This is a genomic window from Bacillus sp. FJAT-27986 (assembly GCF_001685035.1).
Taxonomy (GTDB): Bacteria; Bacillota; Bacilli; order Bacillales; family Pradoshiaceae; genus Pradoshia.
This window is the reverse complement of the sequence record NZ_MAYV01000001.1, coordinates 634,386-692,056: the sequence shown is the minus strand read 5'-3', so window position 1 is coordinate 692,056 and position 57,671 is coordinate 634,386. Positions and strand designations below refer to the sequence as shown.

56 protein-coding genes, 1 other RNA gene and 2 pseudogenes (1 of these 59 only partly in view) are annotated in these 57,671 nt (G+C 36.8%); 41 read left to right on the top strand and 18 right to left on the bottom strand.

The features are described 5' to 3' along the window. The 3 genes from A8L44_RS03265 to A8L44_RS03255 form a co-directional block, all read left to right on the top strand. Positions 1-598 carry the 3' portion of a competence protein CoiA gene (locus tag A8L44_RS03265; RefSeq protein WP_066101438.1) on the top strand. Its footprint begins 548 nt before the window's first position, so 598 of the gene's 1,146 nt are visible here — the last part of the coding sequence; the start codon falls outside the window, past its left edge; it ends in the stop codon at positions 596-598. 50 nt (positions 599-648) lie between these two features. After that, a complete protein-coding gene (gene pepF / locus A8L44_RS03260; RefSeq protein WP_066101435.1) occupies positions 649-2,460 on the top strand; it encodes an oligoendopeptidase F in 1,812 nt (603 codons plus the stop codon). Between the two features lie 146 nt (positions 2,461-2,606). Next, the gene (locus A8L44_RS03255; RefSeq protein ID WP_066101433.1) at positions 2,607-3,089 is read left to right on the top strand and encodes a GyrI-like domain-containing protein; all 483 of its coding nucleotides are present in this window, start codon (positions 2,607-2,609) and stop codon (positions 3,087-3,089) included. Positions 3,090-3,676: 587 nt separating this feature from the next. Here A8L44_RS03255 and A8L44_RS03250 read toward each other — a convergent pair. From A8L44_RS03250 to A8L44_RS03235, 4 genes are all read right to left on the bottom strand, one after another. Further along, positions 3,677-4,558 carry a ClpXP adapter SpxH family protein gene (locus tag A8L44_RS03250; protein WP_066101430.1) on the bottom strand — a complete coding sequence of 294 codons (882 nt, stop codon included), beginning with the start codon at positions 4,556-4,558 and terminating at the stop codon, positions 3,677-3,679. Then, the gene (locus A8L44_RS03245) at positions 4,551-4,955 is read right to left on the bottom strand and encodes a globin domain-containing protein (protein ID WP_066101427.1); all 405 of its coding nucleotides are present in this window, start codon (positions 4,953-4,955) and stop codon (positions 4,551-4,553) included. The genes A8L44_RS03250 and A8L44_RS03245 overlap by 8 nt, the downstream gene beginning before the upstream one ends. Positions 4,956-5,171: 216 nt before the next feature. After that, positions 5,172-5,843: a lytic transglycosylase domain-containing protein gene (locus A8L44_RS03240; RefSeq protein ID WP_066101424.1), complete on the bottom strand. Its 672-nt coding sequence runs from the start codon at positions 5,841-5,843 to the stop codon at positions 5,172-5,174. Between the two features lie 5 nt (positions 5,844-5,848). Further along, entirely contained in the window at positions 5,849-6,445 is a 597-nt protein-coding gene (locus tag A8L44_RS03235) for a CYTH domain-containing protein (RefSeq protein ID WP_066101421.1), read from the bottom strand. Positions 6,446-6,714: 269 nt separating this feature from the next. On the opposite strand from A8L44_RS03235, the gene A8L44_RS03230 reads away from it, so the two are divergent. The 4 genes from A8L44_RS03230 (at position 6,715) to A8L44_RS03215 (ending at position 9,571) form a co-directional block, all read left to right on the top strand. Beyond that, positions 6,715-7,338, top strand: coding sequence for a GTP pyrophosphokinase (locus A8L44_RS03230; RefSeq protein WP_066101419.1), 624 nt, complete (start codon positions 6,715-6,717; stop codon positions 7,336-7,338). 22 nt (positions 7,339-7,360) lie between these two features. Continuing rightward, the gene (locus A8L44_RS03225) at positions 7,361-8,155 is read left to right on the top strand and encodes an NAD kinase (protein ID WP_066102367.1); all 795 of its coding nucleotides are present in this window, start codon (positions 7,361-7,363) and stop codon (positions 8,153-8,155) included. A gap of 121 nt (positions 8,156-8,276) precedes the next feature. Next, complete coding sequence (locus A8L44_RS03220; RefSeq protein ID WP_066101416.1) at positions 8,277-9,164, top strand: RluA family pseudouridine synthase; 888 nt, start codon at positions 8,277-8,279, stop codon at positions 9,162-9,164. A 98-nt stretch (positions 9,165-9,262) separates the two neighbouring features. Next, positions 9,263-9,571, top strand: coding sequence for a hypothetical protein (locus A8L44_RS03215; RefSeq protein WP_066101413.1), 309 nt, complete (start codon positions 9,263-9,265; stop codon positions 9,569-9,571). A 90-nt stretch (positions 9,572-9,661) separates the two neighbouring features. Here the strand turns inward: A8L44_RS03215 and prpE are convergent, their stop codons facing one another. Further along, a complete protein-coding gene (gene prpE / locus A8L44_RS03210) occupies positions 9,662-10,408 on the bottom strand; it encodes a bis(5'-nucleosyl)-tetraphosphatase PrpE (protein ID WP_066101410.1) in 747 nt (248 codons plus the stop codon). Between the two features lie 132 nt (positions 10,409-10,540). Here prpE and mgtE point away from each other — a divergent pair, with 132 nt between their 5' ends. The 13 genes from mgtE to A8L44_RS03145 all read left to right on the top strand — a co-directional run bounded on the left by mgtE (position 10,541) and on the right by A8L44_RS03145 (position 26,235). Beyond that, on the top strand, positions 10,541-11,902 hold the full coding sequence (gene mgtE, locus A8L44_RS03205; RefSeq protein WP_066101407.1) for a magnesium transporter: 1,362 nt from the start codon (positions 10,541-10,543) through the stop codon (positions 11,900-11,902). A 108-nt stretch (positions 11,903-12,010) separates the two neighbouring features. Then, entirely contained in the window at positions 12,011-12,790 is a 780-nt protein-coding gene (fabI, locus tag A8L44_RS03200; RefSeq protein WP_066101403.1) for an enoyl-ACP reductase FabI, read from the top strand. A 287-nt stretch (positions 12,791-13,077) separates the two neighbouring features. Continuing rightward, entirely contained in the window at positions 13,078-14,097 is a 1,020-nt protein-coding gene (locus A8L44_RS03195; RefSeq protein WP_373925457.1) for an ABC transporter ATP-binding protein, read from the top strand. Next, positions 14,075-15,070, top strand: coding sequence for an ABC transporter ATP-binding protein (locus A8L44_RS03190; protein ID WP_066101401.1), 996 nt, complete (start codon positions 14,075-14,077; stop codon positions 15,068-15,070). Before A8L44_RS03195 ends, A8L44_RS03190 begins: the two co-directional genes overlap by 23 nt. A gap of 13 nt (positions 15,071-15,083) precedes the next feature. After that, complete coding sequence (locus A8L44_RS03185; RefSeq protein WP_066101398.1) at positions 15,084-16,682, top strand: ABC transporter substrate-binding protein; 1,599 nt, start codon at positions 15,084-15,086, stop codon at positions 16,680-16,682. A 75-nt stretch (positions 16,683-16,757) separates the two neighbouring features. Further along, positions 16,758-17,765, top strand: coding sequence for an ABC transporter permease (locus A8L44_RS03180; RefSeq protein ID WP_066101395.1), 1,008 nt, complete (start codon positions 16,758-16,760; stop codon positions 17,763-17,765). A gap of 57 nt (positions 17,766-17,822) precedes the next feature. Next, positions 17,823-18,680, top strand: a complete 858-nt coding sequence (gene nikC, locus A8L44_RS03175) for a nickel transporter permease (RefSeq protein ID WP_066102359.1) — start codon at positions 17,823-17,825, stop codon at positions 18,678-18,680. A 193-nt stretch (positions 18,681-18,873) separates the two neighbouring features. Beyond that, entirely contained in the window at positions 18,874-19,452 is a 579-nt protein-coding gene (locus A8L44_RS03170; RefSeq protein WP_066101388.1) for a hypothetical protein, read from the top strand. A 364-nt stretch (positions 19,453-19,816) separates the two neighbouring features. Then, on the top strand, positions 19,817-20,287 hold the full coding sequence (locus A8L44_RS03165; protein WP_066101385.1) for a hypothetical protein: 471 nt from the start codon (positions 19,817-19,819) through the stop codon (positions 20,285-20,287). Positions 20,288-20,299: 12 nt separating this feature from the next. Further along, on the top strand, positions 20,300-20,779 hold the full coding sequence (spoVAC, locus tag A8L44_RS03160) for a stage V sporulation protein AC (RefSeq protein WP_066101382.1): 480 nt from the start codon (positions 20,300-20,302) through the stop codon (positions 20,777-20,779). A gap of 1 nt (position 20,780) precedes the next feature. Next, entirely contained in the window at positions 20,781-21,797 is a 1,017-nt protein-coding gene (spoVAD, locus tag A8L44_RS03155; protein ID WP_066101379.1) for a stage V sporulation protein AD, read from the top strand. A 22-nt stretch (positions 21,798-21,819) separates the two neighbouring features. Continuing rightward, positions 21,820-22,176 (top strand): stage V sporulation protein AE, encoded by a 357-nt coding sequence (gene spoVAE / locus A8L44_RS03150; protein WP_066101378.1) that lies wholly within the window; start codon positions 21,820-21,822, stop codon positions 22,174-22,176. Positions 22,177-22,482: 306 nt separating this feature from the next. Then, positions 22,483-26,235 (top strand): AAA domain-containing protein, encoded by a 3,753-nt coding sequence (locus A8L44_RS03145; protein WP_066101375.1) that lies wholly within the window; start codon positions 22,483-22,485, stop codon positions 26,233-26,235. 492 nt (positions 26,236-26,727) lie between these two features. Here A8L44_RS03145 and A8L44_RS03140 read toward each other — a convergent pair whose 3' ends face one another. Continuing rightward, positions 26,728-27,414: a GNAT family N-acetyltransferase gene (locus A8L44_RS03140; RefSeq protein WP_066101372.1), complete on the bottom strand. Its 687-nt coding sequence runs from the start codon at positions 27,412-27,414 to the stop codon at positions 26,728-26,730. A 170-nt stretch (positions 27,415-27,584) separates the two neighbouring features. On the opposite strand from A8L44_RS03140, the gene A8L44_RS03135 reads away from it, so the two are divergent. Next, positions 27,585-27,743: a YjcZ family sporulation protein gene (locus A8L44_RS03135; protein ID WP_066101369.1), complete on the top strand. Its 159-nt coding sequence runs from the start codon at positions 27,585-27,587 to the stop codon at positions 27,741-27,743. Between the two features lie 188 nt (positions 27,744-27,931). Beyond that, a complete protein-coding gene (locus A8L44_RS03130; protein WP_066101365.1) occupies positions 27,932-28,189 on the top strand; it encodes a stage VI sporulation protein F in 258 nt (85 codons plus the stop codon). Between the two features lie 68 nt (positions 28,190-28,257). On the opposite strand, the gene A8L44_RS03125 is transcribed toward A8L44_RS03130, so the two are convergent. Then, positions 28,258-30,570: a UvrD-helicase domain-containing protein gene (locus A8L44_RS03125; RefSeq protein WP_066101363.1), complete on the bottom strand. Its 2,313-nt coding sequence runs from the start codon at positions 30,568-30,570 to the stop codon at positions 28,258-28,260. 155 nt (positions 30,571-30,725) lie between these two features. Here A8L44_RS03125 and A8L44_RS03120 point away from each other — a divergent pair, with 155 nt between their 5' ends. Next, positions 30,726-31,013, top strand: coding sequence for a hypothetical protein (locus tag A8L44_RS03120; protein WP_066101360.1), 288 nt, complete (start codon positions 30,726-30,728; stop codon positions 31,011-31,013). A gap of 110 nt (positions 31,014-31,123) precedes the next feature. Here A8L44_RS03120 and A8L44_RS03115 read toward each other — a convergent pair whose 3' ends face one another. The 3 genes from A8L44_RS03115 to A8L44_RS03105 all read right to left on the bottom strand — a co-directional run bounded on the left by A8L44_RS03115 (position 31,124) and on the right by A8L44_RS03105 (position 32,880). Further along, positions 31,124-31,549: a GNAT family N-acetyltransferase gene (locus A8L44_RS03115; protein WP_066101357.1), complete on the bottom strand. Its 426-nt coding sequence runs from the start codon at positions 31,547-31,549 to the stop codon at positions 31,124-31,126. 5 nt (positions 31,550-31,554) lie between these two features. Next, positions 31,555-32,070 carry a 2'-5' RNA ligase family protein gene (locus A8L44_RS03110; protein ID WP_066101354.1) on the bottom strand — a complete coding sequence of 172 codons (516 nt, stop codon included), beginning with the start codon at positions 32,068-32,070 and terminating at the stop codon, positions 31,555-31,557. A gap of 78 nt (positions 32,071-32,148) precedes the next feature. Continuing rightward, positions 32,149-32,880: an alpha/beta hydrolase gene (locus tag A8L44_RS03105; RefSeq protein WP_066101351.1), complete on the bottom strand. Its 732-nt coding sequence runs from the start codon at positions 32,878-32,880 to the stop codon at positions 32,149-32,151. A gap of 135 nt (positions 32,881-33,015) precedes the next feature. On the opposite strand from A8L44_RS03105, the gene A8L44_RS03100 reads away from it, so the two are divergent. After that, positions 33,016-33,576 (top strand): phosphatidylglycerophosphatase A family protein, encoded by a 561-nt coding sequence (locus A8L44_RS03100; protein ID WP_077247956.1) that lies wholly within the window; start codon positions 33,016-33,018, stop codon positions 33,574-33,576. Positions 33,577-33,606: 30 nt separating this feature from the next. Here the strand turns inward: A8L44_RS03100 and A8L44_RS03095 are convergent, their stop codons facing one another. After that, on the bottom strand, positions 33,607-33,822 hold the full coding sequence (locus A8L44_RS03095; protein ID WP_066101348.1) for a hypothetical protein: 216 nt from the start codon (positions 33,820-33,822) through the stop codon (positions 33,607-33,609). 226 nt (positions 33,823-34,048) lie between these two features. On the opposite strand from A8L44_RS03095, the gene A8L44_RS03090 reads away from it, so the two are divergent. The 3 genes and pseudogenes from A8L44_RS03090 to A8L44_RS03080 all read left to right on the top strand — a co-directional run. Continuing rightward, the gene (locus A8L44_RS03090) at positions 34,049-34,528 is read left to right on the top strand and encodes a spore coat protein (RefSeq protein WP_066101343.1); all 480 of its coding nucleotides are present in this window, start codon (positions 34,049-34,051) and stop codon (positions 34,526-34,528) included. A gap of 74 nt (positions 34,529-34,602) precedes the next feature. Beyond that, positions 34,603-35,277: an SOS response-associated peptidase gene (locus A8L44_RS03085; RefSeq protein ID WP_066101340.1), complete on the top strand. Its 675-nt coding sequence runs from the start codon at positions 34,603-34,605 to the stop codon at positions 35,275-35,277. A gap of 553 nt (positions 35,278-35,830) precedes the next feature. Beyond that, a pseudogene (locus tag A8L44_RS03080) lies at positions 35,831-36,013 on the top strand (KGG domain-containing protein); the annotation flags it as partial. A 63-nt stretch (positions 36,014-36,076) separates the two neighbouring features. On the opposite strand, the gene A8L44_RS03075 reads toward A8L44_RS03080, so the two are convergent. Beyond that, positions 36,077-36,841, bottom strand: a complete 765-nt coding sequence (locus A8L44_RS03075) for a YqcI/YcgG family protein (protein ID WP_066101333.1) — start codon at positions 36,839-36,841, stop codon at positions 36,077-36,079. Positions 36,842-37,012: 171 nt separating this feature from the next. On the opposite strand from A8L44_RS03075, the gene A8L44_RS03070 reads away from it, so the two are divergent. The 5 genes from A8L44_RS03070 (at position 37,013) to A8L44_RS03050 (ending at position 40,670) form a co-directional block, all read left to right on the top strand. Further along, positions 37,013-37,906, top strand: coding sequence for an ATP-grasp domain-containing protein (locus tag A8L44_RS03070; RefSeq protein ID WP_066101330.1), 894 nt, complete (start codon positions 37,013-37,015; stop codon positions 37,904-37,906). A 1-nt stretch (position 37,907) separates the two neighbouring features. After that, a complete protein-coding gene (locus tag A8L44_RS03065; protein WP_066101329.1) occupies positions 37,908-38,765 on the top strand; it encodes an ATP-grasp domain-containing protein in 858 nt (285 codons plus the stop codon). Between the two features lie 84 nt (positions 38,766-38,849). Beyond that, positions 38,850-39,737 (top strand): TIGR01777 family oxidoreductase, encoded by an 888-nt coding sequence (locus A8L44_RS03060; RefSeq protein WP_066101327.1) that lies wholly within the window; start codon positions 38,850-38,852, stop codon positions 39,735-39,737. Positions 39,738-39,867: 130 nt separating this feature from the next. Beyond that, a non-coding RNA gene (gene ssrS / locus A8L44_RS03055) (6S RNA) lies at positions 39,868-40,064 on the top strand. Between the two features lie 231 nt (positions 40,065-40,295). After that, positions 40,296-40,670, top strand: coding sequence for a hypothetical protein (locus A8L44_RS03050; protein ID WP_066101323.1), 375 nt, complete (start codon positions 40,296-40,298; stop codon positions 40,668-40,670). Between the two features lie 472 nt (positions 40,671-41,142). On the opposite strand, the gene A8L44_RS03045 is transcribed toward A8L44_RS03050, so the two are convergent. Further along, complete coding sequence (locus A8L44_RS03045; RefSeq protein WP_066101322.1) at positions 41,143-42,765, bottom strand: SH3 domain-containing protein; 1,623 nt, start codon at positions 42,763-42,765, stop codon at positions 41,143-41,145. A gap of 442 nt (positions 42,766-43,207) precedes the next feature. After that, on the bottom strand, positions 43,208-44,407 hold the full coding sequence (locus tag A8L44_RS03040) for a dicarboxylate/amino acid:cation symporter (protein WP_066101320.1): 1,200 nt from the start codon (positions 44,405-44,407) through the stop codon (positions 43,208-43,210). A gap of 322 nt (positions 44,408-44,729) precedes the next feature. Here A8L44_RS03040 and A8L44_RS03035 point away from each other — a divergent pair, with 322 nt between their 5' ends. From A8L44_RS03035 to A8L44_RS03010, 6 genes are all read left to right on the top strand, one after another. Then, complete coding sequence (locus tag A8L44_RS03035; protein WP_066101318.1) at positions 44,730-45,206, top strand: hypothetical protein; 477 nt, start codon at positions 44,730-44,732, stop codon at positions 45,204-45,206. A 762-nt stretch (positions 45,207-45,968) separates the two neighbouring features. Further along, complete coding sequence (locus A8L44_RS03030; RefSeq protein WP_066101315.1) at positions 45,969-47,441, top strand: aminotransferase class I/II-fold pyridoxal phosphate-dependent enzyme; 1,473 nt, start codon at positions 45,969-45,971, stop codon at positions 47,439-47,441. A gap of 4 nt (positions 47,442-47,445) precedes the next feature. Beyond that, on the top strand, positions 47,446-48,306 hold the full coding sequence (gene speE, locus A8L44_RS03025) for a polyamine aminopropyltransferase (protein ID WP_066101312.1): 861 nt from the start codon (positions 47,446-47,448) through the stop codon (positions 48,304-48,306). A gap of 73 nt (positions 48,307-48,379) precedes the next feature. Continuing rightward, positions 48,380-49,579 (top strand): saccharopine dehydrogenase family protein, encoded by a 1,200-nt coding sequence (locus A8L44_RS03020; protein ID WP_066101309.1) that lies wholly within the window; start codon positions 48,380-48,382, stop codon positions 49,577-49,579. A gap of 1 nt (position 49,580) precedes the next feature. Continuing rightward, a complete protein-coding gene (gene nspC, locus A8L44_RS03015) occupies positions 49,581-50,708 on the top strand; it encodes a carboxynorspermidine decarboxylase (protein WP_066101306.1) in 1,128 nt (375 codons plus the stop codon). A 193-nt stretch (positions 50,709-50,901) separates the two neighbouring features. Beyond that, a complete protein-coding gene (locus tag A8L44_RS03010; protein WP_066101303.1) occupies positions 50,902-51,294 on the top strand; it encodes a hypothetical protein in 393 nt (130 codons plus the stop codon). A 42-nt stretch (positions 51,295-51,336) separates the two neighbouring features. On the opposite strand, the gene A8L44_RS03005 is transcribed toward A8L44_RS03010, so the two are convergent. Beyond that, a complete protein-coding gene (locus tag A8L44_RS03005; RefSeq protein ID WP_066101300.1) occupies positions 51,337-51,690 on the bottom strand; it encodes a hypothetical protein in 354 nt (117 codons plus the stop codon). Positions 51,691-52,055: 365 nt separating this feature from the next. On the opposite strand from A8L44_RS03005, the pseudogene A8L44_RS03000 reads away from it, so the two are divergent. Beyond that, positions 52,056-52,641, top strand: a pseudogene (locus tag A8L44_RS03000) (YdhK family protein). Between the two features lie 100 nt (positions 52,642-52,741). Here A8L44_RS03000 and A8L44_RS02995 read toward each other — a convergent pair. Together A8L44_RS02995 and A8L44_RS02990 are read right to left on the bottom strand one after the other, a co-directional pair. Continuing rightward, positions 52,742-54,103: a HAMP domain-containing histidine kinase gene (locus A8L44_RS02995; protein ID WP_066101297.1), complete on the bottom strand. Its 1,362-nt coding sequence runs from the start codon at positions 54,101-54,103 to the stop codon at positions 52,742-52,744. Further along, the gene (locus tag A8L44_RS02990) at positions 54,100-54,774 is read right to left on the bottom strand and encodes a response regulator transcription factor (protein WP_066101294.1); all 675 of its coding nucleotides are present in this window, start codon (positions 54,772-54,774) and stop codon (positions 54,100-54,102) included. The genes A8L44_RS02995 and A8L44_RS02990 overlap by 4 nt, the downstream gene beginning before the upstream one ends. A gap of 319 nt (positions 54,775-55,093) precedes the next feature. Here A8L44_RS02990 and A8L44_RS02985 point away from each other — a divergent pair, with 319 nt between their 5' ends. Beyond that, positions 55,094-55,483, top strand: coding sequence for a PepSY domain-containing protein (locus tag A8L44_RS02985; RefSeq protein WP_225983665.1), 390 nt, complete (start codon positions 55,094-55,096; stop codon positions 55,481-55,483). A gap of 191 nt (positions 55,484-55,674) precedes the next feature. Beyond that, entirely contained in the window at positions 55,675-56,130 is a 456-nt protein-coding gene (locus tag A8L44_RS02980; RefSeq protein WP_066101291.1) for a GNAT family N-acetyltransferase, read from the top strand. Between the two features lie 101 nt (positions 56,131-56,231). Here the strand turns inward: A8L44_RS02980 and A8L44_RS02975 are convergent, their stop codons facing one another. Beyond that, positions 56,232-57,623: a DHA2 family efflux MFS transporter permease subunit gene (locus A8L44_RS02975; protein WP_077247955.1), complete on the bottom strand. Its 1,392-nt coding sequence runs from the start codon at positions 57,621-57,623 to the stop codon at positions 56,232-56,234. Positions 57,624-57,671 lie beyond the last annotated feature (48 nt).

Here is a 57,671-nt window from a genome sequence, read left to right as displayed (position 1 = left end):
ATTTGTGAATATTATACCTGTCTCAATAGAACAATGCTTCGGTCAGATGGTATTGTTATCTGAGGGAATGGATCTGGAAAGTATCTTATCTCCACCCAAGCAAGAAATCCCTTATTTAAACGATTGGTTTAAAAAACGTACTCTGCAACTTATGAATGAAATCCGTTTTAAAGGCTTGCAAAGTAAGCTGATTAAAGAATTATATCAGGTTGGGATATCTCCGTTTAAAATCCCTGAATTTGTTGGTGTTCCATTGTTAAGCGGCTGTATGTATGGAATGCCGGCGACTGTCTGGCAAGGATTAATCTATATCGATTTACTGAATTGCTTTAACCTGCATGGAAGAATCAGTGAAGCATGGATTCGGTCAAGATTTTTGGAAAGAATAAAGAAGAAGGATATAATTTTAAATCAATGCCCTTTAATGAGCCAGGATATATTTACCGCATTGAAAGAATATCTGAGATTCCTTGAAAAAATTGATTATTTGGAAAAAATAGATGTAAATCATTATATAATAAGAGAAGACTTCATTTTAGACGATCATTTTGAAGAGATAATCAAATTGAGGTTATTCGATTTTTATGAAGGGAATTAAAGGTATTATGAAGAACTTTATGAAAGAAGCAAATGATTGGAGGGAACTGCATGGCTGCAGATATTAAACAATTACCTGAAAGAAAAGATATACCTGTAGAAGATACTTGGAGACTGGAGGATATCTTCCCAAGCGATGAAGCATGGGAGAAGGAGTTCAAGGGCATTTTGGCTGAATTGCCAAAAGGCGATCAATATAGAGGGAAATTAGATGAGAGTGCTGATACCTTATGGCAGGCTTTGCAATTTCAGGATATGATTACTGAAAGACTTGGACGTTTATATACATATTCTCACATGAGATATGACCAGGATACCGGTAATACATTTTATCAGGGAATGGACGACCGCGCCCGGAATTTATATTCTCAGGCTGCCAGTGCTTTTTCGTATATTTTACCTGAAATCCTTGCAATTAAAGAAGAAACAATTAATCGGTTCATGCAAGAGAAAAAGGAGCTTTCCTTATATGAACAAACTTTAAAAGAGATCAATCTGCAAAGACCCCACGTTCTATCAGCAGAGGCAGAGGCTTTATTGGCTCAGGCATCAGAAGTGATGGGAACTGCATCCAATACTTTTGGCATGTTAAATAATGCCGACCTTCGTTTTCCTACAATTAAAGATGAGAACGGGGAAGAGGTTGAACTGACTCATGGAAGGTACAGCAGATTTTTGGAGAGCAGTGATCGTAGAGTTCGTGAGGAAGCCTTTAAAGCGATGTATAAGACATATGGACAGTACCGAAATACGTTCGCAAGTACATTATCCGGGACAGTGAAGAAAGATAATTTCTATGCAAAGGTACGTCATTATGATTCTGCAAGACATGCAGCTTTAAGCAATAATAATATTCCGGAAACCGTATACGAAAATCTAATCAATTCCATTCACAACAATCTGCATTTACTACACCGTTATGTGAAGCTTCGTAAAAAACTTTTAGGTGTGGATGAATTGCATATGTATGATTTATATACACCTTTAGTGAAAGACGTGAAGATGGATATTTCCTATGATGAGGCTAAAGAATATATTCTAAAAGGGCTTGAGCCTTTAGGTGAGGAATACATCAATGTATTAAAAGAAGGGTTCGAAAACCGTTGGGTAGATGTTCACGAAAATCGCGGTAAACGAAGCGGCGCATACTCCTCAGGTTCATATGGAACTAATCCATATATTCTAATGAACTGGCAGGATAATGTGAATAATCTTTTCACATTAGCTCATGAATTCGGCCATTCTGTACACAGTTTTTACACACGCAAAAATCAGCCATATCCATATGGTAATTATTCGATTTTCGTAGCTGAAGTAGCATCTACTACAAACGAAGCCCTGTTGAATGATTATTTGCTTAAAACAATAGATGATGAGAGCAAGAAAATTTATTTATTAAATCATTATCTTGAAGGTTTTAGAGGAACAGTATTCCGTCAGACGATGTTTGCGGAGTATGAACACATTATTCATAAGATGGCACAGGATGGAGAAGCTCTGACTGCTGAAAGCCTAACACAAAAATATTATGAGCTTAATAAAAAATACTTTGGTGATGATATTGTTATTGATGAGGAGATTGGTTTGGAATGGTCAAGAATCCCTCATTTCTACTACAATTATTATGTATACCAATATGCAACTGGATTCAGTGCAGCAGCAGCGTTAAGTAAACAGATTTTAGAGGAAGGGCAGCCGGCTGTTACGCGCTATATTGAATTCCTAAAAGCAGGCTCAAGTGATTTCCCAATTGAGGTTCTTAAAAAAGCAGGTGTAGACATGACTTCACCGAATCCGGTTGAAGAAGCTTGTAAAGTTTTTGAGGATAAATTAAATGAGCTGGAAGCTCTTTTAGATAAATAAAAATAATTCGAGGATTTTTTAAACCACCCCTTAGAAGTTAGACACCAATTTAACTTTTAAGGGGCGGTTTTTTTAAAATGGAATTAAATGCTGAAATTAAACTTAATGATTCCAGTACTAGTAACTCTAGAGGAGGGAAATAACCCTTGGAGGAAAAAGTTTTACACAATCCAAAAATTGAGGATCTTAGTGAAACTAAATTAGTAGGTTTTCGAGTTTTATGCGATAGCGAACAATATCTAAATGAAATTCCAAAAGCAGCACAACTTCTTAATGAACGTATGAATGAAATTCAACAGGTTACCAATTCATCTGTACAATATGGGGCATTTGTTGTTGATAACTATTCAGAAACTGAAGATGGTTATTGGATATGTGTTCAAGTTAACGAGTACGAGGATATACCGGATGATATGGTTTACTTAACGATTCCGCCTCAAAGATATGCTGTAGGCAAACATAATGGAGCTAATTATAGTATTAGAGATACATATGCAAGATTACACGCTTGGATTGAAAAAAACGGATATGAAAGACAATTAGATAAATGGCATTTAGAGAGGTATCATAGTTGGAATAATAAAGATAATCTAATTATTGAGTTATTGGATACTATTACAGAATCTTAAACTCTAAAAGTAAGTGCAGGCCAATCAAGAGAACTCGCCAATTTTCTGCGAGCTCTCACTTTAATTTATAACTATAACCGGTAGTTTTAGGCCAACTTAAGGCTTTTAGAATCCCTTGAATTTTTTTTGATAACCAAGACTATAGATAAAGATGAAAAAAGAGAGAAACAAAATAGGTGACGATACATAGAGAGGAATGATCCGCATAATCCCAAACAGCTGCAGGGGAATAGAAAATAAAACTAATAGGATTAAACTGCAAATATAAATTTTTTTCATAGAAATCATCCTTTATTACATAAGATAATTTGTACTGATTTCTAAAGAATATGGCAGAGGATAACCAAGTATGCAGTAAAAATGTCAGAAATGTGAATTAATGAACAAAGTGCTTGCATATGTGAAGAGAATTTGTTATATTACTATTGTGAAGTTGATCACTAGCAAACATTTACCCCTTTGTTTGACCGTGAAAAATTTCTCCCATCCCCTTTGTTCGTATGAAGAATAAGACTCTGTCCGATTACAGAGTCTTATTCTTATTTATACGGAAAAATATTCTAGGATAATAATTATAATGACGGTTTTTAATCGTTTTCTGCATATCTCCAATACGTTATGTTGGATGATGGTATCCTCTCAACCGTACGCTTCAAGAGTAATTTTTTCATTTCCCTTTCAACTTCTTGCTTATCCATTCGGTAAATAAATGTAATCTCATGAGTATTAATAATTTGAAAATCCTTAATACAGTCCTCTAAAGAGGGGAGTGATTGTGCTTTAGGCGGAAATCCTAACATCTCCTCAAGTATTTGAACATAAACTTCATAAGGGTAAGCCCCTGTTACCTTTATACCTTCATCTTCCATCTTTTGATTAAAGAAGACCAGGCTAGGCAGGTCAGTGACATCCATTTCTGATGAGATTTTTAAATCACATTGAAAAGCTTTTATGGCACTTTCTGAATTGATATCACGTGAAAACTCATCACAATCTATCTTGGCTTTATGAGCGCAGGCTAACAATGTATGCCAATTCGATACACTTTTTTGATCAAGAAATAAAGCCTCCTGAATTTTCTTAAAAAAACGATATCCAGCCTTCTTTCCTTGCATTTCTGCAGCTTTAATCGCGATAGGGGTGATATATAACGAGCTTTCAGGATTGTTGATCCAGATATTATCATCACAGGAAATACCTGACCTGTTTGCAGCTGAAAGGAATGATGGAAATGGGTGCTTAGCATTTGTATGCTTTCTTTCCACTTTTTTGCTAAACACATACTTTAAAGCAAAGTAATGTCCATATTCTAATTTCAGTCGTTTTATAATTCGTTCCAGCTCAAAGCAAATTGAACAAGTAGGATCTATAAATAAATAGATTTCTAATGGTTTTTCCAACGGTTTAAAATATTGATGGACAGACAGCCAATCCTGCCATTTTGGAATTGAAGAGTCATGCTTATTCATAACTATCACCTTTTTGCTGGATATCGTTTGTATTTATCATATGCTCAGCTGTTAAGGTAAGTCTGCCCAGCAGATACTCTCTTAAAGGAGAATCTAACTGAATACTATCCATAGCATTCTCCATACAGCTCAGCCAGGCTTTTGCACGCATAGGTGTAATTTCAAAAGCAAGATGTCTTGCTCTCAGCATGGGATGACCATGTTCCTTAGTATACAAAGAAGGTCCACCAAGAAACTGAGTAAGAAATTGTTTCTGTTTACGAGCTGTCTCTGTAAGATCATCTGGAAAAATAGGAGCTAGCAGCGGATGCGAACCCACATGATCATAAAATGCATCTATTAATTCAGATAACCGCTCTTTCCCTAATGCATCATATGGAGTTGGATTTTCTGCCATACATTATTCTCCCTCCATGAGTTGATAAGAATAATTTTAACAAGCAAGACTTGAATTATCCAATATACTGCTTTTTTTCCTGATTTTATAAGATTTTGAAGGGTAGATGCTAGCAGAGAAGCTTAGTAGAAGGTTATTGATAGTTCTTCAATTTGCATATATAAGGGGAAATAAAAAACTGTTCATTTTATGAACAGTTTTGCAGGTTTGGTTATTTTATGCGTAATAGGAAGTCATGACTTTATTTACATAGTTTTGCGTTTCTTTAAAAGGCGGTACACCACCGTATTTATCAACATTTCCTGGACCTGCATTATAAGAAGCTAAGGTCAATTCGATATTTCCATTATATTTAGTCATCATGGATTTAAGATACTTGGTTCCACCCATAATATTATCATAGGGGTCCATGATATTGTTTACGCCAAGAGATGAAGCCGTTTTGGGCATTAGCTGCATTAAGCCTGATGCCCCGGCTGAGCTAATGGCATTTGAATTATAGCCGCTTTCCTGCTGTATGACGGATCTGATTAATTTTTCAGGGACGTGATATTTATTGGAAGCTTCTTTTATAATGTCATCGTATTCTGTATTCTGATTCATAATTGCTGTACCAGTAGTTGATTGATTAGTAATTGGGACTGGATTGTACGCAATGGACGGAGAAGACGGAATGCTGCTGTTGATTATAGTAGCCAATGTACCTAATCCCGGATTGGCAGCAAGTGCATTATTCGTAGGATGGCTGACGGATGAAAGAACTTCATTCAGCAGAGCCTGAAATAAATTGGCAGAAGAAGGTGCCTGAGTTACAGAATTACTATCTGTTGGCCTCAGGGATCCGAGAGCTTGAAGCTGAATAATCGTATTGATGTCTCCTACGTTCATTATGTTCACTCCTTAGTAAGGTATAGTATCATTTGATTATAAAAACGTTGAACTTTATTTTCAGTTGGACGAACCGGAATGCCAGATTCTGATAAAAGCAGGTCAAATTCTTTCTTTCCTTGATCAAAGTTGTCCACTTCAAATTCTACCTCATAATCCTCTATTTGGAAATAGGAGCTATTATCTAAAACGAGCAGGCCGCTCTTATAAGGAAGCTCAACCCGTTTCGTTGTCAAGGTACCAAAATAACGAATTTCTTGTGGGTTGATTTTTAGATTTTTAATTCTTTCAGAGATTTTGCTATCAGGGATACCACCATCTTTTATGATTTTATTAGCTGTATCAGGGTCTATATCCCAGTTGGTTTCCAATAAGCCTTTTTGATTTTCAAGAGGCTGTTTAAGGGTCATCTCATAGGATGAATTTTTTTCACGTATACGTAAAGCTGAGGTATATTTTTTTAAGTCAAATGTAACTGTGTCAAAGTAATGATTTTTTTGTACTGTAAAATGTTCTGGCTTTATTTTAAAACGTTGCATGAGGTGGTTAAATTCCTCAAATGTCAGCAAATTTTTGAATTCAATTTCGATTTGTTCGCTCATATGTACATTCCTCCATGATAAACTTATGTATAACTATTATGACTTTTTGAATAGATAACATCAATCTTAGATATCCGTATAATCTTTGTGTTAAAATGGGTTTGAGCAATTTAGGGTAATAATTAGTACTAAATGTATTCATTAGCATGGTTGAATAAAGACGATTAATTCATAAAATACATACTAATACATGATAATGTCTTCGATTCTGAGTTTTCCCTTGCTCTCAATAACAAGAATATTGAAAAGTATTTCAGGTGGTGGAATCCATGAGTAGAAAATGGGATGAATTTTTAGCCCCCTATAAACAGGCGGTTGATGAGTTAAAGATCAAATTAAGGGGTATAAGAACCCAATGTGACTTAGAAAAAGAACATTCACCAATAGAGTTTGTTACAGGTCGCGTTAAACCGATCGCAAGTATCCTGGATAAGGCTTACCAAAAGCAAATTCCTGAGGAAAGACTTGAACTGGAATTACAGGATATAGCCGGTCTTCGAATTATGTGCCAATTTGTGGATGATATAAAACAGGTAGTTATGCTGTTACGACAAAGAACTGACTTTGTAATTATTGAAGAAAGAGACTATATTACAAATAAAAAAGCAAGTGGATACCGTTCGTATCATGTAGTTATTGAATATCCGGTTCAAACGATTCACGGAGAGAAAAAAATATTAGCGGAAATACAAATTCGTACCCTTGCCATGAATTTCTGGGCTACGATAGAGCATTCACTTAATTATAAGTATAACGGACAGTTCCCGGAAACATTACGCAATCGCTTAGAGAGATTAGCTGAAGCAGCTTTCCATATGGATGAAGAAATGACACAGATCAAAATGGAAATCCAGGAAGCGCAGCAATATGTCTTTAAGAAGAGGGGGAAATAACACTTTACAGGTGGGGATTATGATGAAATATGCAGTTACGTCTAAAGGAGATACCAAATCCAATCATTTTATGGAGCAAGTGAAGGATCAATTGGATAGTCTGGGTGTTATTTATGATGAGGATCAACCTGATGTTGTTATATCTGTCGGCGGTGATGGAACATTGTTATATGCCTTTCATCGTTATAGCTCACGTCTTGATAAAACAGCATTTATAGGTGTACATACGGGTCATTTAGGTTTTTACGCTGACTGGAGACCTGAAGAGATTACAAAGCTAGCTAATGCTATAGCTAAGACGCCTTACCAAACTGTTGAGTACCCACTGCTGGAGGTTACTGTTCGATACAGTCACGGTGGCAGAGAGTCAAAATATTTAGCCTTGAATGAATCAACTGTTAAAAGTGTGGGGAGCACATTGGTGATGGACGTAGAAATTAGAGGGCAATCCTTTGAGAGGTTTAGAGGAGATGGTTTGTGCGTATCTACTCCTTCAGGCAGTACTGCTTATAATAAAGCCCTTGGTGGTGCTATTATTCATCCTTCCATCCCTGCTGTGCAATTGACGGAAATGGCTTCAATCAATAATAGAGTGTTCCGTACAATTGGATCTCCTCTAATACTGCCAGGTCATCATACCTGTATGATGAAACCAGTAACAAATGATGATTTTCAAATTACAATTGACCATTTAAGTCTTTTGCATAAAGAGGTAAAATCGATTCAATTCAGAGTGGCAGATGAACGAATTCGTTTTGCTCGTTTTAGACCTTTCCCATTTTGGAAAAGAGTTCGTGATTCTTTTGTTACAGAATAAAAAGAAAGTTATAGTAGGTGACCTAAAAGAATGCAATTGTCTTTTGGTCACCTTTTTTACTGAATAAATAATCCTTTAGCTTAAAAAGCTATAAATAAGAATAATGAAAAGGAAGGTCTCCATGGTGAAGCCATTTACATTAGAGTGGACAGTAGAAAATCAGGAAAGCAATAAAGTTTTGAGAGAATATTTGGCGGATAAAAAAATATCAAAATCAGCGTTGGCAGATATTAAATTTAAGGGTGGTTATATTTTTGTTAATCAGCAAGAAGTGACGGTGCGATACATATTAAAAACTGGTGATCAGGTTACCGTAATCTTCCCGAAAGAGGTGGGAAGTGAGCAGCTGATAGGTGAGAAGATACCTCTTTCTATTATCTATGAGGATAACTATGTAATGGTCGTCGAAAAACCGGCCGGCATGTCTACAATTCCATCTAGAGAGCATCCAGCCGGTAGCTTAGCCAATGCAATCATTGGCCATTATGAACAAATTGGCCATTCAGCGACCGTTCATATTGTCACAAGATTGGACCGGGATACGTCTGGCTTGGTCTTAATAGCCAAGCATCGCCATATACACCATTTATTAAGTTTGTCTAAATCTATAAAAACGGTGGAGAGAAAATATAAAGCAATCGTCACCGGTGTGATTACACCCTTGGCTGGAACAGTGGAAGAACCTATTGGCCGTATGGATACCAGCATTATTAAACGTGAGGTACGGGAAGATGGCCAATATGCATGCACGGAATATAAAACGCTGCAATTATTTGAACGGTATTCACTTGTGGAATTAAAGCTGCAAACCGGAAGAACGCATCAAATACGAGTACATATGGCACATTTGGGGCATCCGCTAATAGGTGATGATTTATATGGGGAAAGCAGACAACTGATTAAGCGGCAGGCATTACATTGTTATTCGTTGAAATTTCTTCATCCAATAACGGGGAAAGAACTTTCGTTTGAGAGTGAATTACCAGAAGATATGATGCAATTAATATAGGGCTTATGAGTATTTGAGCAGATATATCTATTTTTAAAATAAATAAACTGAGGATAAATAAAGTTTTGCAAATAAGTATTTTAAAAGGAGTGAAAATAATGGTAAATAACATCAAAACAATAGATGAATGGATTGCTGATAATCATTTGAATCCAACCGAAGTTGGTTTTATTGAAACAATCCTTACCTTTGCTTCTACAGTAAGGCATCTCCAACATAAAAAGACAGCTATGAATGAGGCGATCAGGACCATGTTTCCTGATAAAAGAGCTGAAATAACTCCAAAAATAACAGAAATCCTGATAGACAATGACATATCAATTGATTTGGAGACCATGCTCAATCAATACCTTTCACAAGGAGTATGTGTTGACCTATGTAATGAGTTACTTCTGGATCGAGGATAATTCGATTTTTTTAACCAAAAGTTTTCTTGGAAAATAAAAAGGTGCTGAATGTCGCATAATAGGACAATCAGACACCTTTAATCATTAGAATTAATGTTCATACGTATGAAATTTTTCTGGAACAAGCTGTTGAGAGGAGGTTACTGAGAAAAGGGCCATATCTGGGTAACGCAAAGCAGTTAATTTTCCTCCAAATACAGCTCCTGTATCGATATTGTACGTATTATTTTTAATTCTTGGTTCGCGGACAGGCGTATGCCCATAGACAATAATCGGATCACCTGGATGTCGAAGTGCCCAGTCCCTTCGTTCTGGTCTTCCATCCGGCAGTGTTTTTCCGGTTATATCCCCATATAAAACAAATGTTTTAACACCCTTATGTGTTGCTCCTATAAATTCTTTTTTGATACCGGCATGTGCAAGGACAAGCTTACCTTGATCTAAGACAAGATAAAGAGGAGCTGACTCGTATAATTGCATAAAATGGTCGCGCACCTTCTTTCTTACTGGTTTAGATAAAGCCTCAAGTTCAGCAATCGTTGTCTCTAAGCCATGTACAGCCTTTACTTTATTGCCTAGGAAATAACGATATAGTTTATTGCAATGATTACCCGGTATATATAAGGCAGTTTTCCGTTGTATGGTTAATGACCATACAAGGTTAATCATCTCTATAGAATTAGGTCCTCGATCAGTAATATCGCCTATAAAGACAGGGGTATTTCCGTTTGGATGGACAGGAATATTATCCTCATTAAATTGATAACCCAGTTTGTGGAATAATTCGATACATTCCCCATAACAACCATGTACATCGCCTATACAATCATAGATCATTTGCATCACTTCCTTCTATTACCTCTATATTACCCTTTTTTAAAGGGTTTCAATTATATCTATTTAGGAAATTGTAAAGGGTATGATAGATACGCCTTAAACGACATAAAAAAAGGTATGGTGACCTCTAAAATGGAAATTCAGGAAAGCAAGCAAAGAGATTTACTGCGTTTATTAAAAGAAGAGAACCTCCAACAGTTTCGGATTATATTTTTAGATATTCACCCCTATGATCAGGCAAAGTTTTATGCGAATTTAGAAGAAAAAGAACGGGCAACTGTTCATCACTTTCTCTCACCGGATGAAATGGCAGAGCTAATAGGGAATCTTGCTTATGAATATGAAGAAGAGATTGTAGAGAGAATTTTAGCAGAAATGGATCCTCGATATGCCGCCTCTATTTTAGCTGAAATGCATCCGGATGATGCTGTTGATTTGCTCAGTAATTTGGATAAGGAACAAATAATCAGTTATTTGTCTTTAATGGATGAAGAACAATCGCAAAATATCATGCATTTGCTTCACTATGAGGAATCAACTGCAGGAAGTATCATGACGACTGAATTTATAAGCATTGCAGAGAATCAAACAGTAGGATCTGCCATGAAACTAGTGAGGAAGGAAGCACAGGATGCTGAATTAATTTATTATATTTATGTTATGGATGAAAAGCAAAAATTAACAGGGGTACTATCCCTGCGTGATTTGATTGTGGCAGATGATGATACAATGGTCTTTGAATTAATGAACAAACAGGTCTATTCGGTGAAAGTAAGCGATGATCAGGAAGAAATAGCTCGAAAAATGAGAGACTATGATTTCGTTGCGATGCCGGTTGTTGATTTTCAGCATCATCTGGTCGGCATTATAACATTTGACGATATGATTGATGTTATGTATGAAATAGCTTCCGATGATTATTCCAAATTAGCAGGGGTATCCGATATGGAATACATAGATAAAAGTCCTTTTTCATCTGCCCGTAAAAGACTCCCGTGGTTGATTATATTATTATTTCTAGGCATGATTACCGCTAATTTAATCGGTCAATTTGAAGAAACTTTATCGAAAAAGGCAATTCTGGCGGTGTTCATCCCCTTAATTGCAGGGATGGCTGGGAATACAGGTACACAAAGCTTGGCTGTTATAGTGAGAGGAATTGCTACAGGGCAAATTGAGGATGAAAACAAGCTAAAGCTCCTTTGGCGTGAAGCGGGAACAGGACTTATAACCGGAATATCATGTGGAATCGTGGTTACCATTATCGTTTATGTTTGGAAAGGTGAACTAATTCTTGCTGCCCTCGTTGGTATTTCCATACTGGTAACATTAATTGTCGCCACATTAGCGGGTAGCCTTGTGCCTTTATTGATGCATAAGATGAATATTGATCCTGCTGTAGCCTCAGGACCATTTATTACGACCATTAATGACTTAATAAGTATTCTTATTTACTTTGGAATGGCTACTCTCTTTATGGGTTATCTCACATGATATATTTAGCTGAAAAAACAGAAAATGGTTGCGATTCTTCTTTACTTAGTTTAAATTAGTAGTAGGTACTAATAACTTGTGTTAATTATTTAAGGAGGAATCCTTCCTATGAACTTAAGTATGGATGGGAAAACCATTGTTGTAATGGGTGTGGCAAATAAAAGAAGTATAGCTTGGGGTATAGCTAATTCACTTTACCAGGCTGGTGCTAGATTAATTTTTACATATGCAGGGGAACGAATGGAAAAGAGTGTTTATGACCTTGTAAACAGCTTAGAGGGTGGAGAAGAGACCTTCGTCCTGCCATGTGATGTTACAAAAGATGATGAAATCGAAGGATGTTTTGCTACGATTAGAGAAAAATATGGAAAGATAGACGGGATTGCGCACTGTATTGCTTTTGCCAATAAGGAAGAGCTTAAAGGTGAGTATATGAACACGACGAGGGACGGGTTCCTATTGGCCCAAAATATTAGCTCTTATTCATTAACAGCTGTTGCAAAAGCAGCAAAAGAAATCCTGAATGAAGGGGCTAGTATCGTTACTCTTACTTATCTTGGCGGTGAACGAGTAGTCCAAAACTATAATGTCATGGGTGTGGCCAAGGCCTCACTTGAAGCAAGTGTGAAATATTTGGCTAATGATCTTGGGCCTAACGGCGTAAGAGTAAATTCTATTTCAGCAGGAGCAATCAGAACCTTGTCGGCCAAAGGAGTCGGCGATTTTAATGAAATTCGAAAAGTATTTGAAGAGCGTGCACCTTTGCGCAGACAAGTAACCCAGGAGGAAGTGGGAGACACAGCCCTATTCCTGTTCAGTCCATTGTCCCGGGGAATTACGGGGGAAAATATCCATGTGGATTCAGGGTATCACATCTTAAGCTTATAAATAAAATGACTCTCTATTGCAAGGTGGCTTTGATAACCGCTTTTGAAATAGAGAGTTTTTTTATGAAAAGTGTTACTGTGTAAATCAGTCAATCAATCACCTAAATAAAGTGGAACTGTTCCCCCTTCATTATTGTGTTAAGATCCAATATTATTCTCCTATACAATAAAAATGTTATAAATTTCTAATAAAATGATAGTCAATTGGGAAAAGCTGTGACATAATAAATCATAATATTTTAAATATTTTAATAAATTACATAATAATATTACGCAGGAGGGAATGGCTTGGATGACACTGTGGTTTTAGATGTAAACCATTTAACCGTTTCTTTTATGGATGATGGAAAATTGGTTCCTGCAGTTGAGAATATCGATTTCCAACTTCATAAAGGAGAAATTCTTGGTATTGTTGGTGAATCAGGAAGTGGGAAGAGTTTGACCTCTTTATCCATTATGGGACTGCTTCCACAACCGCCGGCTATTGTTGATCCCCAGGCAGTCATTAATTTTGAGGGAGACAATTTATTAAAAAAATCCGAATCAAAAATGAGGAAAATTCGCGGGGATCGGATATCTATGATCTTTCAGGAACCGATGACTTCTCTTAATCCTTTGTTTACAATCGGCCAACAAATGATTGAAGCATACAGGCTGCATAGAAACAGTAATAAAGTTAAGGCGCGTACTGAATGTATGGAAATGTTAAAGCAGGTAGGGCTGCCTCGGGCTGCTGATTTAATGAAAAATTATCCACATGAGTTATCAGGCGGTATGAGACAGAGGGTTATGATTGCGATGGCCATGGTTTGCAAACCAAACATATTGATTGCAGATGAACCGACTACGGCACTTGATGTTACCATTCAAGCCCAAATTCTTAAGCTGATGAAAGATTTAAATAATCAAACTGAAACATCAATCATTCTCATTACTCATGATCTTGGAGTGGTGGCTGAAATATGCGATCGCGTTCTTGTTATGTACGCAGGAAAAATTGTTGAGAAAGGAACGGTCAGGGATATATTTAAAAATCCTAAACATCCATACACAAAAGGATTACTGAAATCTGTACCCGACATCCGGCAGAAAGATAGTAAATTATATTCCATTCCAGGTAATGTTCCGAAACCAGGAATGATTCAAAATGGCTGTGTATTTGCTCCGCGTTGTGAATATGCCATGCCTGCCTGTGCCACAATGACTCCGGAATTACAAAAGGTGTCTCCCCAATATCAATGGGTAAGGTGCCTATTATATCAGGGACAGGAAGGAGGCATCCATCATGACGGAGCTATTAAAAGTTGAAGGCCTGAAGAAATTTTTCCCTATTAATGGAGGAGTTTTGAGCAGGAAGATTGGTGAAGTAAAAGCCGTCAATGATATATCCTTTCATGTGAAAAAAGGGGAAACTCTTGGGATTGTTGGGGAAAGTGGCTGTGGAAAGTCAACAACCGGCAGATTATTAATGAGATTGATTGACCCAACAGAAGGAAGTATTGTCTTCGAAGATAAGGAAATCATGTCTATGTCAAAAAAGCAGCTTAGACAAGTGCGACGTGATATTCAAATGGTTTTTCAGGATCCTTATGCGTCATTAAATCCGAGGCATTCCGTCCAGCAAATATTAGAAGAACCTTTAATTGTTCATGGCATTGGCAATAAGAAGGAGCGGGCAAATAGGGTAGCAGAAATGATAGATGTTGTGGGACTCAGTTCCTATCATTTAAAACGTTATCCCCATCAATTCAGTGGCGGTCAGCGTCAGCGGATCGGTATTGCCCGAGCCCTAATGACAAAACCTAAATTAATTATTGCAGATGAGCCTGTTTCTGCGCTTGATGTATCCATACAGGCCCAGGTACTAAACCTGTTAAAGGATATCCAAAAAGAATTTGGACTTACTTATATTTTTATAGCACATGATCTGGGGGTTGTCAGGCATATTAGTGATCGCGTTGGAGTCATGTATTTGGGGAGAATGGTAGAATTGTCGGGCAGCGAAGAGTTATACGAACACCCTCTTCACCCGTACACACAAGCTTTATTATCTTCAGTACCAATACCAGACCCTGATATTAAACGTGAATCCATCATCTTAATTGGAGACATCCCAAGCGCATCCAATCCACCGAGTGGTTGTGCATTCCATACTAGATGTCAGCATGCAATGGAAGTTTGTAAGACTATTAATCCAGTATACCAAGAAATAAAAGGGGATCATTATGCTGCATGTCATCTCCATGGTGAACATGACAGCAATGATAATAAACAAATATAAGAGGGGGTTTCATATGAAAAAGCTTTTATTGGCTATGGTCAGTATTCTAATGCTAAGCGTTGTACTGGCAGCATGTAATTCTGGCGACAAGGAGACTGAAGGTGGAGGCAGTGAAGAGAAAGGAAATACAAAGGATACACTTGTTTTTGGGCGTGGCGGTGATTCCACTTCGTTAGATCCAATCACGACAACCGAAGGAGAGTCATTTAAAGTCACGATTAATATTTTTGATACACTGCTAACTTACGGTAAACAGGATACGACGCTGCAACCTGGATTGGCTGAAAAATGGGAGGCTTCTGATGATGGTCTTTCATATACATTTACATTGAAAAAAGGCGTTAAGTTTCATGATGGTACTGATTTTAACGCAGAAGCAGTAGTATTCAACTTTAACAGATGGATGAATGGCGATGCTGATCAGTATCCATATTACAGCATGTTTGGCGGCTATAAAAAAGATGAAGGGCATGTCATTAAGGAAGTAAAAGCGGTTGATGAATCGACTGTTCAATTTACTTTGAAAAGACCTCAGGCGACCTTCCTTAAAAATATTGCAATGAGCTGTTTTGGAATTGCCAGCCCTACTGCAGTTGAAAAAGATGGTGATAAGTTCCGGGAAAATCCAGTTGGTACCGGTCCGTATAAATTTAAAGAAAAAGCAAATGACAAAATCGTTATTGAAAAGAATGAAGATTATTATGTAGACGGAGAGCCAAAATTAAAAACAATTATTTTCCGTACGATTCCTGATAACTCGGCACGTTTGAATTCATTAAAGATTGGTGAGATTGATGTGATGGACGGTGTAAACCCATCAGACCTTGAAACAATTAAAGGAGATGCAAATTTACAGGCTATTGAACGTCCTTCCATGAACGTTGGGTATCTTGGCTTTAATGTAACGAAAAAACCATTTGATAATCCAAAAGTCCGTCAGGCTTTAAGCCATGCCGTTGATAAGCAAGCTATCATTGATGCTTTCTATTTAGGAATGGCAAAACCAGCGAAAAATCCTCTGCCGGATTCAGTGGAAGGCTATAACGATGAAATTCAGGATTATGAATTTGATTTAGATAAAGCAAAAGAATTATTAAAAGAAGCTGGTTATCCGGATGGATTTAAAATGGATCTTTGGGCTATGCCAGTTCCGCGTCCATATATACCAGAAGGAAAGAAAATTGCAGAAGCGATTCAGGCAAATTTTGAAAAAATTGGAGTTAAGGCAGAAATTCAAACTGTAGAATGGGCTACATACCTTGAAAAGGCAGCAGCTGGCGAGTTCCCGGCCTATATGCTGGGCTGGACAGGTGATAATGGAGACCCAGATAACTTTATCTATACATTGCTTGATAAAGATTCAATCGGATCTAACAACTATTCCTATTACGCGAATGATAAGCTCCACGACATTTTAATTGAAGCGCAAACAATTGTTGATCAAGACAAACGGAATGAGCTATATAAACAGGCTCAAGAAATTATCCATGAAGATGCACCGTGGATTCCGCTCGTTCACTCAACGCCTTTGTTGGCAGCATCAGCTGATTTAACAGGACTTGTACCGCATCCGACCGGATCAGATATTTTAAAGAATGTAGAATTCAAGTAAAACTGTGTTAAGTAAGGGCGCCTTTACATGGATGATTCATATAGGGGCGCCTGTTTATTATGGAGGTGCATACAGATGTTTTCTTATACAATGAAAAGGATTCTGTCTGTTATACCGGTTCTGTTTGGAATGACGCTGATTGTATTTGCCATTGTCAGAGCCATTCCTGGAGATCCGGCACAGGTTATTTTAGGGCAAAGGGCAACAAAAGAGTCCATTGCAGTTTTAACTCAAGAGCTTGGATTGGACAAAGCCTGGTATGTTCAATACATAGATTATATTAAGAATTTGTTTACCGGTGATTTGGGTACATCCATTAGAACCAATGCAGAGATTACTAGTGAGATATGGCCATATATTGCTGCTACGCTAGAATTAACGCTAGTTGCGATGATTATTGCCATCGTTATTGGTGTAAACGCCGGCATCATCAGTGCGTGGTTTTCAAATTCCTGGTTTGATTATTTAGCTATGATCTTAGCCTTAATTGGAGTATCCATGCCTATTTTTTGGCTGGGGTTAATGGAGCAATGGGCTTTTTCCCTTCAGCTGGGTTGGTTACCGACAACGGGACGTGAAGATATCAGAGATCCAATCAATGCGATAACTAATTTGTATTTGGTGGATACGTTGCTGCAAGGTGATTTCGATCAATTTTTTGTGGCGGTTAAGCATTTGATTATGCCAAGTATCGCTTTAGCAACTATTCCAATGGCCATTATTGCTAGGATGACAAGATCGACTATGCTTGAAGTTATGAAATCAGATTTTATTCGTACAGCACGTGCAAAAGGTGTCAGTATGTTTTGGGTGGTGTACAAGCACTCTTTGAAAAATGCATTTATTCCGGTTTTAACTGTCATAGGGCTGCAAACAGGATTACTTCTTGGAGGGGCTATTCTGACAGAAACTATTTTTGCTTGGCCGGGCATAGGGCGTTATTTATATGAAGCAATCGGCTATCGTGACTATCCGGTTATTCAATCTGGTATTTTACTGATTGCGGCTGCTTTTGTATTCATTAACTTAGTTGTCGACCTCCTTTATGCATTGGTCGATCCACGAATTAAATACTCCAAATAAAGGGTGGTGTAGACATTGGGGGAATTAGTACGAAATACAGAAGAGACACCATTGGTAATGGATGAAAAAGTGGTTTCTCCTTGGGGGGAATCATGGGCTGCCTTTAAACGTAATCGTTTGGCAATGGTGGGCCTCGGTATCGTCTTATTCTTTATATTATTGGCATTATTAGCTCCGATTATTGCTCCTTATGGATATAAGGAGGTTAGTTTGACAGACCGTTTAAAACCGCCATCTGCTGAACATTGGTTTGGAACAGATGACTTTGGGAGGGATATTCTTTCACGAATATTATATGGTGCGCGTATATCCTTATCCGTTGGATTTTTCTCTGTACTGGGTTCTGTTATAGTAGGTTCAATAATGGGGCTTGTAGCTGGATATTATGGCGGATGGATTGATACAATTATTTCACGTTTTTTTGACATCCTTCTTGCCTTTCCAAGTATCTTATTGGCAATCGCGATTATTTCTATTTTAGGGCCATCTCTGCAAAATGCCCTGATCGCAATCGCCATTATAAATATTCCGAATTTTGGCCGCCTCATAAGGTCTAGAGTACTGAGTGTTAAACAAGAGGAATATATTATGGCAGCCAACGCAATTGGTATGAAGGATTCAAGAATTCTCTTTCGTCATATCCTTCCAAACAGTATGACACCAATTATTGTTCAGGCAACATTGGCGATTGCAACAGCAATTATAGAAGCAGCGGCGCTTGGATTCCTCGGTTTGGGAGCACAGGCACCGACACCTGAATGGGGAAAAATGCTGGCGGATTCGAAGGGTTTTTTAGTACAGGCTCCCGGAACGCTCTTTTTCCCAGGATTGGCTATCATGTTAACTGTCCTTGGATTTAATTTATTGGGTGATGGACTGAGAGATGCCCTTGATCCAAAAATGAAACAGCGTTAAATAAGAAAATAAAAATAGTATGAACCGCTCCTCTGCAATTGTTAGAGAGCGGTTTTTTTGTGTGAAAAATTGGCTATGGGCAGGCAATGTCATGATAAACCATAATTAACGCTTTCAGCAGAGAGGGGAGCTCAGATATATCTACAGTCTTTTGCACATATATATAGCAGATAGAAGCTAAGGAGGTAACTATATGAGCCATAATGAGATTAATAGTGCACTGCCAGCAAATGCTTGGCTTGATAAGGAGCAAATAATGAGACGATTGCGTGAAGAAGAAATTGTGGAAATAGATGACTTTTTTACAAATGCTGCGACTAAAGAATTGATGCATAAAATTAATCAGCAACAGGAATGGGAACAACATATTGCTGATAAAGATAATTCGCGTGAAGGACTTGAAGAGGGAAATAGTGATGATAGTTTGCAGCAGCAGCCCCCATTATTAAGCTTTGAGATAGAAAAGAAACAATATACTGATTTGCTGAAAGAACGGGAGCCTGATTTATTGGATGTAAGTGAAGCGAATGGAAAAACAAAGCGTAAACGTATAGAGGATATGACGAAGGAGGAATTAGTCACCTATCTCTCAAAAATGCCGTTGCTCATGTCGAGCCCGGTCTGCGATTTTATAGTGGAAGATGGGAAGCGGCTGAGGGGAACGATTGAAAAAGTAAAGGGGGATTATGTCTATATTAAAGTTGCGTTTGGGAAGAAATGGATTAAATATACATTGCGGCAAATAAAAGAAATAAAAATAGTTCGTTTTTAAAATACTTCTGTATCGGATCTGGTTATCTGTATTAGACAAACCAAACCTTCCTACATACTTATACTGTATGAGTCCTAATCAGGGAAGGAGGACCCCTTTTATGAAGATACCAAAACAAAAAGCAAGCCAAATCAAGAGAACGCCTTCCAAGCAAAAGAAAAAAAACTGTGGATGTACAAAAAATAATAAAAAAGGTCGTTTACAACCATAACCTGCTGTTTAGTCAGCAGTTTTTTTTATTTTAGGTTGTTATGCAGCAATTAAGCTACATCTAATGTTATTCCAAATAAATTGGATAAAATGCTGTGTTTAACAAACAATACAGGATAATAATTTCAATTTGTAATGAGGGGGTGAAGGTGCTATGAATAAAAGGATTTCTGTATTTTTAATTATAGCTATGTTTTTCACAATAGTAAGCGGATGTTCCGGTGACTCAAGCAGTAAAGAAGCCAAGATGTCACTTATTCAATCCGTGGATCAAGATCCCGTTTATCTTGGTGATCATTCAAAGGCACCATTAGAGAAAATAAAAGAGAAAGTAGCTTCCCATAAAGAAATCTACGATGTGGCTGTTGTCCAAAAGAATAAAGATATTTTGGTTGCGTACAAGGTTAAGCATATGCAACGCTTTCGAATGAAAAGTATCGAAAGTAAATTAGATAAGGAGTTAAAGAAAAGCTTTAAATCCTTTGATTTTACTGTATCAAGTGATATGAAAATATTTCTTGAAACAGTCGAGTTAATCGTGAATGTGAAGGATAAAGGTTACTCTAAGAAAAAAGCTGGAAAATGGTTTGATAAAATAATGAAACTACAGAAGGATATGGCATAGGCAGGTGTACATATGGCAAATAAAAAGAATGAAAAACTAACCCCTGAACAACAAAAATATAAAGAGCTGGAACAAAAATATGAAGCAAAACGTCCTGTTGTAAAGAATTGTATTAAGGCATTCTTTGTAGGTGGGCTATTTTGTCTACTAGGACAAGTTATTACGTATATGTATATATTTTATTTTAATTTTACTGAGCAAACAGCCAGTAACCCAACTGTAGCAACGATGATATTTTTAGCTATGTTATTAACAGGCTTTGGGGTTTACGATCGAATTGGCCAATTTGCTGGAGCGGGAAGTGCTGTTCCGGTTACGGGATTTGGTAATTCCGTCATTTCAGCAGCGATTGAGCATAGAACAGAAGGATTTGTGCTTGGGGTAGGAGGAAATATATTTAAATTGGCTGGAACTGTAATCCTATATGGTGTTTTTTCAGCATTTGTCGTTGCATTAGTAAAGCAAATCTATCTAATGGTTATAGGAGGTTAATATGCTAACTGGTAAACAAACCTGGGTGCTGCATAATCATCCTGTCATTTCCTCTACAGGCGTAGCTGTCGGTCCTTTTGAAGGCAATGGCCGTTTGGCTGATGATTTTGATATTATTCATGATGATCTTTGGCTAAATCAGAAAACATATGAAAAAGCGAACCGTGTATTAATTGAGGAAGCGGTTCAAAAAGCTTTGGATAAAAAGAAATTGCAAACTCGTGATATTCAATTTTTCTTTGCGGGAGATTTAATTAACCAAATCACACCTACTAGCTTTGCAGCCCGGACATTGGCCATCCCATATTTTGGGCTGTTTGGTGCATGCTCAACATCTATGGAAGGCCTTGCACTGGCATCCTTTATTATTAATTATGACGGTGCCAACAAGATATTGACTGGTGCCTCAAGCCATAATACAACCGTAGAAAAGCAATTCAGGTATCCAACAGAATATGGCGGTCAAAAACCGCCAACTGCCCAATGGACCGTAACGGGGGCGGGAGTTGCCTTGGTGGAGAAGAATGATAACTCATCTGAAAGTAAGCTCGTTGTAACCAGTGCAACCATCGGTAAAGTTGTTGATATGGGATTGAAGGATCCATTTAATATGGGAGGCGCGATGGCACCTGCTGCAGCAGATACGATTTATCATCACTTCAGGGATTTAAACCTTGACGAGGACTATTATGACCTTGTTGTTACAGGTGACCTTGGGAAAATTGGTCATGACACTGCGATTGACTTACTGGAGCAGAAGGGCTTAAAGCTAAATAAAGAAAAATTTAGGGATTGCGGTTTAATGATTTATAAAGACGATCAACCAGTAAGATCAGGTGGAAGCGGTGCAGGATGCTCCGCGACTGTTCTATATGGCCATTTACTTAATGAAATGAGAAAGGGTACATATAAACGCATCTTACTGGCAGCAACCGGAGCGCTTCTTTCTCCGCTGACCTTCCAGCAAGGGGAGTCCATTCCATGTATAGCACACGCAGTTGCTATTGAAAGACTATAGCGTTGAAAGGTGAGGAGCATATATGCTGGCAATGTTTTTTTGGGCCTTTGTTGTAGGAGGCATTATTTGTGTGATTGGACAGCTTCTATTTGATGTAGCAAAATTAACGCCTGCCCATACTCTTTCGACATTTGTTGTCATTGGCGCTATATTGGGTGGTTTTGGATGGTATGAACCATTATTGGATTTTGCAGGTGCTGGGGCATCTATTCCGATAGTAAGCTTTGGGAATTCGCTTGTAAACGGTGCTTTAGAGGAAGCAGAGAAGCATGGCATCGTTGGCGTGTTAACCGGAATGTTTAAAATTACATCATCAGGTATAACGGCAGCGATAGTTTTTGGATTTATCGCAGCCTTGATTTTTAAACCAAAAGGTTAATGAAAGAGAACCCCTTAATTGTATTCTAAAATTTAAATGGATGGATGCAAAAGCGGTTGTAAGAGGGCTGGAGAGGGCTAGTAACAGCATGTGGAATGTATGATTGGTAATTTGTGTAACTTGGAAGAAAAATTCCATTTTCATGGTATTATAAAATTGAAAAAGCCGATAATTGATACCTGTTTAGAAGATCTAACACTCCAATTCCGTTGAATATATTCTGTATTAAAACAATAAGTTATGGGGAGGGCGCATGCTCTTCCTTTTTGAGGTGTAGAATTTTTTATCTGGAAAGAAGGTAAAACGGTGAAAGAAAAACTAATTCATATGAGAGATAAATTGAATGATATTAGTCGTCGTAATCGCTCTATTCGATTATTGAAAATCTACAATAAATGGAGTTTCGATTTAACTGAACTAGATAAGTTATCAAACAATAATGAAAAAATCAGTGAAGCTATTGTAAAGAAAATCGTCATGCAGTCTAAAGGTGAAATTACGTTACTTAAGCCAACAATAGAGAATGAAGATTCAATGGTCATTTCGAAAAAACTCACAGATTTATTGCGAAATATAAAAGGAATTGAAGAAGAAACAGGTATTCACGACTTTTATTTAGGCTACCCCTTTATATCAGGAAGCCTCTCTGATGGGACTTTTTTTCAGGCTCCCCTATTCTTATATCCACTTCGTTTAGAAAAAAGTAAGGTAAATACACAGAGATGGATCATTCGTGTGGAAGAAGGTGGTCCGCAAATCAATCGAACTTTATTTTTGGCGTTTAAGAAATTAAATAGTGTCCAGTTTACCGAAGAATTTTTCGAAGAGGCTGCAGAAATCGCTAATTCTTATGAGAGGGAAAAATGGGATACTTTCTTCAGGGCGCATGATATTAATCTTTCATTTTCTAATGAAGGACTCACAAAGTTAAAAGAATATAAGAGGGATGAAATTCCTGAATCCACTGGAATTGTACTATTGGAAAATGCGATTATCGGGAACTTTCCACAAGGGGGTTCTTCACTAGTTAAAGACTTTGATGCCTTGATAGACCTTTCAGAAGAATCTAATCTATCATCGTTAGTCAGTGAATTGATAGAACCACAAGAGTTTGAGTCAGCAGAAGATATAAACAATGAAGATAATCAGACTAATGAAGAACCGGATATAATGAATTTGCTTGTTACGGATGGGTCACAGGAGGAAATATTAAAAGAAGCGAGATATAAGAAAGGGATTGTTGTTCACGGACCGCCAGGAACAGGAAAATCCCAGGTTATAGTTAATTTAATTACAGACGCACTTAGTCAGGGAAAGAAAATATTAGTAGTTTGTCAGAAAAGGGCTGCTCTAGATGTAGTATACCAACGCTTAGACGGGCTGAGATTATCCAATCATATAGCTTTGGTGCATGATGAAAAAACAGATCGAAAGCCGCTTTATAATAAAATTAGTGCTGTTCTTGAGACTAATAGAGTATTATTTGATCGGTCACTTGAAGATTTAAAATCTACATCAAATAGCTTGTTTACTCATGAAAAGCTATTAAATGATATTGCTAAAGGGCTTTATGAGTACCAGGATTTTGGGTATCGTTTGTATGATTTATACGGAAAAGCAACATTATTAGATAATATGAGCAAAATGCTAAATTTAAAACCTGTCTTAAGTGAGTTAAATAAAGATATATTAGATGAGATCAGCGGAAAAATATACAGTTATGCAGAATGGTACGAGCGATTCGGCAGCGAGTCTTACGAATTGAAAAAGCGTAAATCATTTGCTCGATTTTCCATTAAAGATAAGCTTAACCTAGTAGAACTTCTGAATGATTTAATTGTGAAAGCGAAGAACGCCTCTGATTATTTGGATTCCTTGGATTACAAAAAAATTACACCTGCGTATACATGGCTAGTAGGTGGCAAGTTAGATAGTATCTATCCTGATTTAGAGGGTACTGGTAAAAAGACACTACAAGGCTTGAGAATATGGTGGTGGACCTCTTTTTCAGGTAAAGCAATTATCGAGGAGTTATTAGAGGGCGGAAAATTTAAAGGAACAAGTTCTGCGGACTGGGTCAAAATTAAGCAAGCCCTTATAATCATGAATCAATTAGGTAAAGAAACAAAGAAAATGTCTAATGAAATCAACCAGCTAAAAAAATATTTCGATGAGAAAATGATCGAAAATTATCAAAGCAGAATTGCGGATGGAGATATTCCATTACAGGAATTAGATCAATTATTAGAGTATATTCATCAAGATTTTGAGGACTTACAGCAAATGGATTCATATTGGGAAGAGTGTTCAGAGGTCACGAAGAAAATCATTCAAGAACTCAGCGTGAAAAGTCCTGCTTCTGAACAAGCTCTACCGGAGTACTGGGTCCATTTATTTAAAAACTCGGCATATATTCATTGGATTGATGAAACGGAAAATAAATATCCCGAGGTTAAGAAGATTTCAACAAACGAATTTTCAAGGATACGGGAAAAGTTTAGTCAACTGGTTGACCGAAAAAGAGAGGTTGCTAACCAATATTTAATTCATCAATTGACACAATCAGTCGAGGAGCTTAAGAAAGCTTACCCGAGGGAAATAAGAGATCTTAAACACCAGGCAGGGAAAAAGAGAATGATTTGGCCACTGCGCAAATTGGTGAATGAATTTGCTGAGAAGGGTCTTGTGGATTTAATGCCGGTTTGGTTGGCATCACCCGAAATAGTTTCTTCGATTTTCCCGTTAAATGATGATTTATTTGATTTGGTGATTTTCGATGAAGCTTCTCAATGTACAGTGGAGAGCGGTCTACCAGCAGTTTTTAGAGCAAAACAATTAATTGTCGCTGGAGACGAAAAGCAATTGCCGCCATTTAATATGTTCCAGTCATCTTTTGTAAATGAAGATGATGAAGAAGAATATGATGTTGATGAATCGCAAAGTTTATTAAATCTAGCGAAAAGAAGGTTTCCAGAAAAAATTCTTCAGTGGCACTATCGTTCGAAATTTGAGGAACTCATTAACTTTTCTAATCATGCTTTTTATAATGGACATGTTCAGATTGCTCCCAATGTCGAGCCTTTAAAAGATCCTCCAGCTATCCAATGGAAAAAAGTGAATGGCAGATGGATCAATCAATCAAACGAAGTAGAAGCACTTGAGGTCTATAGACTATTAAAAGAAACATTGATTAAGCAGCCCGATAAAACTGTCGGTATTATTACTTTTAATGCCAAACAGCAAACAAAAATACTGGATATCATTGAAAAATCGGCTGCAAACGATCAAGAATTCAATGTTGCTTATAATCAAGTGATGTCAAAAGAACTGGATGAAAGAGTATTTGTGAAAAATATTGAAAATGTTCAGGGTGATGAACGAGATATCATTATTTTCTCCATAGGATATGCTAAAAATGAAGAAGGAAAGGTCTATAATCGCTTCGGAATGCTTAACCAATATGGTGGAGAAAATAGATTGAATGTAGCCGTATCAAGAGCAAAGGAACGTATTATTGTAGTATCTAGTATCGAGCCGGAAGAGCTGAATGTTGCGGGCACAGCACAAATTGGACCAAAGCTTCTTAAATCATATTTAAAATATGTAAGAGCCGTTTCACGTACTAACAGAGAGGAAATACAGTCGGTTGTCCAAGAAATTAACGATAATGTAAATACACATGTACAAGAACTGGCACTGCATTTTGATTCCCCCTTTGAAGAACAGGTTTATAATCAATTAAGAAATTTAGGGTATGAAGTCCATACGCAAGTAGGAATGTCCGGGTACAGAATCGATATGGCCATCGTCCATCCTAATGATTCTTCCAAATATATTTTGGGGATTGAATGTGATGGAGCAATGTACCATAGCTTGGCCAATGCAAAAGAACGGGATATCTATCGTCAAAGATTCCTTGAAAGCCGAGGATGGACAATCGAAAGAATCTGGAGTAGAAACTGGTGGAAAACCCCTGCTCAAGAAATCGAAAGAATGGATCAAAAGGTGAAAGAACTATTAAGAAACGAAGAATTAAAAAAGAAAGTTAATGCAATCTGATTAATCCAGGTTGCTTATTTTGCTGCGAATCATTGATAACAGATGAAAAGGCTGGCATTAATGAGTTAAATATTGAATAGCAATACCCCGGCGATAGCCGGGGTATTTGTGTATGCGCCAAAGGTGCTCCAAAGGTGTGCGATAGGTGTGTGAAGTCCAGGAGAAAGCAGCTATGCCCCACCTATGAGGCACCTATGCCCGGGCTATACCGGGGGATAGGTGGGTGAAAGGTAGGTGAAGTCCTGGGAAAAGCAGCTATACCCCACCTATGAGGCACCTATGCCCGGGCTATACCGGGGGATAGGCGGGTGAAAGGTAGGTGAAGTCCTGGGAAAAGCAGCTATAACCGACCTATGAGGCACCTATGCCCGGGCTATACAGGGGGATAGGCGGGTGAAAGATAGGTGAAGTCCCGAGGAAAGTTCTACTATCAAACACCTACCGACCACTTTTCAGGCACCTATGCCCCCAAAGAACCCTTTTTTGTTTCCGCTATTGGATGGTTTCCGAAATATTCCTCTGAGACGTTATGCATTCATCAAGTACAGCTAAGGAAATTTTATTCATTTTATGATATTTTTCATGATAGATTGCTGTAACAACTTGATCATAATTAATATCTTCTCCGCGAGTTAACTTTTTAAATGCGAGATATAAAGGCACCGGAGTTTGTCCAGTATATAGTGGTGGTTGGACATACTGGTATCCTTTTATAGGTGAAAAGCCAAGATGGTTAAAGAATTGAAGGCGATTTATGGTTTCTTTGTATTCTTCTTCGTTTTGCGCATCAATTTCTCTTTCAGTTTCGAGGAAGATTCCCTTTAAGGATGGGTACCCAGCATGTACGGCATCTTCTTTAAGTAGTTTCTCCATTTTTAAAAGTGTTTGTTTCCCTAAGCCTTTCCCACGTTCTTTCGGATCGGCTGCTATATAAACAATATAACCGCTATTTACTTGAGCTAAATAATGGGCAGTTGAGAAACAGATTACTTTATCGTCTACGATTCCAACTAAAAAATGGAAATTATTTGGTGTGTTTTTCTCATGTTGTCTGATGGACTCGTAAAATACGCATTCATCTTCACGCACGTATTCAGGAAAACAATCATGATATAAAGATAATGCTTTCCTTAATAGTTCATCCTCTAATTCTGTTACTTCTTTCCACTCTATAGCCATGTGTATGACTCCTTACTGTTTTCTTTTAGTGTAAAAGATATATTTACAGTAATTCAAGGTATTATTGCCGATTTTAATATTTGGGTATTCTTATATGGAGATTAGCCCAAACCGAGGAAACACTTTTAACATATGTTATGAGTGTACTAAGCGAAAGCGAGGTGACTTACATGTTTGGTTGTTATGGATACGGCGGCGGCGGAAGCAGCTGCGGTGGCGGCTATGGATACGGCGGTGGTGGTAGCTACGGCGGTGGCTACGGTTCTACTTTCGTACTAATCGTTGTACTATTTATCTTGTTAATTATTGTTGGCGCTAGCTTCTGCTAATAATAATTGAAATGCATAGAAGAGACCTAAAACCTCTTCTATGCCCTACTGTTAATTAAGTATTTACAATTAGTAAATGAAAGAAAGGGATTTCAGTCTATACTGAATCCCTTTTTTGCATGGAGAAATGAGTCTCACCTTTCCTATTTTCTTTCATATGATAGCAGTAACGATAAGGAGGCTGAATTATGGATAATGGATTCTTTAAAAATATGGAAAAGAAAACAGGCGTAAATATGAAAGATGTAATGGAGCTGGCTAATTCCTTACAAAATGCAAATTTTAAAGATGAAAAAACAGTCCGCAACGTCATTAAGAGGGTTTCGCAAATTGCAAACAAGCCTGTACCGAAGGATGTAGAGGACCAGTTGGTACAATCAATCATTAAGGATGGGAAATCATTAGATTTTAATACAATTGCCAATATGATGAATAATAAAAAATGAGTAAAGGAGCCACCTTTACATATGAAGAACATTTGATTTGACTCAAACTGCCGATCTGTATTACTCGGTTATTTGGTAATCAATTCTTCTTTGTAAGAGGGCTCCCCTTTTAAAATCGTTAAGAAACGGGAAGATCTTGCCCGTTTTGAACGTCTATTTTCCGGTATGGAAATATATAATCCCGAGCATGCGCGTGTTACCGCTACATATAATAACCGTCTTTCTTCCTCCATAGGTTTCCTGTCACCGTCACGCCAAGATTCCAGAGCATAATCGTGAGGCATGTTTCCGTCTACGCAGCCAAGAATATAAACATATTTATATTCAAGTCCTTTTGAACGATGGATGGTGCTCAGCTGAATAGCATTTATTGTTTTTTTAGACATTGATTTAATCTCTTTTGACATGGCTGTCATATGATCCGCATGAAGAATAAATTCCAGCACTGTATCAAAGCGTCTTGCAGCAATTTTCACATCCTTGATATCGTCCGACCCTTTGTCCATTTTATTGCCTTCATTCCCCCGCTTTTTGAGGTAGGCCCCAAAACCGAGTTCTTTTTCTATCATCTCGATAGCAGTTGATGGAGACAAATCCTTAAGTGAATGGATGACAGAGACAGCTTTATCTATTGCTCGCATTTGGAACGGTTTTAAATTATTGAGGAATCGAAGTGCCTCGAGCAAAGTGCAATCATTCAGGATGGATAGAGCTTTAGCATCCTGGACTGCCGACTTTTTCAAATATAGCGGCGGTAATAAATCCTGTAGCATTCCCGGATCATCTGGATTTATACTTGCTTTCATAAAGGCCAAAATACTGCGCACAGTCTTTCTTGTATAAAAGGAATCATAGTCAGAATCCACCCGAAATGGAAGACTTGAAGATGCAAGCTTTTCAAAAATAGCACGGCTCATTGTATTGGTACGATAAAGAATCGCAAAATCCTCTGGGTTTGCTCCATGCCTTATTTTTTCGGTTATGTCGGTCATAATCATGATTGCCTCAGATTCTTCATCAAATGGATAAAATAAAACCGGAGAAGGTGATTGATCATGTGTAGCCACCATTTTTTTTGGTGTTCTTGTTTTATTTTGAGAAACAATCTTGTTGGCTGTTTGAATGATTTTATGCCCAGAACGGTAATTAGCTGACAAGATTATGGTTTCGAGATAATCGTAGTCAAGCTTCAGGTTTTGTAAAAAGGCAGAATCACTGCCACGGAATGAATAAATGGCCTGATCATCGTCGCCTACAAAACATGCAGATTCTGCATTTGAAGCAAGCAGTCTAACAATCTCATATTGTACCTTATTAATATCTTGAAACTCATCGATTAGAAAGTGTTTGAACCGGTTTCGATAAAAATTAAGAATCTGTTCATTCTCTTTTAAAAGTTGATAACAGCCTGTTTGCATATCATCAAAATCGAATTTATTATTTATTTCTTTATATGATTCGTATTTTTTATAAAGCTCCTGGCAATTGACTTCCCAATCGTCAGCAGGATGAATATCCTGAGGAGATAATAAATCGTTTTTCCATCTGCTGATTTGCTGTAAGGCTTGATCAAATGCAAATTCCCGTTCATCGATTCCTAATTCTGAAGCTGCTATTTTTAGGACATATTCTTTCTCCCCATCAAATTTTATCAATTTACTTGAATGCCATTTTTGAGGTTCATGTTGTAAAAGAATTCGATAAAAAATGGAATGGAAGGTACCGGTAAATACATGCTGCAGCATAAAGGGAGTTACACCGGGCATTTGCTGTAGCCTGCTTTTCATCTCAGCAGCTGCTTTAGATGTAAACGTAACGAGCATCACCGATTTAGGATCCGTTTGTTTTTCTAATAGTAAAAAGGCTGTCCGAGCAGTCAAAACACGGGTTTTTCCACTGCCTGCTCCTGCAAGAACGAGTAAATGTCTTGCATCAGTTACGACAGCATTTGCTTGTTGATCGTCCAATAACCAGCCGTGGGCACTCAGAATGTCGATGAATGGATGATTGCTATTCACCCCAGGCAGATGTTTTTCATTATAGGATGGCAGACTTGTAATGGACTTTGGTCCTTGCCAGATAGTTTCATCAGAGCAATTGGTAATGGACCTGGATTGCGGTAAGCGAAATCCTCCGTATTCCACTGAAGCTTCATTCACTGCCGGATTCGTTTTCTCAGTTTTGTCCACACAAGGAGGACGTGAAGAATCACGATGAATAAAATATGGTTCTTCATGGATTCCAAGATACATATAAACAGGTTGACCACAATGATTACATTGAAGTTCACCATTTTTTCCAGCTTCATGAATACGAGCAAATGCCTCCTTGGGCCATGTGAGTAAAGAGATAGATTCGTTTTTCCAATTAGCTGTTTTCATCATATTCCTCATTTATATAAAAAATTTTAAAAACGACAGACAAATATCATCTTATCAAATCGAATCATATATTACAAAAGAGGATAGTAGTTTTATTCCCTTAAAAAGCGGGTAATAAAAGTAAAAAAAGGATAAAAAAGTGAGGTGGAAAAGAAATGGGGTACATAAGTCCAATCACGCAATACGAATACATACAGTACACGAACAGAACGATTGCAGCGGAGAAGCTGACTAAAAATATGATCTCGTGCTTTCAGCCTGTACAGCCAATCAGATTCCATCGCAAGAATGAAGAACGGGATTCATTTGACAGGGAAATCAATTCAGACGATTTTAGAGGTTCATCTAATCGCATTTACAAAAATTATGTGCCGACAGAAATAGTCAAAAAAACCGCTACTGAAATGACTGGGGTCGGTCAATTTATTAATGAAAGTATTTAAACCATACATTTAAAATCACTCTATACATATGGAAAGCAGCGTATTTTAATACGCTGCTTTCCTTTAATGTTTATGAGTATAAACACTTAAGACTGCAGTCGGCTGCAGTCTTAAATATGTTTCTTCATAGTGTGATGAGGGATGCCGGCATCTAAAAATTCATCGGATATAACTGAGTAACCGAGTTTTTCATAAAAAGGGATCGCCTGGTTTTGAGCATTTAATTTAAGGATCTCAATTTGTTTAGATAGGGCATATTGTTCTATGGCATTCATTAAATCTTTGCCCACCCCTTTTGAGCGGAAATCTGGTAAGATACAAATCCTTTCGACTTTTCCATAGCTATCAACCACCCTGAAGCGTCCGGCACCTATTGGATTACTTTCCTCATCTATTACGAGAAAATGTGTAGATTCCTCTTCTAAATGATCAATTTCTTCTTCTTCAGGTACATTTTGTTCATCTACAAAAACTTTAGTACGTACCGAAAATACCTGATCCAATTCTTCTTTTTCTGATACAATCTTGATGTTCATCGTGATCAGTTGTCCTTTCTTAATTGGTATGTTTCATATACTTTCCATGCCCCATTTTCAGTTTGATAGAGTAAATGGAAGTGATCAACTACTTCTTCGTGTTCGAATTTCATGAGACGCAGTTGTCCGAGAATATCGTTATGTTCCTTGTCAGATAAATCTTGACCAATAGTAATATGCGGAACAAATTTGTATTTTTTATCTTTGCCCAGAATATCATTATGGAAATCTTCGTGAAGTGCACTTAATTCGGCAGTAGGGTCAATTTTTAAATAAATCACATTATTGACTGGTTGGAAGGTGCTAACTTTTAAGACCTTTAATGTAAAAGGCTGGTGTTGGTTTGCAATCTCCTCGAGTTTAGCTGAAATTTCCTTGATTTGCTCATCTGTGGCTGTGAATTCAGATTTTAATGTGACATGAGGAGATATACGAGAGTAATGTGAGTCATAACGCTTTCTATATGAGTTTACAATGTCTTGCAAATTTTTTGAAGGGAAAATAGCAATTCCAAAATTCATGTAAGAACCCCCTGACTTATTTTGTAAAATTAGATATTACTTCATTATAGCAAATATTCAAAAAAATTTCCTTGCTAATTATGTCCTGTGAAAGAGCCAGGTAAGTGTCCTCTTCATATCTGACTGCCATGCCCTCCAGGTATGGTCTCCATCAATCTCTTCGTAAAAGAGCGAAAAGCCTTTGCTTTCAATAATCGAGTTAAGTTCCTGATTAGGTTGTACAAAATCTATGATCCCATCTTTAGATGTTTGTACTGTTGTTTCATTCTTTCCAATCGTATGGTAGATTTGCGTTAAATGCGGGAACTGAAAAGACTCCACTGCTGATAGTACGGACTCGTTTACAAGTGGGGAATGCAATGCAATCTTGCCGAATGTATTGGGATAATCCATAGCTGCCATTAATGAAACAGTAGCTGCCAGGGAGTCTCCGATTAGGGCGCGGCTCAGCCCCATTTGGTAGGTCGGATATTCGGCATCAATATATGGAACAAGTTCATGTGCAAGAAACCTTTTATAGGCAGTATGCTTCAGGCCGTCAGGATGATATTTATTCCAGCGATCTTCAACATTTTTATAAGGGACACCTATAATGATTATATTTTCTATTTCTTGCCTTTCTAAAAGCTCATCTGCAGCTCGTCCAATTTTGCCTAATTGGAAATAATCTTTACCATCCTGTGCAATCAGGACGGAATACTTATACAGATGGGAAAAGGCTGAAGGTAAATATACAAGGAGTTCGATTTCCTCATTTAATTCCTTGCTGTTAAAAGATATACCCTTAATTGTTCCGGCTTTTAATGCCAATGAGCTCACCCCCTGTTATTCTTTTCAGGTATATTTTAGCATACTCTAACTTGTATATAATAATCAGGAGATTTGTGATATTATGAAGATTCTGATGGTATAATGGATGAAAGTGTAAAAAGGAGTAATAGAGATATGATTAAAAAACGTGTACATAGTAAAACAGTGACAAATGCTGCTAAACTTGCCTTGCAAAGTCGAGGTGTTACACTTGAAGCAATCGCTGAAATTGTTTATGAAATGCAATTTCCTTATAATGATAATTTAACTCTGGATGAATGCATATATAGTATAGAACGTGTCCTGATGAAACGTGAAATTCAGCATGCCCTTCTTGTAGGTATTGAATTAGATCGATTAGCTGAAAAGGGCATGCTGTCAGAGCCATTGCAGTCTATTGTTGAGTCTGATGAGTCCTTATTTGGTGTGGATGAAACAATTGCCTTAGGAGCTGTGCTCGGTTATGGAAGTATTGGTGTGACAACATTTGGTCACCTGGATAAGAATAAATTGGGGATTATCCGATATTTAGATACGAAGAAAGAGGGAAGAGGCGTAAATACATTCCTTGATGATTTGGTCGCTGCAATTGCAGCAAGTGCTGCTTCCAGATTAGCTCATCGTCTGCGTGATAAAGAGGAATCCCTGTCCGAGGATGAAATTGAAGATATAGATCATGAAGAAATGATTGGCTAAGGGAAGGGGGGAAACCTCTTCTTTTTCTTTTTATGATGACCGCTGGGATTGATAAACGAGTTGGGTAGATAAGATTTGTTCCTTCTTAAATGTTCGATAGAGTTTGCGGTTAAAACAATAGGCACGAATCAGTTGCTCACCCATTGATTTAACCAGAATACGGCGTTTTGTAAAAATATTTTTATTCGAGACATAGATGATATCGATGGGAATTTGTTCTCTCATGCTCCTAAGTAAATCATTCATTTATCTTCACCTCCTATTTTCATTATATACGAACATACGTTTCTTATTCAACAAAAAAGAAACGTATGTTCGATGTTTGTTTTTGTTGAAGTTGTTAATCATCATTAAATAATCATCCGTTTAATGAACCTTGATAGTAGAAGATATTTACCAAGATAAAAAGAAGGAAAGAGACAAGCCTAGCAATCATATACTCTTTGTGAAGGAATGAAGGAGGGGAAGTTGTTTGGCTAATACACTTGCATATCATGAAACACTGGAATTGCATGAATTAGTAGCATTTGCATCAAATGCATTAGTAGGCTTGAAAATGAAGGTCAGAGATGTACCAAATCAGGAGTTGAAAAATCTATATTTGACTACAATTAAAGTTTTGGAAAGATATATTAAAGAGTTGCTGCAATACTTTCCAAGAGCACCGCAAAGGGAAGAGGATGAAAGAGAACAACCGGAAGCTAGCTTTTTTGCAGGGAATTTATTGGGATTAACAAAAACATTAATCCGGAATTATTCGATAGCCATCACTGAAACGGCTACTCCTGTTTTGAAAAAGACATTAACAAACCAACTAAACGGAATGATTGATTTGCATAGCCAGGTATTTAACTATATGTATAAGAATAATATGTATCCCGCATATGATTTAAGTGCTTTGATTAAAAACGATGTAAACAACGCTAATAGAGCAATTGCAAAAAAATATTGAAGGCTCTGGCACCTAGATGGGTGCCTTTTTGGTTCCTGAAATAAAACTGTTATAATGGCCATGAGGTGATACATATGTGTGGTAGATTTACGTTATTTTCAACGTTTGAAACGATTATTGAACGATTTCATATAGAGGCAGCCTTTGATGAGGCAGATTATCAAGTTAGTTATAATATTGCACCGTCTCAGAGAATTGTTGCCGTTATTAATGATGGATCCAAAAATCGCTTAGGTTATTTGAGGTGGGGATTGATTCCATCGTGGGCAAAGGATGAAAAAATAGGATATAAGCTGATCAATGCTCGATCAGAAACGCTTGCGGAAAAACCAAGTTTTCGGAAGGCATACCAAAATAAACGCTGTTTAATTGTGGCTGATTCCTATTATGAATGGAAGCAAACGCCTGAAAGAAAAATACCGATGCGGATTAAATTGAAAAGCGGAGAACCATTTGGATTGGCAGGTTTATGGGAATCATGGAATTCACCAGAAGGACAGGCCGTATGCACGTGTACCATTATTACAACGTCCTCCAATGAATTGATGTCTTCCATACATGACCGGATGCCAGTTATTCTTAACCCGGAAGATGAACAAAAGTGGCTGAATCCAAAGATTCATGATTCGCATTTACTAAAACAATATTTACGTCCGTTTAATCCTGAATTAATGGAAGCTTTTGAAGTAAGTGCTGATGTGAATTCACCCAAAAATAATTCGGAACACGTAATTCAAAGAATATGTTGATTATTATTTTTCTCGGCATTTATTAACGGAAATTTTCGTTTTCTGTGGAAATCCTTCAGATTATCTAAAACTCTGACGATTAGGTATTCGCCGTATAATCCCGTATTAAACCTTACTTTTAAAAAGGAGTTATTCGTTTCTTGTTAATAGGTGCTATTTTCATACTTCGATTTTTCAATTAACAACATTAGTAAAAATAAAAAAAGAATAATGACTACTATCATGTTTCCCTGACCTCCTTCAAATAGGTTGATTAACTTTTTCATTCAATATAGTAAACTACAGTACAATCATACTACTGTATGGTAAAAATTAGAATATGAGAAGTAGGAAAGGCAACATATTGATTACAAAATGGTAGTAAGAGAGATACTATGAAATGCTAGTATGATTTCAACGACTGAAACTATTATTTCGAATTTAAACATTAAGTTCGAATAACAAGAGAATAACAAAAAGGTTAAATGCGTGTAATTATGTTTTTATCTTTTAAAAGAGGATAAATATAGTAGTGTAAGCAACAAAATAATTTCTTAAAAAGGAGCGATTATTTATGGCAGACAAAATGTCTAGAGAAGAAGCAGGACGCAAAGGCGGAGAAGCTACAGCTAAAAATCATGATAAGGACTTCTACCAAGAAATTGGCGAAAAGGGTGGAGAAGCCACCAAGAAAAATCATGATAAAGACTTCTATAAAGAGATTGGTGAAAAAGGCGGTAAAGCCCGCGCAAACAACGATTAAACCTTCTTCAGAAATTAAAAAAAATACTATAAGCAATCAAGGAAAAACCATGCTGACTTAGCATGGTTTTTCCTTTTTCTGATTACCTTTACCAGATGATAATAGAGTATTCCTCATTGGACAAGTTCCTTTAATTGGATTGCAATCATCCGTAATTAAATACTGTTTCCATTCTCTCTTGGATAAATCCTCATAGCCGCCTAAATCTGGATGATACGGCATGTTTTCAATCTTCTCAACTTTTTTTCTAATAACCTCAATTGCTTTTCTGCCATGTGGAGTAGTATAAGACGTATCAGCAAAAATTCTCCTTGGCTGAAAAATCATGATTAGGCAATCCCCTAGATTTCGGGTAATACGGTTTTGGTAAAAAGGAGCATTGCCAGATACAAAGATAGGTTCCCCGTTGAAAACAAATTCCCAATGGGGATGATCTGGATCAATAGGAATATCATTGGACCATTCTTTATCATCCTGTTCGTGCAAATAGGATAAAACATTCCAAAAATAGGCGTTATAATAATCATAATCAAGATGCTGATGATTAAGTTCAGGCTCTACGAAAAGAACCAATGCATACCGAATAGATGGGTTCTCCCTTGAAAGCTTGAGAAATTCGTTCAGTGTTTGTGGAAGCTCAGAAAAATTATGATTCTCACAATACGTATAGCGCAGGAGGCCATCTCGCTCTGCTTTCATGCCAAAGTGACATGGAAATTGATTGTCACTGACGGTAGAACTCCAATAATCATAGGCCTCATTCAGCCACCTCGGAAGAAGATTCCCCTTTTTAAAATCGGATTTAATCAGTAAATGGTTCATATACTAAACTCCTTGACGTGATTTTACGTACGGATCAATTAGGGATTATTTCATCATATGAAAATGATTGGAATGGTTGCTTTGTTCGATTAGATTAATGATGAAATTCTTCAGCTCTCACTGGTTTGATATAATAAAACAAACGAATAAATAGTAAGGAGCATCCTCAATATGGAAAGAAAGTATGGATGGTTAATCTATAATGGGAGTTTGCTGTCTCCAAAATTTATGGAAATCCATGATTGGTATAAAGAGTCAGCTTCAAAAAAAGGAATCATTCTCGACTTAGTTAAAAATACAGAATTATTCTCTGTTATTGAAGGAAATCAAACCATTATTAAAAGTGAAAGACAGCATGCACGGCCGGATTTTATTTTGTTCTTGGATAAGGATATTCGTCTGGCAAATCAGTTGGAACAGATGGGTTATCGACTGTTTAACAAGGCTTCCGTGATTGAAGTGTGTGATAGCAAAATCATGACATTCCAGGCACTGGCTGATCATTCAATTAAATTACCGAAAACTATATTTTCCCCGCTGACTTTTACAAATACATTGGAAAAGGATCATTCATTTATTGAGTTTATTGAAAGGGAATTATCCTATCCGATTGTTATTAAAGAGGCCTACGGTTCTTTTGGTGAGCAGGTGTATCTGGTACAAACCCGTGAAGAATTGGAGAAAAAGAGAAAAGAACTACTTCAAATCCCACATCTTTATCAGGAATTCATTAAAAACAGTAAAGGCAGAGACGTAAGAGTTCATGTGGTAGGTGACAAAGTGGTGGCGTCTATGCTGCGAACTTCCGAAACAGATTTTAGAGCAAACGTGACAAATGGTGGGGTCATGCATGAATATGTTCTTCCGAAAGAATTTGAAGAACTGGCAATTAAGGCAAGTAAGATTATCGGAGCTGATTTTAGTGGAGTGGATCTTTTGTTTGGCGAAGAGGAAGAACCGATTCTTTGTGAAGTAAATTCAAATGCTCATATAAAAAATATCTATGATTGTACAGGTATTGATGTAACTGAGCATATCTTCGATTATATTTTGCGGATGGTGTGACATGTTTAAAGGCTTACTGATCTATAAGCGCGAGGATTATGACAAAAATAAATGGTTTGCCAATCAGTTTATTAATAATAGTAATCAGCACAATCAAAATATCCAGCTTGTATTTGCCGAGGAATTGAGTTTAATAATTGATAATGGAAAATTGTCCGTTTATATGGAGGAGGGGAATTCACTTCAACCGGATTTCGTCATTAACCGCACCCGAGACAGTCAAATAAGCCTTCATTTTGAATTAATGGGGTGCAGAGTTTTTAACAATTCTCAAGTGACGGATATTTGTAATCATAAAGCTAAAACACATCAAATGATTAACAGCCATGGAATAAAATCTGTGAAGACGGCAATCTCATTCACTGAGGGACAGTCGCTATTAAATTATCCACTTATTTTGAAGACCAACAGCGGCCATGGTGGGACGGATGTTTTTAAAGTAGATTGCAAAACAGAATTAACTAAGCAGATGGGGGAGCTTAATAAGGGGGATGTTATCCTACAGGAAATGTGTGATAATCCAGGTGTTGATGTGAGAGTCTTCGTACTGGGTAAGGAGATAATTGGAGCTGTTAAACGTTATTCCAGCAACAGCTTTAAGTCTAATTTTTCACTTGGCGGAAAGGCTGAGCGTTATACTTTGTCTGAGAAACAAGTGAATTTAGTAAATAAAATAGGTGAGTTATTTGATTTTGACTTTGTAGGAATCGATTTTCTCATCGGCCAGGACGGGCAATTCCTGTTCAACGAAATAGAAGATGCAGTAGGTACCCGTACACTTTACCAACAATACGACTTTAATGTTGTACATATGTATCTGAAGTATATTAATAAACAAATGGTTGACTTGCACGCATAATAATCCTTTTATTCAAAAGAATGTAAAATATTTGATAAAATATTAGTGATATACTTCATAAATTTGAGGTAAAGGGATGAGTGGATGAGAAAGAAGGTCGTAATTGCTGGGGGAACAGGTTTTATTGGCCAGTATTTTGAGAAGCAATTTCATTCTATGGGATATGATGTGCTGGTTATTTCCAGAAGCAACGAACATATTAACTGGCATAATAAAGGTGAAATAAAGGAAGCGCTTGAAGGGGCCGAGTTATTGGTTAATTTGGCTGGAAAATCGGTAAATTGCCGCTATAATGCCAGTAATAAGCTAGAAATAGTCATGTCTAGAACTGAAACAACAGCTATATTGGGGAGTGCCCTCCTTGAGTGTATGACTCCACCTCCTTTGTGGATTAATTCCAGTACTGCCACCATATACAGACATGCGGAAGATCGACCTATGACAGAGAAAAAGGGTGAGATCGGAAGCGGCTTTTCAGTCGATGTTGCGAAAGCGTGGGAAGAAACATTTTTTAACTTTGAACTACCGCATACAAGGCAAGTTGCCTTAAGAATTGCAATCGTATTAGGGGGAAGCGGCGGAGTTATGACTCCGTATAAAAATCTCGTTACATTTGGTCTTGGAGGGTATCAGGGATCTGGACGACAAATGTTTAGCTGGATACATATTGAAGATTTATTTCAACTTGTTCTCTTTCTTAAGAACAGAGAAGACTTGGAGGGGGTATTTAATTGTTCTTCACCCCATCCAGTCACCAATCGTGAATTAATGGTTCACCTCCGTAACAGTATGAACAGAAAATTTGGGCTCCCCACACCTGCTTGGATGCTTAAGGCAGGTGCAATACTGATTAGAACGGAGCCGGAGCTTGTTCTAAAAAGTCGTTGGGTACTCCCTGAAAGGCTTGAACAAGTGGGGTATACATTTAAATATAAAAATTTGGAAGATGCTTTAAAAGAAATATTTAAATGAGATAGTTTCATTAACCGCCTGTACTGTGTGTTGGTTCCTCTTGATGAACTTCCATTTTTCTGGAAATTATATATTTATTATGGAAGTCATCTCCATTGCATTTAAACGATAAGAGGAGTATTATACTTAGTACGAGCTACATTGTACGTGATGCATAATTTAAGTTTTAACCTTTAAGCTGTAATAGGGAGTTTTATTATAAAGGCTGGAATGACAAGCCTCTGTCTATATGACCTGGAGGACAAGCAGGAAAGCTTTTGCGAACACCCACTTGGAGAAGTGGTGGTTTAAAACTTTCTTATATGTAACGGCAAAAGTGGCTTATAAACCAATTCCATTTCGGAATTGGTTTTTTATATTTACCCATAAAAAATGACAGACAGTAATAAATACAAAGGCTAAAATGAAATCAGTTGTTGATTGTTTATTTTGTATTTATTAAAATATTAATATAACTTATCTTAATATTTGAAATTGAAATTACTATTAGTTTTTTTATTTTATAAAAATAAAACAGATGGAACGGGAAATATTATTTAGAGTATTTGGGTGATTTTAATGAATTCCAGGTTATTTATATTAGCAATCATATTTTCTTTAGTTATTTCTTTGATACCAGAATTAAAAAAACAGACAATCGCTGTTGCTTCTGCTAATTTAGGGATGACTAGTGAAATGGATAAGGTGCAGTTTGCACATAATTCACTTTCTAAAACCTCAAATAATATTGATTCAACAATACAAGTATTCGACCCTATTACTTCCGAAGATATTATTGGTCGTATAGTACCAAGTAAGTGTTTAACAGGGAAGGGTATGGTTGTTGAAGAAATTTCTCAGACTAGCGAACATGTTATTAGTAGCTTATATCCTTTTGGGATTTTTATTATATTTACAGGATTTATATATATGGCTTTACGTTTAAAGAGATAACCGTGATAGAATGCAGTTCTGTTGTAATTTAAATTACCTAGGCTGAACTGGTGGTACCATTAAACCTTGTTTAACACCAATGACTATAAAAGAGAAAAATAAAGACTTCTATCTGTTTAAGAGATAGAAGTCTTTATTTTGTATACATCCTTTTAAAATCCTTAATATACGGATAGATGGGAGTGTGCAGCATGTTGAAAATTAATTATCAGAATTGCTATTAGCAATTAGCTCTTTTTTTTAATGAAAGGATGTTTTGATTCAGACTTGAATACTCAATCTGATAGTACTAACAACTATAATCCTTCTAATAATAGTGAACATTCGACTGGCAGTAAGTTGGATAATTAAAGTCAAACTGATAATTGTATCTCCATACACTCGGATCCTTTAAAAATTATCATATCTTATATGGTGAAAATAAACTCCCAATTTTTCAATTAGGAGTTTATTTTATAATTGTATATTCTATTTACTTTGTAATAAAGAGAGCACTGCCAATTTTTCTGGGGCTTTCGCCTAATTTATTAATTAAATTACCATTGATATATAGGGTGCTGGATCCTCCGCCATCTAAATTTACAGCTTCAACTGCCCCTAATTTCATCATAACATCAGCGCTTTGGCTTGCTGTTAAACCACTACTCCCATTAATTCGGCCATCTGTAACTGCCATGATAAACCGTCCATCTTTAGTCTGACCAAACAATGTTCGTGGGTTCCTGCTTTTACTGTGTGAGAAATACTCACTATGCGCTAAATTTATTTTGCCGTTCTGTACTAAAGAATATGAAGTACCAACAGCAAAATAATTATTTTCCTTCATATCTTCTAATTCTTGAAGATTTATTAATGGTGTTGCGATACTACGAATATCTATTTTCCCTGTCTTTTTATATTCCATAATTACGTATTTAGGATTATGGTTACTGGTTACTTGTCCATTTACCATAAATAAACCACCATGTTCCATTTTTGAGTTAAAAAAGCCTAAGTTTATCTTTGCTAGTTCATTTGGTAGCTTAATAGATGACAATGGTTCAAGAACATTAGGTTTTCCTTTGGAAACTGTTAAATTAGCATTAGGATTACTTGTATAGATATGAATATTCGTATTATAATATCTTACATTTTTATAATTAGGTACTGTCTCTTTGATGACAGACTTCTTCATGTATGTCGAGTTGACAAAGCCTGTCTTATTAGCATATTTAACTTTAAACCAACTTCCGGATTTGGAGAGATAGGTCACATTTTTCCCTTTCGGAATGGTTAGGATTACTTTATGTTTATTAGAAGCACCAGTCCTTAAATTGACATTAGCCGTTGTTTGATATGTAACGGTAGCCTGTGAATTAGTCTGGGAATTAGCTGTTGGTTTCTTTAAATAAGAAGAGCTCACAAAGCCTGTCTTATTAGCATATTTAACCTTAAACCAACTTCCAGATTTGGAGAGATAAGTCACATTTTTTCCTTTCGGAATGGTTAGGATTACTTTATGCTTATTAGAAGCACCAGTCCTTAAATTGACATTAGCCGTTGTTTGATATGTAACGGTAGCCTGGGTACTAGCCTGTGAATTAGCAGTTGGTTTCTTTAAATAAGAAGAGCTCACAAAGCCTGTCTTATTAGCATATTTAACCTTAAACCAACTTCCGGATTTGGAGAGATAGGTCACATTTTTCCCTTTCGGAATGGTTAGGATTACTTTATGCTTATTAGAAGCACCAGTCCTTAAATTGATATTAGCCGTTGTTTGATATGTAACGGTAGCTTGGGTACTAGTCTGAGAATTAGCTGTTAGCTTCTTTAAATAAGAAGAGCTCACAAAGCCTGTCTTATTAGCGTATTTAACCTTAAACCAACTTCCGGATTTGGAGAGATAGGTCACATTTTTCCCTTTCGGAATGGTTAGGATTACTTTATGCTTATTGGACGAACCGGCTCTTAAATTGACATTAGCTGTCGTTTGATAGAGTGTGGAAGAAGAAACGGTTGCTGCGTCTACTTTTGTGTATAAATCAGTTGTTCCAAATAAAACCAAACCAAATGTAATAAAAATTAATACGATTTTTTGTGTCAATGAGTTTCTCATGCAAGACTTTCTCCTAATATTTGTGATAAATAATTTGTTGTGATAGTTATAATAATATAAAAATATTAATATATTTACTTATAGAAATAAACAAAAAATTAGCTATTTTATTATTTTTATATAATTAATAAGGAATAAATAAAGGATTCTTAATAAGGACAGAAGTAAATTATAAATGAGGATGTATTTGTGTTTTTTTAGATAAGGTGAGTTGTTTATTAAAATCATTGAACTAAAGTGAAAAAAGTATGAGGTTTGCAGATATTTTTCTGTGAAAATAACAAGATATGGACTGACACATAGGTCCTTGTTGAACTGGTTATATTTAATCAAAAAAGGGAGATATGTTGAGTTAACAACATGTCTCCCTTTTTGATTTATTGTTTTTTGACTGAAATCTCTATACGGACACCATTTTTGTATATCTATCTTATTTTTGTATTTAAATTAAATTTTCTATTTGTTTATTTTGAATTATTTCTTTGCTGGTTTTAGGAACAAATCGCTCCGTAAGTGCTGAGATAGCGCCATCGCCTGTTACATTGCATGCTGTTCCGAAGCTATCCTGAGCTAGGTATAATGCGATCATGAGGGAAAGCATGTTATCAGAGAAACCGAGCATGGATTCTAATAAACCAAGTGCAGCCATAACAGCTCCTCCTGGAACTCCTGGTGCGGCGATCATTGTGACACCAAGCATTAAAATAAATGGTAGCATTTGTGTGATGCTAGCATCCGTACCCTGTAACAGCATAACTGCCATCGCACAGCTGACGAGGGTAATTGTACTTCCAGATAAATGGATAGTTGCTAATAGTGGAACAGTGAAGTTTGCTACTTTATCTTTCACACCCATTTTTTTAGTCCGATCCACAGTAACAGGAATCGTTGATGCGGAAGACTGAGTGCCTAAAGCTGTAAAATACGCTGGTAACATAGTCTTAAGCATTTTAAATGGATTTTTCTTAGAAGCTGCACCCGCAACTGTATACTGTATGACTAACATAAACAAATGTAAAGCAATGATCATCACAAATACTTTAGCAAATACACTTAAGATAGACGCAATTTGACCGCCCTGAGTCATGTTTGCGAATATACCAAAGATATGAAATGGTAAAAGAGGGATAATAATCGTATTAATTACTTTCACGACAATCTCTTTGAATTCTTCCATTACATTAAGAAGTGCTTCTCCTTTGATAGACGCCATCCCTACACCAATTGTGAAGGCTACAAGCAAAGCCGTCATAACACCCATTACAGCAGGCATCTCAATTGTAAAATATGGAGAGAGTAAAGCTTCCTCAGGATTTGCAAAGCTTTGAGCAGTCTGGTTTTTTAATATAACAGGATACAATGCTTTGGCCACGAAAAAAGCAATCAAGCCAGCTATTATTGTAGAAGCATAGGCTAATCCAGTTGTGATACCGAGCATTTTGCCGGCACCTTTCCCCATCATTCCAATTCCTGAAGCAATAAAACCAATGATAATAAAGGGAATAATAAATTCTAAAAAGCTGCTAAAAAGCCCGTTGAAAGTAGTGAAAATACGAAGCATCCAGGCTGGAGCAATCATTCCTATACCAATACCGAGAAAAATAGCTAATATAATCTTGGGTAATATACCGAATCGTTTCATGGTGTCCTCCTTATAAATACAGTTGTACTCTATATGTGGATTATACAGAAAAATGAATTAAAAAGTAACCTTTATGCTTAAAAAGAATAAAATAATGTTTTTTGATTGGTGATTGGAGTTAAATCTCTTAAATTTGGGATATCCATATTGGTTAAATCATATAAATGAAAAAGCTATAGGGGAGCAGAGAAAATGTTTTTCTTAAATTCAATATATTTCTATGATGATATAATTGATTGGAGATATATAATCATTCTCTATTTATTCTTCTGTTTACTGACTTTAAATAATGAGTGATTGTGTGTATGAATGGAGGAGATATATGCTAGGAATTCTGGAGTTTCAGTTAAGCAAGATTATAGTTAATATCTTCATTATTATTGGGATTTTTTGTTTTGTGGTCCTTTTTACAAAGCAAGCCGAGTATGTTGAAAGCCTAAAAGGAAATGCGATTACCTCTGAAGATATGAAAATTTCTCTTATTAAGAGAATGGCTTATGGCGCAGTTTTAGCTATCATTACTATTTTAATTGAGTATATCTTGGTTTATTATCTGTCGGGTTATTTTAAAGTAGAGATTAACGAATTTAGTTTTATATTCAGTATCTTTGTTTTGTGTTTTTTCTTAATGATAGGAGTGGGCCCAAAGGAATATACTGAACCAACCACTAATAATTATTGGGTTAGACAAGAGTTATACTGGACACTCGACAATAAAGAATTTGATATATTGGGAAAACCATATTTAATAGGGGCTGTAACTTTTTTTCTCATCAATTTAGTTTACTTCATCGTCTAGATCCTCAACAGTTTGATCTAATCATGATATTCCATCCCTCACGATCTCCTCTTATTAAATGATAAATGGTCGTTTTTTGTGTAAAATCATTCCAATGACCCATAGAGAATCATGAATATTTTTGATAAAAATAAATAATTATACATAGATAGAATGGTTTATTTAGGTTTTAAAGGTATAAAAAGTAAATGTATCTATTGCTAATTTTTCCATAAACTGATAATATTAGGACGTTGTTATTTTGGAAAGCAAATATTCAAATAGTTAGAGTCTTTCCAAGCAGATAAAAATTGACCACTTGCCCACGGGAAGTTAAGGCCATACGGACAGCCGGGTCAAATGCCGACAGGCAACATTAGTTGCCCTATTGATTGAGTTAGAAGCTCAAATTTTATAAGTTGGTTACTTTATAACCAGTACGACATAAATCGTGCAAAACTTGTGAAACGGTCAATAAGAGTGGTAAAAGTATTTATTTGCTATATAGACTCTGATCTCCTTTTTAGGTATGTTGAATATTAAAAAGCTTTTCAGACATAAAATTCATTTGATTTTATGCGTGGCAATATGTCTGTATTTGTATATGCTTTTTAATAGGATAATAATATCTACAAGCAAGTGATGTGCAATGAAATGCGCGTACACTTGCTTTTTTGTTGTCTTTTAACTTTATCAATTAATAAAAATCACCCCATAAATTCTTACGATTTAAACCAGATGGAAAGGGAAGTGGGAGAATTTTCAGCGAGAGGAAGTTTTGTGATGATTGAACAAGAAAGATTATTTCGTCTTTCGCAGGGGCGGGCTCCTATTTATGAAGCTTTGGAAGAGTTCAAGAAAAAACGAATTGTTCCTTTTGATGTACCCGGCCATAAACGCGGGAGAGGTAATCCTGAATTGACAGCTTTTTTGGGTGAGCAAGCGGTTAGTGTGGATGTTAACTCGATGAAGCCGCTAGATAATCTCTGTCATCCGGTATCCGTCATTAAAGAAGCAGAAGAATTAGCAGCTGAGGCATTTGGTGCTGCACATGCATTTTTTATGGTGAATGGAACGACATCTGCCGTACAGGGGATGGTCCTGACAGCTTGTAAAGCGGGAGATAAAATTATTCTTCCCCGAAATGTTCATCGCAGTGTCATTAACGCACTTGTTCTATGTGGTGCCGTGCCGGTATATGTAAATCCGGAAATGGATAAAAATCTAGGAATTGCGCTTGGTATGTCTCTCAACCAGGTGGAAAAAGCGATTAAAGAAAACCCAGAGGCTAAAGCCATTTTGGTCAATAATCCAACCTATTACGGAATCTGCTCAGATTTACGAGGGATTGTGAAACTTGCCCATCAGCATAATATGCTTGTTCTTGCAGATGAAGCACACGGAGCACATTTATACTTTGGAAAAAACCTTCCCGTGACTGCCATGGCTGCTGGTGCAGATATGGCTTCAGTCAGCATGCATAAATCCGGGGGGAGTTTAACGCAAAGCTCATTTATGTTAATGGGACCTTCTGTAAATGTCGGTTATGCAAGGCAAATTGTTAATCTGACACAAACGACAAGCGGATCGTATTTGCTGCTTTCAAGCTTAGATCTTTCTCGAAGAAATCTAGCGTTAAATGGAGAGCGGATTTTCGATGATGTTATTAATCTTGCAGAATATGTTCGGAACGAAATCAATCAAATTGGTAACTATTATGCCTTTTCAAGAGAATTGGTGAATGGAGATAGCATATTTGATTTTGATGTAACTAAGCTCTCGGTACATACATTAGATATTGGACTAGCGGGAATTGAGGTATATGACTTATTGCGAGATGAGTATGATATCCAAATTGAATTTGGAGATATAGGCAATATTTTGGCCTATGTATCTGTTGGTGATCGGAAAAGAGATGTCGAACGTCTGATCAGTGCCCTATCAGAAATACGTCGTCGTTATTCGACTGATAAATCAGGTCTGATTACACAAGAATATATTGACCCGGAGGTTGTGATTACACCGCAGGAGGCATTCTATGCAGATAAAGAATCATTGAGTCTGCGAGATACAGAGGGTCGAGTGTGCAGTGAGTTTGTGATGTGCTATCCTCCTGGAATTCCAATCCTCGCACCAGGTGAAAGAATCACGAAAGAAATCATTGAGTATATTGACTATGCAAAAGCAAAAGGCTGTTCCATGACAGGACCGGAAGACCTTGCTATTGAACGTCTGAATGTACTAAAGGGAGTGTGACAGCATGGAGTTGTGGTTTCATGAACGTAGCACGGCAGAAGTAAAGCTTTCCATCAAGGTGGACAAGCATTTATACAGTGAACAGAGCGAATTTCAGAGGATTGATATCTTTGAATCGAACGAGTTTGGGAGATTTTTGACCCTGGATGGCTATATGATGATGACTGAAAAAGATGAGTTTATTTATCATGAGATGATTACCCATGTACCTATGGCTGTTCATCCAAATCCACGGAAGGTTTTGGTTATTGGTGCAGGGGATGGCGGTGTTGTACGTGAGCTAACCCGTTATCAACAGATTGAACATATTGACATGGTGGAAATTGACGAAAAGGTAGTTGAAGCCTGTAAGAATTATTTGCCGTTAACAGCTTCCAAGCTTGATGACGAACGGGTTCATATTCATTATGAGGATGGGCTGAAATTTGTTCGCTCCTGTGAAAATCAATATGATTTGATAATCGTGGATTCAACCGACCCATTCGGACCGGGTGAAGGCTTGTTTACGAAAGAATTTTACGGTAATTGCTACAAGGCCTTACATGAAGATGGAATTATGGTAAATCAGCATGAGAGTCCGTTTTATGCAGAAGACAGGGCAGCGATGCAGAGGGCGCACCAACGGATTATCGACTGTTTCCCAATTAGCAGGGTATATCAGGCACATATTCCATCCTACCCGTCCGGCCACTGGTTGTTTGGATTTGCATCCAAAAAATATCAACCTCTTGCAGATTTAAATCAAGAGGCTTGGAAACAGTTGGGTATTAAAACACGCTATTACAATCCTAATTTACACCGTGGTTCCTTTGCTTTGCCAACGTATGTGGAGGAGCTGCTGAGGGACGTGGAAGATATTCCATGAAAATCTTCTAGTGTTTAAAACAAGCAGAAAGAAGTTTGTTAGATAAATAAATAATGGATTGGAGATATGAAAAATGGGAAAAGCACTGATTATTGGTTGTGGCGGAGTAGCCTCTGTGGCAATAAACAAATGTGTACAAAACAGTGAGGTATTTGAAGAGATTTGTATTGCAAGTCGTACTAAGTCCAAATGTGATGATTTAAAAGCTAAGCTTGACGGCGGTAAGACAAAAATTACAACGGCTCAGGTGGATGCAAACAATGTGGATGAGCTAATTGCTTTAATAGAAGAAGTGAAACCAGATATAGTCATGAACCTTGCCTTACCATATCAGGATTTAACGATTATGGATGCCTGTCTTGCAACTAAAACTCATTATATGGATACAGCTAATTATGAGCCTGAAGATACAGCGAAGTTTGAATATAAATGGCAATGGGATTACCGTGAGCGCTTTGAAGAAGTGGGTATTACTGCATTATTAGGAAGCGGATTTGATCCTGGCGTTACAGGAGTATTCTCAGCCCATGCCTTAAAACATCATTTTGATGAAATTGAATACATTGATATTTTAGACTGTAATGCAGGTGACCATGGTTATCCTTTTGCAACAAACTTTAATCCTGAAATAAATATCCGTGAAGTAACAGCAAATGGCTCCTATTGGGAAAATGGCCAATGGGTAGAAACAGAGCCAATGGAAATTAAACGTACGTACAATTTCCCTGAGATCGGTGACAAAGATATGTATCTATTACATCATGAAGAAATTGAATCACTTGCTTTGAATATTCCTGGCATTAAGCGGATTCGTTTCTTTATGACATTTGGGCAAAGTTATCTCACTCATTTAAAATGTCTAGAAAATGTTGGGATGACATCTATTGAGCCAATCGAATTTGAAGGGAAAGAAATCATACCTCTTCAATTTTTAAAAGCAGTACTTCCAGACCCTTCTTCACTTGGTCCGCGTACAAAAGGAAAAACGAATATTGGCTGTATTTTCCGCGGTAAAAAAGATGGAAAAGATAAAACTTATTATGTATACAATGTTTGTGATCATGAAGCGTGTTACAAAGAAGTGGGATCACAGGCGGTTGCTTATACAACAGGGGTTCCTGCAATGATTGGTGCGATGATGGTTATGAACGGAAATTGGAACAAGCCTGGTGTTTACAATATTGAGGAATTTGATCCAGATCCGTTCATGGAAGCATTGAATAAATGGGGACTTCCTTGGAAAGAAAGCTTTGATCCGGAGTTAGTAGACTAAGATGCGCTTTGATCAATTACCAACACCATCTTATGTGGTAGATGAAGGTCTACTCGAGAAAAACCTAAAAATTTTAAAGGGTGTAATGGGTCGAACCGGATGTAAAATTATCCTGGCACAAAAAGCATTTTCTATGCATGCAATGTATCCGTTAATCGGTCAGTATTTGAGTGGGACTGCTGCGAGCGGATTGTATGAAGCTAAGCTTGGCTATGAGGAGATGGGAAAGGAAAATCATGTGTTTTCCCCAGCCTACCGCGAAGATGAGATAGATGAAATTATCTCTATTTGTGATCATATTATCTTCAATTCTTTTTCACAGCTTGAGAGATTTGGGGATAAAGTACTCCAGGCAGGTAAAAGCATAGGCCTCCGTATTAATCCAGAATGTTCGACTCAAGAGGGCCATGAAATCTATGATCCATGCACTAGAGGATCCAGATTTGGTATAACGGCTGATGAATTTCGTCCAGATTTGCTGGAAGGTGTATCGGGATTACATTTCCATACGCTTTGTGAACAGGATTCGGATGCCTTGGCACAAACCCTCAATGCTGTCGAAGAGAAATTTGGAAAATGGCTGCCGCAAATGAAATGGATTAATTTTGGCGGTGGCCACCATATTACAAGAGATGGGTATAATATAGGCCTGCTGGAGGACTGTATTACCCGTATTCAGAAGACATATGATTTGGAGGTTTATCTTGAGCCGGGTGAAGCAATTGCTCTTAATGCCGGATTTCTTGTGACAACGGTTCTTGATACATTAAAGAATGATGTGGAAATTGCTATCCTCGATACTTCGGCTTCCTGTCATATGCCGGATGTGTTGGAAATGCCATATCGCCCTCCGCTTCTTGGTAGTGGTGAACCCGGTGAAAAGGCCCATACGTACAGATTAGGCGGTCCAACCTGCTTAACAGGGGATATTATTGGAGATTATTCATTCGATCAGCCGTTAAAAAGTAATGACCGATTGGTTTTTGGGGATATGGCGATTTATTCGATGGTTAAAAACAATACATTTAACGGAATGGCCCTGCCGACAATTGCTGTACAGGACAAGAATGGTGAATGCCGCATTTTGCATAAATTTAATTATATGGATTTTAAAAATAGACTATCTTAATGAAAAAGCCAGATTCCAATGTGAATCTGGCTTTCTTCTATAGATAGGTATTATATATAGAAGAAACTCGTATATTAAGTTTTCTACGATTTGATTAAAGACGGATATCTCTGATTGTTAAAGGTGTTTTTAATACTTTTGTAGAATTACTTTGAATGAAGAACAACTGAAAACTAGTAAGGGGTGAGACGAAATGGAAAAAAATGAGGTTATCATGATTGAGGAACGAAGTAATAGTAAAATGAATTTTCCATTTATATTAAAGATTGTTGTGATTATTGCACTATTATTTACCGTTATTACTTTAGGTGCAGGGTTGTATAAATTATATGTGTATGAAAGTCCCTATAGTAAAGAGGAAATGATAGACCAAGGATATGAAGAAATATTCAATGAGGAGAAGGCTGTTAATGCATATAATTTATATGATGTGCAGAATTTATCGGTGAATGCCGGAATGGCTACAGCGTATTTTACATTAGCAATTTTGTTTAGCATCCTTGGAATAGGAGCTTTTGTAATGGCTGAAATACTGAAACGGAATGAGCAAAGGAGCATGTTGAGTATAGACAATCTAAAAGAATGAAAAGCTCAAACCCAGTCAGGAGTTTGAGCAAGGTTGAATAAGTTATATAGTCTCTATTGTCCGACCGCTTAACTTCGCAAAAATGTTACTAATAGATAAGAAAACGGTAAAGAATGCATTCAGCACTATATTAATCAAGCCACTGAATATACTAAGAATGAAGTAGACGATTGCTGATATTAAAATACCTTCCATTAACATTTCAATAGAAAATGAACGTTCATAAATTGCACCAATAATAGTAATGAGCCATATTAATACAATATATATCATGGGGAAATAGGCAATGAATTGACAGATCCATGAAAGGATACGTGTAATTCCTGCAGCAATCCAATAAAACGGGGAAAAAAGAATAAGTCGAAAGATCAGGAAGTAATGTTGTATGGTATTCATGCTGGCTCAACTCCTCCGTATTAGTCTAAGGTGCTTCATTATTTAAATTCCCGTAATAATCTCCTTTAAAAATGAAAAAATTGTGAATGATATAGGGGATGTGACAACCATTATAGTTGGTTAACGTTTTATATAAAAATTCAATTAAGATACGAGAAAAAATAGAGGGTTAATTTGTTTATTTTTAAACAGTCTTCTAAATGTATGAGCAGATTTATGAATCTATTAGTCATTTAAACCATAAAAATTAGCAGATAATATGATAGAAGAGGTAAAGGTAAATATAAAAATATGGTAGACCATATAACAAAAGGGTAATGCAATAAAGAACACAATTGCTGTTTATCATAAAAGGAGGACAAGATATGTTAAAAAGACTTTCTCTCTTATTTCTGCTAACGGTATGTATTCTTGTGCTGGGTGCTTGCTCTCAAACAACTGAGGAAGACCAAACTGAGGATACTAATAATAAAGAATTGCAACATGATACACAATCTCATGATATGAAGGGAATGAATCATTCAGGTTCTGGTGAGGTTCCGGAAGATTTAAAAGTGGCTGAAAATCCCTACTTTTAAAGTTGGAAGCCATGCAATCCTTAAAGATGGACATATGGAAGGTATGAAAAGTGCTGAAGCCACCATCATTGGAGCTTATGACACAACCGCATACCGCATTTCTTACAATCCAGCTACAGGTGGGGAAAGGGTGAAAAATCATAAGTGGATTATTCATGAAGAGATAAAAGATAGTGGAGAGGAATCTTTGCAGCCTGGTGCAGAAGCCATTACGACTACCTCTCATATGGATGGAATGAAGGGTACCACTGTAAAAATTGAATCAGCACAAGAAACGACTGTTTATATGATTGATTACAAACCAACAACAGGTGGGGAAGAAGTAACTAATCACAAATGGGTGACAGATGACGAATTGATGCCTGTTGAATAATTACTCGCATTGCCGAGCCATTCGTTTTGTTTGTTAAACCTTAAAAGGCACCTATCATACTGGTGTAGGTGCCTAGAATAATATCCTCTAATTAAGCTCTTTAATAGCCTATAGGTAAACGAAACTTAAAGGTACTTCCTTTATCTAATTCACTTGATACATCAATGGTGCCGCCGTGCAGACTGACAATCCATTTTACGATCGACAAGCCAAGACCTGTATTGCCGTTAGCAGTTGAGGTACGAGAAGGATCGACGCGATAAAAACGATCCCATATTTTATTTATATGTTCTGCACTAATGCCAATTCCATTATCCGAAATCTCACCTATCACATGATTACCCTGCTGATATAATTTAATCTTTACATATCCGCCAGGCCTTCCATAGGCAACCGCATTCGTAATCAGGTTCATAAGTAATCTCATGATTAACGTTTGATCTGCTTTTATAAAAAGATTATCCTCTAGGTCTGTAATTATCTCAATATCAGCTTTATAAGCCATATAGGTTAATTCTTCTGCTACCATTTCTGTTAACTCACTAATATTAAGCCTTTCAAATAGAAAATGGTCCATATTCTGCTGATCAACTCTGGCCAGTAAAAGTAATTGCGAAATGAGAGAGGACATTTTTTGGGATTGTTTTAGAATGACCTCAAGGGATTCCTTTACTTCTTTTGAATCATCAATTTGAGATAAGGCGTATTCAGATTGAGAGATGATGACAGAAGTAGGTGTCCTTAATTCATGAGAGGCATCAGAAGTAAATTGTTTTTCATTCTCAAATGAAGATTGTAATCTATCGAACATTCGGTCAAAGGTCTGTGCCAAAGCATGAATTTCATCATTTGATCCCTTAAGGTCAATACGTTTTGATAAATCTTGTCCGTCGTTAATTTCACTGACTGTATCAATCATTTTTTGTACGGGACGAAACGCTCTTTTTGTAATAGAATATCCGCCGGTAGCTGCTACAATAATAAGGAATGGAAAAGCAATTAGCGTCACAAGTAAAATGGTGTTCATGGCTGACGATAATTGATTTAATTGATAAACGCCTCGAATCCATATCTCATCATTAAATTTTTTATATGGATGATCATATAATAGCCATTCCTGTCCATTCTGTTCAATGGTTTGAAGTCCATCCTTATTCATTGGTATGTCCCCGTTAAATCCAGATGGAACATTGCCTTCCAGTAAAGCACCATTTTTATCGTAAATTAAAAGAGTGACCCCATCATCATAATACTCAAAATCATTATCTACCTCTAAATGTCCGTTTTCATAATCTATATCTCTAAAACCTTCTTTTACTGATTCCTCGAGTTGGTCCTGGATATTTAACAGAAGAATTTTATCGGAAGAGGCCAAAATAATACTTAATACCATAGCCATAATAATCACAATTAGGCCCGTATACCAGAGAGTGATCTTCATTTTAATAGATAATTTTTTCATGACTCTATCCTCAATACGTAGCCAGACCCTCTAATAGTATGGATAAGCTTGATCTCAAAATCATTATCTATTTTTTTTCTTAGATAACGAATATAAACATCAATGATATTTGAGCCGCCTTCATAATCATAATTCCAAACATGTTGTTCAATATTATCTCGAGACAATACAATATCTTTATTGCGAATCATATATTCCAAAATTGCAAACTCCTTGCTGGAAAGGTCAATATTTTTACCCTGTCGCGTTACCTTATGGGTATTACAGTCCACTACTAAATCTCCCATTTCATAAACGTTGGATGTGTTACCTGATTGCCGGCGCATTAACACCCGTATCCTGGCCAGTAGTTCATCGAAGGCAAATGGTTTGATTAAATAATCATCTGCGCCTAAATCCAGTCCTTTGACCCGATCTTCAATCGTATCTTTTGCGGTTAACAATAAAACCGGAGTACGATTACCTTCTTCTCTTATATGCTGCAAAACTTCCAGTCCATTTACTTCTGGAATCATTATATCTAACACGATCAAATCATAAGAAGCCATGGAAATATAATCGAGTGCATCAGACCCATTTCCACATGCGTCCACACTGTAATTTTCCACTTTTAAACGGTTTGCAAGAACGTTTTGTAAATCTTGTTCATCTTCGACTATGAGAATCCGCATGTTTAGTCTCCTTTTCTTCTTATTTAATATATTTTACTATAATTCACGTTTATTAAAAAAAGATGAGAAAATCATTTTTATTCATTAATGTTCCTTTAATGTTTACCCATTATGATGAAGTCAAGATCAAGGAAAAGAATAAAAGACAGGAGGAGAGGCGTCAAAATTAATGGAATGATAATTGGTTCCTGTTCTGGTCAAATGGTCTTATGTTCTTCGTAAATTAAAAATTCTAATCAATTTTATTGACCAATTAGACCAGTTTGAAGATTAACTAGAAAAGGAAATTGTATATAAACGATAAAAAGGAGAGATAGCTATGTTAACAAAATACAAAAACATGGTAGTAGAAAATAAAAAGAAAATAATCGGTGGCTTTATTGCCATAATTGTTCTTGGTATCGCCATTGTAGGCGGTTATGTTGGAATGGGTTATTACTATGCAAATAAGAATGACAACTATACAGAAGCACAAATTAAAGAAATAGCTTTGAAGCAAATTGATGGAGAAGTTATCAGTGTTCAAAAAGAATTCAATTTGGAAGATGACCGTATTTCCCGTTCTGAATACGAATACGATGTTGAAATTAAAACTTCAGAAAATCTTTTGAAAACAATCACTGTAAAAGGTAGAACAGGTACTATAGAAATAGATGATGATTTTGACGATGATCATATTTCCCGTTCCGAATTTGATGATAAAAATTAAATTCATGAAAATTTCTTAAGTACAACCAACATAAGAGGAAGAACATGTCTAATTGAATTAAATGGATTTAATAATCAGGAGACTCCGCCAAAAGATTTATCTCTTTTTGGGAGTCTCTTTTTTATGGATATGGATAAGTTAAATTTTGGTATTATGATATAAAAGATATCTGGATACAAGGAGGAGACGATATGTACCAATATTTTAACGGCTTAGTCATCCGGGAAGGGACAGAAGGAGTTCCAGCTGAAAGTGTAGAATCTCTTTTTACAGATGCAGGATGGGCGAGAAACACACCAGATTGGCAGAAAGAAAAGTTTTCATTAATATTTGAAAACTCCACCTGGGCTTATACTGTATGGGATTCTAGCCGAATGATTGGAATGGTTCGGGTTATTTCAGACAAAATAATGGCCGCTACTATAATGGATTTAGTCGTTTTAACCGAATATCGAGGAAAGGAGATCGGTAAAAAATTAGTTGAACTATGTGTACAAAAGCTTCCTCATGGAGATTGGTTCGCGCATACGTCCGCTGTTAATTTCAGTTTCTATGAAAAGTGCGGATTTGAAGTCAAAGACTTGTCCCAAAATGGAACGTGCGTCTATTATGGATATATACAAGCCCGTAAAGAGGGGCATAGATAAATAAAAACAAAGCTAACACCAACTAGAATCGCAGAGGATTTAGGGTGTTAGCTTTGTTTATTTCACTCTATTTGGTTTCGTTTTCTCTCAATCTTCCCAGTTTACTGTGTTTTTTTCAAGAAGAATGAAAGAACGACATTTATGATAGCTAAAATTAAACTGATCTTAAATACAAATGCTGAACCAGTAGCTGCAGCTGCAGTTAAATCATTGGCTGCACCGGATAAGTAATCAGCTTGTTTCATAGAGAATAGAGATACCATTACCGCAATACCTATAGCTCCGGCTACTTGCTGAGACGTTTGTGTAATTGCAATACCATCTGGATAATATTGTCTAGGTAATGCATTCAGTGTATTTGTTTGTACGGATGCTAAGACCATACCAACACCTAACATCATCACGATATGTGTCAATACCATAATCCAAAGAGCGGTATCTGTTCCGTATGATGAATAAAGTCCATATCCAATGACAACAAGAATTGTACCTGGAGTAATCACGGCACGTGGTCCATATTTGTCAAATAATTTACCAATTATCGGCGCAAGTACACAGTTGATTAAACTCCCCGGAAGCATCATTAATCCTGTTACAAATGCTGAAACGATAAGGGCCATTTGCATATACATTGGTAAAACAACAAGCATGGAAAGCATGTTGAGGAAGGTAATAATATTCATAGCAAGACCTAAAACGAACATTGGGTATCTAAATGCTTTTAAGTTTAACATTGGGTGTTCCATCTTATTTTGACGGATACAGAAGAATAGTAATGCGATTAAGCCGATAATAATTGTTCCTAATACGGTTGCATTTGTCCAGCCAAGCTCTCCACCGACACTTACACCGTATACAACACCACCAAAACCAATTGTAGATAATACTACAGACAAAATATCAATTGAGACATTACGGATTTCATTAACATTCGGTATATAGATATAGCCAATGATTAGTGAAATTAATAAGAATGGAATGGTGAACCAGAAAATCCAATGCCAAGATAAGGTGTCTAAAATCATGCCTGCTAAGGTTGGTCCAAAAGCTGGTCCAGCTAAAATAACTAATCCCATTGTTCCCATTGCAGCTCCACGTTTATTTGGCGGGAAAATCGTGAAAATAACACTTTGTGTTAAAGGTAAAATGATAGCCAACCCAGCTGCTTGAATAATACGTGCTGTTAAAAGTACGCTAAATGTGGGTGCTAAAGCAGCTAAAACTGTCCCTATAAGAGAGAAAAATAAAGCTGCCATGAACATTTGGCGTGTCGTGAATTTTTGCATTAAAATACCTGTAACTGGTACTAAAATACCAAGTGTTAAAAAGTAGCCTGTTGCCAACCACTGAATGGTTGTTGCATCCACACTAAAAATTTGGCTTAATTGTCCTAATGCTATATTTAAAGCTGTTTCACTAAAAAGCCCGACAAATCCTGCTACCAAGAGGGCAGCCATTATCGGTCCCGTTTTGATTTGTATTTGTTTATTCACTTGTTATAACTCCTCTAAAAATAAATTATTTGTAAATTCGAGATTGCT

Coding starts and splice junctions, on each gene's coding strand:
- pepF (WP_066101435.1), top strand. CDS start 649: ATGGCTGCAGATATTAAACAATTACCTGAAAGAAAAGATATACCTGTA.
- A8L44_RS03250 (WP_066101430.1), bottom strand. CDS start 4,558: ATGAATAAGCATGACTCTTCAATTCCAAAATGGCAGGATTGGCTGTCT.
- A8L44_RS03245 (WP_066101427.1), bottom strand. CDS start 4,955: ATGGCAGAAAATCCAACTCCATATGATGCATTAGGGAAAGAGCGGTTA.
- A8L44_RS03240 (WP_066101424.1), bottom strand. CDS start 5,843: ATGAACGTAGGAGACATCAATACGATTATTCAGCTTCAAGCTCTCGGA.
- A8L44_RS03235 (WP_066101421.1), bottom strand. CDS start 6,445: ATGAGCGAACAAATCGAAATTGAATTCAAAAATTTGCTGACATTTGAG.
- A8L44_RS03230 (WP_066101419.1), top strand. CDS start 6,715: ATGAGTAGAAAATGGGATGAATTTTTAGCCCCCTATAAACAGGCGGTT.
- A8L44_RS03225 (WP_066102367.1), top strand. CDS start 7,361: ATGAAATATGCAGTTACGTCTAAAGGAGATACCAAATCCAATCATTTT.
- A8L44_RS03220 (WP_066101416.1), top strand. CDS start 8,277: ATGGTGAAGCCATTTACATTAGAGTGGACAGTAGAAAATCAGGAAAGC.
- A8L44_RS03215 (WP_066101413.1), top strand. CDS start 9,263: ATGGTAAATAACATCAAAACAATAGATGAATGGATTGCTGATAATCAT.
- prpE (WP_066101410.1), bottom strand. CDS start 10,408: ATGATCTATGATTGTATAGGCGATGTACATGGTTGTTATGGGGAATGT.
- mgtE (WP_066101407.1), top strand. CDS start 10,541: ATGGAAATTCAGGAAAGCAAGCAAAGAGATTTACTGCGTTTATTAAAA.
- fabI (WP_066101403.1), top strand. CDS start 12,011: ATGAACTTAAGTATGGATGGGAAAACCATTGTTGTAATGGGTGTGGCA.
- A8L44_RS03190 (WP_066101401.1), top strand. CDS start 14,075: ATGACGGAGCTATTAAAAGTTGAAGGCCTGAAGAAATTTTTCCCTATT.
- A8L44_RS03185 (WP_066101398.1), top strand. CDS start 15,084: ATGAAAAAGCTTTTATTGGCTATGGTCAGTATTCTAATGCTAAGCGTT.
- A8L44_RS03180 (WP_066101395.1), top strand. CDS start 16,758: ATGTTTTCTTATACAATGAAAAGGATTCTGTCTGTTATACCGGTTCTG.
- nikC (WP_066102359.1), top strand. CDS start 17,823: ATGGATGAAAAAGTGGTTTCTCCTTGGGGGGAATCATGGGCTGCCTTT.
- A8L44_RS03170 (WP_066101388.1), top strand. CDS start 18,874: ATGAGCCATAATGAGATTAATAGTGCACTGCCAGCAAATGCTTGGCTT.
- A8L44_RS03165 (WP_066101385.1), top strand. CDS start 19,817: ATGAATAAAAGGATTTCTGTATTTTTAATTATAGCTATGTTTTTCACA.
- spoVAC (WP_066101382.1), top strand. CDS start 20,300: ATGGCAAATAAAAAGAATGAAAAACTAACCCCTGAACAACAAAAATAT.
- spoVAD (WP_066101379.1), top strand. CDS start 20,781: ATGCTAACTGGTAAACAAACCTGGGTGCTGCATAATCATCCTGTCATT.
- spoVAE (WP_066101378.1), top strand. CDS start 21,820: ATGCTGGCAATGTTTTTTTGGGCCTTTGTTGTAGGAGGCATTATTTGT.
- A8L44_RS03140 (WP_066101372.1), bottom strand. CDS start 27,414: ATGGCTATAGAGTGGAAAGAAGTAACAGAATTAGAGGATGAACTATTA.
- A8L44_RS03135 (WP_066101369.1), top strand. CDS start 27,585: ATGTTTGGTTGTTATGGATACGGCGGCGGCGGAAGCAGCTGCGGTGGC.
- A8L44_RS03130 (WP_066101365.1), top strand. CDS start 27,932: ATGGATAATGGATTCTTTAAAAATATGGAAAAGAAAACAGGCGTAAAT.
- A8L44_RS03125 (WP_066101363.1), bottom strand. CDS start 30,570: ATGAAAACAGCTAATTGGAAAAACGAATCTATCTCTTTACTCACATGG.
- A8L44_RS03120 (WP_066101360.1), top strand. CDS start 30,726: ATGGGGTACATAAGTCCAATCACGCAATACGAATACATACAGTACACG.
- A8L44_RS03115 (WP_066101357.1), bottom strand. CDS start 31,549: ATGAACATCAAGATTGTATCAGAAAAAGAAGAATTGGATCAGGTATTT.
- A8L44_RS03110 (WP_066101354.1), bottom strand. CDS start 32,070: ATGAATTTTGGAATTGCTATTTTCCCTTCAAAAAATTTGCAAGACATT.
- A8L44_RS03100 (WP_077247956.1), top strand. CDS start 33,016: ATGATTAAAAAACGTGTACATAGTAAAACAGTGACAAATGCTGCTAAA.
- A8L44_RS03095 (WP_066101348.1), bottom strand. CDS start 33,822: ATGAATGATTTACTTAGGAGCATGAGAGAACAAATTCCCATCGATATC.
- A8L44_RS03085 (WP_066101340.1), top strand. CDS start 34,603: ATGTGTGGTAGATTTACGTTATTTTCAACGTTTGAAACGATTATTGAA.
- A8L44_RS03075 (WP_066101333.1), bottom strand. CDS start 36,841: ATGAACCATTTACTGATTAAATCCGATTTTAAAAAGGGGAATCTTCTT.
- A8L44_RS03070 (WP_066101330.1), top strand. CDS start 37,013: ATGGAAAGAAAGTATGGATGGTTAATCTATAATGGGAGTTTGCTGTCT.
- A8L44_RS03065 (WP_066101329.1), top strand. CDS start 37,908: ATGTTTAAAGGCTTACTGATCTATAAGCGCGAGGATTATGACAAAAAT.
- A8L44_RS03060 (WP_066101327.1), top strand. CDS start 38,850: ATGAGAAAGAAGGTCGTAATTGCTGGGGGAACAGGTTTTATTGGCCAG.
- A8L44_RS03050 (WP_066101323.1), top strand. CDS start 40,296: ATGAATTCCAGGTTATTTATATTAGCAATCATATTTTCTTTAGTTATT.
- A8L44_RS03045 (WP_066101322.1), bottom strand. CDS start 42,765: ATGAGAAACTCATTGACACAAAAAATCGTATTAATTTTTATTACATTT.
- A8L44_RS03040 (WP_066101320.1), bottom strand. CDS start 44,407: ATGAAACGATTCGGTATATTACCCAAGATTATATTAGCTATTTTTCTC.
- A8L44_RS03035 (WP_066101318.1), top strand. CDS start 44,730: ATGCTAGGAATTCTGGAGTTTCAGTTAAGCAAGATTATAGTTAATATC.
- A8L44_RS03030 (WP_066101315.1), top strand. CDS start 45,969: ATGATTGAACAAGAAAGATTATTTCGTCTTTCGCAGGGGCGGGCTCCT.
- speE (WP_066101312.1), top strand. CDS start 47,446: ATGGAGTTGTGGTTTCATGAACGTAGCACGGCAGAAGTAAAGCTTTCC.
- A8L44_RS03020 (WP_066101309.1), top strand. CDS start 48,380: ATGGGAAAAGCACTGATTATTGGTTGTGGCGGAGTAGCCTCTGTGGCA.
- nspC (WP_066101306.1), top strand. CDS start 49,581: ATGCGCTTTGATCAATTACCAACACCATCTTATGTGGTAGATGAAGGT.
- A8L44_RS03010 (WP_066101303.1), top strand. CDS start 50,902: ATGGAAAAAAATGAGGTTATCATGATTGAGGAACGAAGTAATAGTAAA.
- A8L44_RS03005 (WP_066101300.1), bottom strand. CDS start 51,690: ATGAATACCATACAACATTACTTCCTGATCTTTCGACTTATTCTTTTT.
- A8L44_RS02995 (WP_066101297.1), bottom strand. CDS start 54,103: ATGAAAAAATTATCTATTAAAATGAAGATCACTCTCTGGTATACGGGC.
- A8L44_RS02990 (WP_066101294.1), bottom strand. CDS start 54,774: ATGCGGATTCTCATAGTCGAAGATGAACAAGATTTACAAAACGTTCTT.
- A8L44_RS02985 (WP_225983665.1), top strand. CDS start 55,094: ATGTTAACAAAATACAAAAACATGGTAGTAGAAAATAAAAAGAAAATA.
- A8L44_RS02980 (WP_066101291.1), top strand. CDS start 55,675: ATGTACCAATATTTTAACGGCTTAGTCATCCGGGAAGGGACAGAAGGA.